Here is a 49,808-nt window from a genome sequence, read left to right as displayed (position 1 = left end):
AGTGCTGAGTCACTACCGCATTGGTTTTTGATAACTCATCTTTGTTATCGTTAATATCTTTGCCAAGCTCTGCACGCACTTGTTCTGTGCGCTCAGATTGAGCTTTGTCTTTCTCTGCTATTGATTTACGCACATCAACAAATTCAGCTTCTGAATGCTCATACTGCGCTTTTACGTTCTCTGCTAATTCTGCTGTCGCTTGCTCATTTGTTGCTGTTGCACTCGCCAATCGAGTCACTTCTGCTTTCGTTTTCAATAGCTCTGAATTCGTTTCATTCACTTGTGCATTGGTTTGCATCAGTGCTTCAGAGAAAGAAAATTCAAGATTAGTGATGGTTTGATTAATGTTAGTGATATAGCCGGTCATTTCACCAAACTGTGCGGTTGTAGACTGTTCAAACTTCACTTGCGCTTGTTTTAAATCAGCTGTCGCAGTTTCAACAGTGGTCACTCGCCCTTTGATTGTACCGACTTCATTATTGGTCTCATCCAAATCAGCACGAACTTGACCGATTTGTTGCGCAAAGGCTTCATTCGATTTCGCCAATGATTCTTGGACATTCAAAACATCCGCTGCCACATGCTCAAATTCTGAATTGACTTGCTGCTGAAATTTCGCATGAGACTCTCTATCAGTCGCCTGCACTTGCTCAAGCCGAAAGATTTCAGCTTTCCCGTGCGCGGTAGTTTCGCTAAGTTTGAAGTGAAGCTCAGTCGTGAATTGGGTATTAGTCATCACGGCTTCGTTAACAGCTTTTATCTCGCGATCAATACTGATAACTTTTTGTCTAAAGTCGTCACTATCAATTTTTAAATCAGTGAGATTGTCTTTGTTGAAGTCGATTTGCTTTTGTAGCTCTTGACCCGCTTCAGTACTGAGAAACTTATCGCCGATAACTTCCAAAATTTCATCAGCCCGATCCTCTGGCTTGCCGTTGGCTTCAACAAACTGCGATTTGCCTACTGGATTCACGGTTCTGACATAAACATAATATGTCTGGCCAGCTTTAAGCTTTCTTCCCTGAATAACCCACATCGTGCCATTGCCAAGGTATTCAGCCAATAGCTCAACTTCATTGATATTGGCGATCTGTTTTTCAGAAAACCAAAACTCATACTGCAAGCGCAGCGCATTTTGTCCGCCCACATGCGGGATAATCCCTAAGCTGAAAAACCCCGGTTCAACATCAATATAAGACGGTGGTGGCGGTGGGTTGATATCAAATGAAACAGAGGATTGCTCTCCCTTTTGTCCATCTTTATTTTGCGGTGCCACAGAAAGCAGGTAGTTGCCCTGTGGTAGGTTTCCCATTCGATAACGGTTTTCTTGTGTTTTAGCGGTTCCAACAATACGCCCTGCTTGGGTTAATTTGAGGATAAAATCAACACCACGAACCGCTGTCGCGGTTGTCCAGTTGGCTTCCACTTGCCAATTGTCACTATCCGCACTGACTTCAACCGAAAGGTTTTCAACTGGGGGAATGTAGCCGCCAAGTGGTGTGTCTGGTAATGGTTCAAATTTTACACCCTGATCGACAATAGCCTCTTTTTCGGGGACATGCTGAACTGCAATAACACCGTAGGTTCCATCGCCCTTATCTGAAATCGTAATCGCTCTAAATAAACGACGAGCCAAATCAGGCTGGCTAATACCCCATACCGATTTTGTGGCGACACCTTTGGGTATTGATTCAACCTTGATTTGATGATTACCCAAGTACCCTGTCACTTTTACACGCTCATAACGCCCAGTGGCATTCATTAACGAAATAAAGGCAACACCCGATTTAGGCTTTGTTACTTCTCTATCAAGCGTTAAAACCTTTTGAGTCACATCAATGGCAATAAGCCTGCCGCCAATAGGATCCTCACCACCTACCCAGTCGTTATCCATAATTTCGATGATATCACCAGGAGTGTGACGTAACCCTTCCGCTCCCACTTCAAACTCAACAGTTTGAGTCTCTAATTTCTCCGTCAATAATATCCATAAACCATAACGACGTGCTTGTCCGCGACTTGTGCAGCCAAAGGCGTCAACTCGAAGCACGTTAAGGCCAAACTGTGCAACCAGTGCATCATCTGAAATTTGCTCAACACTGGTTTTCCACCCATTTTGCGGATCAATAAAGCGTACTTCAATAGCGGTATGACGAGCCTTTAAAGGGCTGAAGCTATAATGAAAACGACCATTAACCACGTTTGCATTTGTGTAGGGCCAAACAACATCACTATGGCGGTCTTGAACAAATGTCATTTGTAGCCCGTTCCACACAGGCATAATTCGCATTATTGAGCATAGATCACTGAAGTAATCATACGCTTTGCGAATGTCAGTAATATAAGCATTGCAGGTTACTCGAGGCTCTTTATTACCGAAGCCATCAGGTACCAATTGGTCGCAATATTGACCAATAACGTAAAGCGCAAACTTATCAACTTCAGCTATTTTAAGTCTTTTACCTAGCCCAAATCGCTTCGTCGTTAATAAGCTGTACAGCACCCACGCAGGATTATTGGTATATGCAGGCTTAAACGTTCCATCCCAAATTCCACCATAGGTGCGAGTTTCAGGATCATAATTGTTTGGTACCTGAACAATTAATCCCCGAACTAAATAGTTACGTGTAGGGTATTGATTCCCAAACTGTTCACTTTCAAACGTTAGGCCCGCAACAGCCGAACCCGGGTACGTTTGATTAATGTCTGTGATTTCTGTGTAACTTGACCAAATGGTGTTGTTTTGCAGTTTATCGCTATTACTATCTGCCGTTAGGCGAACCATGCGGATACTAAAAGGTGGGGGCGGCAACTTATCAATGACGACAGCCATTAGATACGGCGAGTTGCTCCGCTTGCCACGGATAGTGACATTTTTTTCTGTTACCCACGCACCATTGCGTTGCACCTGAACTTGCAATTCAACCGATGTACCAACACGATCTCCGTTATCTTTAACCTCAACCAGTGCTTGGGTGCCAAACGTTAAGCGTAGCCGGTCAATATTTCGTGAGGTTATTGTGCGAGTTACGGGGGTGCTTTTTTTGATTTCAATACCGACAGGGGTTTCACTTGATGATGAAGAAAACCCCTCTAAAGCTGGTTGCTCTAATGTACCTGATACCCACTGAGCGGTCATACCATTTACATTGCTGTTGCCCGAAGAGTCAATAACAGGAGTATTATTGAGATAAACCCCTTCTAAACCTCCAACCGGTCCTTCGATAGGTCCTTCACACACTAAATCAATAATTGATAATTTTTGTCTTGACGTTAAATCGTTAGGCGCTTCGTACGGGGTACGTTGCTTGCCTCCATTTTTACCCATAATTAGGTCTCCCCGCTACCACCGTGTTTACCCACATCAATATCTTTGGCTTCACCGTCATCCATGATTTCAATTGCCTGTGAAATCACCCTTGAACCACACATAATTTCACCGTATGCAACAGGTACCGCCATCCCCTGTGCGACAGCATTTTCAAGGTTGCTGAAGTATGTGTTTCCCTTTTCTTCTTCAGAGCGCGATAAATTAGCCGGCTTCGGTATCGGTGTTAACATTTGTGCGACCCCACCAATCATCATCGCGCCACCCGCTAGCATCATCGATGCGCCAAAACTCCAGCCAGCAGGGTTCCACCACCCAATTGCCAAAACGGCCGCGCCAGCAATAAACTGAAAAGCTCCACCTGTTTTTGCACCTTCGATACGCGGAACAATGTGAATTACCGCATTTGCCATCAATGGTTCATGGACACGCTGATGTAATTCGCAGGGATCAACATCGGAGCCGCTAATGCGAATTTGATACCAGCCATCACGGAATTGTTGTTTAAGGTTGGGAATTTGAAGAAATAAGGCATGAAGCCCTTCTGCTGCGGTATTAATATTTAAATCGAATCGACGACCAAATCGTTGCAGATCCCCATAAAAGCGGATGGTTGCCAGTTGCGGTAACGCCAGATTGAGTGAGTCATTCTTTGCCATCTTTCGTTATAAACCTCTCGCTTGCTCAGTTGGTTAGGGACATGATGTAAAATGGCTTGATCCCCTAAATAAATTGCGGCGTGATTTGCCCGAGAACTGGCATAGCAACACAAAATGATATCGCCGGGCTGAATGTCTCTTTTGACTTGCTTAAAGCCATTTTCCGCTAAGTTATCTAAATAAAGCTCCTTCCCTTGCCGCCACCAATTGTCTTCACGGTCAAAATCTGGCAATGAGCAACCGGCTAAATGGTAAGCGTCACGGAATAGGCCATAACAATCTGTAGAGCCATGAATAAACTCACGGCCTAATAACTTAGGTACGCACTCAAACTTGATAATTTTTTCATCGCAAACCAGCCACCAGGGGAGATTTGTTTTTAACTGATGCGCTCTATCTGCTGAACTTAAATAGGGATTGCCACTGGGGTGACTATGAACAATCGCGATGACTTCACCTATTTGGCTGGCTTGAATATAGTCCTCAGCCGCAATTGAAAAATGATTTTCAGGATCGATATGCTGGTTTTCACAAGGGATATAAATCTCAGTACCGTCTTGAATAATCACAAGGCCACACGATTCCTGTGGCGCCATGCTTTTAGCATGTTCCAGAATGGTTTTTTCTAGCATAATGCTCCTTATTGACTAAGACGTGACGAAGAGAGGAAGCAACCTATTCGATGCGTGTTATTTCTCAGCTTACAGTCAGATAAACGCTTACCGCATTTGTCTTTACTGGGGTCTTGTGTTGGGTTGCCAAGTTCATCGGCAACTGGCAAACCTTTATACCCGCACTCTTCAGACCGATAGCCAAAATTACATACATCAGAAAGAATGACTCGAGCTGGAAAAGTGGCGCCATCTGTTTCCGTTGGCGCTGCAAGCTCCCATGTTGCATTTTCAGCATTGAGACTGGTTAATTGCTCAATCACCCATCGACTAACTTGCTCTTGCGTTGGATCTGCACTGTCATTACCGCCAGCAAAATTAGCTGCATCAAGGAATTGCGCCATTGTTTTACGACGGATAACAATGCCTCCCAACCCTGAATTTAACCGGCTAGCAATACCAAAAATTAGGCCAAATAAATTAGACAAGGAAATAGTTGGGCGGGTCGATGGGCCTTTGCCATTTAAATCAAACCCATCCCCCATGATGGGGTAAGGTTCATATTCTTGGCCTTGCCAAATGACCGGCCCTGATGATTCATTGGTACCGTTGTGGAATCGATACCGAACTCCACCTATGTTTGTTAGGTCTATTTCATAAAGTATAATTTCTGCTTCTGCCTCAAGCTTAGTTGTCGCGATAAGCAATTCTGGTGGGATGTTTTGCATTTATTTTACCCATAAAAAAACCACCCGAAGGTGGCTATTTTGAAAGATGTGACATTATGGTTTTACACCATATTTTTTCAGAAAATCGTCCTCTTTCTTTTCACATACAGAGGCAATAAGTTGCTTGGTCTCTGCTGAAAGAGATTTCTTCTCATAATCTTTCCAGCAAAGTTTTATAACGTCCCTGTCCTTACTTTTCTCTTTGTCTTTTGGTGACTCATTCGTGCCGGGTATTGCTAAATATAGTAATAGAAAGCCAACTGCAAAACCGATAATGTATTTATATGACTTCACTTTAGAACCTCAACGAAATTAGATTGCTAAACAGATCATATATTATCCTATTAAACCACCTCTTCAAATTCAGCACTTATTGTTTTACGGATGTTGCCGCCATCTGAAGACCATTTTTTACAAACAACCACAACCGCAGGCTGGTTTTTAATAGGTTGAAATAGAAATGATTTTACACCGCCATGACGCCTTAAAAAGCCTAGCGCCTCATCAGCTTTTTCAGGTGTAAGGGATAAGTTCACGTTAAATCTTTCAAGCTGTGAATTTAATCCATCAGGCTTACGCTGCTCATACCCATCACCAAAACTAACAGTTCTGATTCGGGGAGAGGATTCCGTTCCCATCCCCGGCTTAATAGGCCAGTTAAAAACTTCCATTAAACCTCCGTTATTCAGCCCTCAATGGAGGGCTTTGCACTATGGTTACGCTGAAAATGAACCACCATCACGACGCTCTTTCGTCATAACTTGTCTCGTTTTTTGCTCCACTAAATTCAAGATTTCTTTAACTGCATTCGGCCCAATTTCCCCGTTGCCAGCTTCATTTTGAATATTAATTTGGAAAGTTTGATTTATCTCACCACCTGAACGACCGCTAGCGGCAACAACACCCAACTTCCCATCAATACCTCGGCGTAAAGGCAATATTGCCTCTGGCCCAGCCTCGCCCATTAATCCAGCACCACGCGCAAATGGGAATAAAGTTGGCTGTGAAACAATTTGCCCACTGTACGCGCTAAGACCAGGAGAGTTGTATACGCCACCTTTTGCATTCGCGGTTACACCACCAAACCCAAAAGCCTCAAAACCTTTTACGATGCTCATTTTTATAGCAATTTCAGCCAACATTTTCAGAATTGATTTAGTGAAGTCTTTAAAGTTGGCTTGCCCATCTACCAGTACACTAGACAGCGTGGAGCTAAATCCATTTAACGTTGCAGATGTGACGCTTTGAATTTGTGCATTAGCATCTAAAGCGGCATCCCGATAATCACCCCAAGCTGTTTTCATGCCAGCCATCCAGTCTTGCTTTGCAGTATCCTCTTGAGCAAACGTAGATAATTTTGCACCTTCAACCTTTTCCCACTGCGGTGTATTGCCATAGGTTGAGCGTAACTGCTCTATTTCTAGTGCTCGCTGAAGTTCTAAAGACGATTTGCCCAGTGAATCGGTGATGGCTTTTTGCCGCGCTTCCTGCTGCTTGACGTATTTATCAGCCTGATCTTGCAGTTTATTAAGATGCTCTTGCTTGGAAATCTGGTCTCCCAAATCAGCCAACTTCATCTTATTAGCTAAAATGCCTTCTTTATTTTTTAATAAAGATTGTTCATCAAGGGATAATTTACGGGATTTGCTAGCCTCCTCTAAAACATCAAACTTGGCCTGTTCTAACTGAAAATTTTTACGCTGTTGGCTAATAAAATCAGTGGCTGTTTGGTGTTGTTGGAGTAACCTTAGCTGTGCTTGTAGAGCGGTTAACTCCGCTTGTGATGATTCATCATACCGAGTACCTATATCTGGCTTGTAAGCTTTTCCTTTTGGTGTTTTGCGCGCTAGCTCTTTCTTGTACCTCTCATTTTCTCGCTGAATAGCCAGTTCTTTTGCTGATTGAGAGGCATGTTCATCATTTCTAATTCTCTTGAGTTCACTTTGGTGCTTTTCCTCTGATGTCTCATACTTCTTTTTTAACGCCAAATCAGCTTCAAACTGTTTTTTCATTTTTTCATTAAACGCAGAAATAGCATTCGCACCTGCATTAAATGATTTCTCATTGCTTATTTGATTTTGCAGATTTTCAACTTCAAGCGTTAAGTTTTTAACTAGCGTTTTGTTTGCTTCTAAGTTTCTTGTGGCATTTTGATTTAAAAAAGACTCTGAATTTCTTCCAATACCATACCCTGTTGTATCAGGCGCTCCCCCTTTCTCAGCAATTTCCAGCTCTTTTCTGGCTGCTACTAGTTGCTGAACTTTTGCATCTAATTTATCTTGTACAGAAACAGATCGACCAACATTAAGCATTCTATCCCATGCATTTTGAGCCGCTTCACCAACCCACTTCCATGCGGTTTCTAACGTTCCTAAATTTTCACTGATTTGCTTAGTTCTTTCATTTAAAGAGGATGAGTAAAGCTCCATTGATAGTTTGGTTGCTTCAGATGTACGTCCCTGCTCCTCTAGTGTGGTTATTTGCTCAAGTTGCGTTGCAGTTAAAAAGTGAAGAGACTTATCCAACTCCATGACAGCTTGAACTGGCTGATCTTTAAGTCGCTGAAACTGCTTAATAGTCTCATCAATAGATTGTCCTGTCGCCTTTTCCATTTTCGCAGCAACACCAGCAACCATATCTACCTGCGCCCCAGCGAACGAGCCAGAGCCAACAACTTGTGCCAGTGCGTCAGCCATTTTGTACTGCGTGATACCATCACCCGAAAGGGATTTAGCTAGCGCATTAAGCTGACCTTGGGTTTTAGCTGCGTAATTCCCAGTTAAAATAAGCTGCTTGTTATATTCCGTAAGCTCTTTAGAACCCTGGTATGCAGCAACACCAAATGCCGTTAATGCGCCGGCACCACCAAACATGGCTACTTTCCATGGTGTGATTAAAGAGGTGATCGCTTTTAGTGAATTACCAAACCCACCGAACGAGTCTTTAATTTGTCCTCCCTGCTGAACTGCCACTAACCACGGCGGCATGCCAGAAGCCAAAGAGGTGACAATATCGGTCATTTGCATCGGTAGCTGTCGCATCGCTTGCCGATACTGTCCAGAAGTTAAAGTAACTCCTTTCATGACACTATTTTGCTTTTCCAACTTACGAATATAAATATCCGCCGAACTCGATACGCCAAGTTGAGCAGCTTTCAATCGAAGCATTTCAGTGCGTGACAGGTTTTGCTGTATGACCTGTTCTTTTAACTTATTAATAAAGCGCTGCTTGGCTTGTGTTGCGCTATTTTCTGCCTGTTCAAGCTCTCTTGATATACCGATAGCTCTTGATTGTAGTGCTGTATTGTCATCACGCGTCAGTGCACCATCTTTAAACGATTTGTCGATTCTGTGACGAAGAGCTATTATTTCGTTGAGTGACGCCTTTTGTCTTTCGAGATGATTAAGTTGAGCAGAGTATTGCTCAGTAAGATCTGGTAGGAATGTAAATGCTTCGCTATTTTTTCGCTCTAATTCAGTTATGGTTTTAATGTGTAAACTAGAAAATTTAGCCGTTTCTTTCTGAAGCACCCGCAGTGACTCAAGAGCTCTCTGCTTTGCTGACATAGCCTCATTTTCGAGTAGCTTTGTTTGATTGGATTGATTTCTAAGTTTCTCTGAGTTTCTTTTATCAATCACGTCACGTGCGTTTTGGACTATTTTTGCGAATCGTATGTCATCCCGCGCTTTCTTCTCTAGCTCCCGCTCTACTCGACCTGATTTTTCAAAAAATTCTGTGGTATTGGCGCCAATCTTAATCTCAAGATCCGCTATTTGCTGGCTCATACCGCACTCCCCCGGATATTCCTTCGCTTGCTAACTGAATAGCTTCGTCTGACATTTCGCTATCATCTGACTCAATATCAGTTAGCAACATAAAGTCGGTTAATTCTGTATCACCACCAAACATGGTTTGAAATACAGTCTGTTGCAATGCTGCAAATTCTGCATCGATAAGCTGTGGCGTGAACGGTACTTTGCTAAAATGGTCGGTCCAATCGCTATACTCTGAAGCACTGATTTCATCTAGCATTCGCCGCCAGTCAGGTCGCCCAAATTCACGCGCAAGTCGCAAAGCAAACACTCGTTCACGCGCAACTACTTTTCCAGTGATTCGACCTTTTGCTCGTCAACATTATTCGAATCGCTATCTTTGCTGGTCATGCCGCTTAGCTCAGAGACGATATCAAACGCACTTTTCAGTGCCGATTCTCCCCAACTATCAAGAATTTCCTGATAGATAGTTTCAACATCACGATTTCTGTCTGTATTCCAGATAGAGCGAGAAACTACCCATGCTAGCTGCTCAACACCATGGCGATTTAATTTTGCAACACGCGCATGATCTTCAAGGTTTGCAGTTTCATTGTTTTGCTGAACTAAAAGCTCAAAATACTCTGCACGTTGCAATGCGGTTAATTCAGAAACAGCAATAGTTACATCACAAATAGTGATTTCTTTTTTCTTTAAAAACATATCGATACCTTTTCGTTAAAATTAAAAAAGGCCGCTGAGCGACCTATTCATCTAAAAATAATAACTTGGGCTGAGTAAGAGAAAGTATTTGCTCATATTCCAACTGCAACGCTTTTTTCTCCTTCTTTCGCCCGTTCATTAACTGACTACCTAACCGACCTTTTAACTCTGACTTTGCAGCTTTCAGAGCATGGCGATGCTGAGCTTCTTCGCCTAATTCTTTCCAGCGACTAATTTGCTCTGCCATCCAGTTAAATGCCTGAATAAATTTTATCTTAATAAGCATTGCTGCTTTGCCTGTAAAGCCCATCACCAAAAGCATATATCCGTCTTTGGATAACTTGTACATTGGCTGTATATCGCCATTTTTATCAATAAAATCAGCCTCCTCAAAATTGAGTTGGGCAAAGTTGTCGGGGCACTCATCCCTAACCTGTCTAATTTTACGCAAGACGTTGTCGTGCCGCTTGCCAAAGTAATCAGCAATCTTTTTACTGGTTGTGAACACCTGTCCATCAGATGCCATAACCATCTTTTGGAAATTAAATTCAGGGATAACTGTTGTTTTAGTCATTAGTTAGTTCCTTTTAGAGATGAACCTTGCGCCCAGGAGTAACCAGCCCAAAGAGGGTTAACCATTCCACTACTGGTTATCCTCAAGGCTCATCCTGAAAGGTTCTTTGGTTTATGTGTGTCGGGCGTGACACAGGGTGAAATACATATAAAAAAGCCACGTTCCTGTGGCTATATGATTGATTTAAAATGCTTATTACTCTTTTGGTTGAGTAACCGTTTTACCCGCTGGTTTTGGTGGAATTTCTTCTGCCATGGTTGGTCGGCCAGTGTTCTTAATCTTCACTGTTCGGGTCATGGTTTCTTTGATTGGAATGGATTTACCTAGGCCGCTAATCCAGCCCTTAAATAAATCAAGGGTGCCATTTGGGTACAGGATTTTGTAAAAGCGCGGTAAACCCTCATCAAACCATTTAACAAGGTCTTTTTGTCCTTCCTCACCCGGCAACCAAGCAAGAGTAACGCTGGTTTCACCAGAAGATTTTTCACCTTGAGTGGTGTTTTCCCAGTCACCGTTAGGATCATCAAGATAACTATCATCTTCACTTGCCGCCGTAATTTCACCCGGCTCTAGTGATTTGATTCTAGCTAATCGAGTAAAGCCCGTATCAAGATACGGGTCCTTGGTTGGGTCATCAGTTCCTGTGTATACCCAAAGTGTCGTGCCAGCCCCTTTTGTGGGCTCCAGTGGATTTGGTACTTTTGCCATCGTAAATTCCTTACATTTCATATTCAATTAGGTAAGTGATATCAACCGAAGCCCATAGCGCCATTTCATCATCACGATCATAGTCGTACCCTTTTGGTGTCATGTCGGTTAAAACATCACCTAAGTTGGTCATACTTTTGATTGCAGGGTATAGCTTTTCATCTACCCATTTATCTAAATCAGAATCAGTTTTTGCAGCTTTTAAAAACAGCTCAATATGAAGAATGGCAGTCCATTGGTTGCTATCAAGGTACTTTGGATCTGGGCGAGGCTCAGTTAAATAAACAGCTACGACAGGTAACTCGTTTTCATCAAAATTAACAGGCCGACCATCATAAGTTGACAATTTGGGGATGCTCGCTTTGAGCCCCTCAATCACTAACTCGCGGATCTTCGTATGCTTAATCACTATCCCCCCTTAAAATAAAGCCGTAATTGGTTGTTAAGGGCATACCGCACTTCTTTATCAATATCTGCATCACGAACTTTGATAACGTGCTCCTCAAAAGCATCCGTTAACGGCTTTGATAGCGGGATTTTTACAACTTCAATTGGGTACCGGCCTTTCCCGACCCGTTGCATAACATGCCAGCGACCATTATTAAGTTGCTGAATAAACGCATTAGGAAAAGTAAATTTACCGACTTTCAAAACACTATTGTGTCGCCTTTCAGTACCTCGACTTCGTGAAAGTTGCACTCTTGCGGTACCCAGAACAATTGCAGGTAAATTCCCTCGGTTAACAGTTATTCTTGCTTTAGCAGTACCTTGCTTTGAACTTGCTCGCTTAAGTCGAACACGCTTGCGGATTATTTTTTGTGGGATTTTAGTTTCTTTAGAAACTTGTTTAACACTACGGCTAATTGCCCTCGCCGCGATTCGGTTTATCGCCTGAGCCGTTGCAATCGGAGTTACTTTCTCAACGATGGTGTTGAGATTTCGAATTGCTTCACTCTTCCCCTTCATCGTCATCATCCTCTAAAAAAATCATCCACTTGCCATTAAATCGCTGATAGCGAGTAACCAGATAAGAGCAACCACCAGCAGCCACTTTGTCGTTTTTTCTAGGTTGATAACCCGATGAAAAAATGACATAAGAAAGCCCATCCCCTGTGACGGGGCCGAATTCAGGTAAAAAGTGAGAATCTACCCCTATGTGGTCTATACCGTTAATAGATATAGGCTTTCCCATTCGTTTAGTGGTGAGTGCGTCCAGTCGATCTGTTAACCGTTCAAACGCACTCATAAATTAACCACCTGCTGCCGCTGTAGCTGGGAAAATATTCAGTTTAACGGGCACTAATTCTGCGCCAGCTTCAGCTGCTTCCCATGTAATACCCACAGGAACGCCACCTTTATCAGCAACAACCCCTTTGTCACCTGTTACCGCTTGACCTGCCGTTAATGCAATGCCCGCCTTTTTCTTTAGTAAAAAGACACCTTCAGCAAAACCATCTCCAGTTTCCCCTGGTTCAATATTTGTCGCAGCGATACAAGCTAATGCACCCACCATGACCAAGTCGCCACTGAGAATAGCGGTTGTGCCTGTATTTTTAATTTCAACAGTTAATCCCTGTTGTTGATAATTCTTAGCCATAACTTCTCCTTCTGGCCCCGAAGAGCCAGATTTTAGGTATAAAAAAAGCCCGTTAGGGCGAGAGGTTTTGTATTCTTAGTTTTGCTTATGGGGCTTCAACGCGCACCAATCCGCGATAATCAACAGGAGCAACGCCAGCATCGATGCGGACTTTTGTAGTTACACCATCGGAAGTGAAGCCTTCTTGTTGGTCGATATAAGGTGTATCAACACCATTTAGATAAGCGACTTCGATTGTGTCAGTGCCTTTTGCTGAAGTCATATACCAAGTGGTATCACTCTTATTGTCTAAGCGCGGCTCGGTGATAATTTCTGCAATATTGCGAATTGGGTTAATGACGCCAGCATTAACATCAGCCCCTCTTACGCTGGCAGAGCCAACCACTTGTAGCGCGTCAGTTTCTAACGCTGTTGGCACTAACATAAAAGCAGGTCGGATGTTTAGGGTTCGGTCTCCTTCTTTTTGCTTGCGCATGGCCGTTCTACCCTTACTGATAGTATCAACATCCATCCCGCCTTTCAGGGTGTTACCATGATCTGCGCTGAACAATGCTTTATTGTCAGAATTTAACTTCTCATTTTCAATTAGAAGTGTATAAACAAGATCGCCAATTGTTGCTTTTGCTGCGCGACCTAACTTCATTGGTGTATCCGTTAGCATAGACATGTCATCATTAATAATGGCCTGACGTGAAATACTAAACAAGTTACCGTATGTTGCTAGCGCGATGGTTTCCTTTTTATCGTTAGTTGTAACGTATTTGTACTCGGCACCTTCACGAACTTCGTTCAATGAATTAAAACCACCCATACCGACACGAGATGCTGTTTTAAAGTCACTGAGTTGACCTTTCTTGGTCCATTTATCGAATGTCTCGTCAGCTTCATCCCATCCTAATAAAATAGATTTATTAGCGACATCTAACAAGATGTTACCGAAATCAGAAGTAGTATGCGTGAATGCCATTGCAATCATTTGCATTGGGTTGTAGCTAGAAACGCCAATACCACGCTCAGTTAATGACATTCGGGCCAATTCACGCAATGTCATATGATTAAATGGATTATCCGCTTCAGCGTTATCATATCCTGCGCGGCTCATTAATGACGCGCGGACACTATCACCTACGATGTTACCGTTATTTGCATAAATGTGAGCACCATAGTTGACTGTATTCGTTGGTGTCGCTTCTTTCCCTAATTTATCGAGTAGTTTCTTTCTAGCGTCCTCAACAGTGCAGGCCACATCGAGAACACACTCCATCATCATTTCATTATGCTTGCCGCCGAACATGGCAAATAAATCCTTAATCCCATTCATACGCGCTTGTTCAGCTTGACGTGCTTGGGCTTGAATACCTGCGGTATCAGGCTCTTGTGTATTGGTTGGGTTTTGTGGTTGTGGTGCTGGATCTGCCGATGGCGCCGACGTGTTACGAGGGTTTGTTAGGCTATTTTTTAACGTGTTTTTTAATGAATTAGGCATGGATTTAAATTCCTCAATGCGTTTAGATGAAAGGCTGGCCATCGCTTTGGCTGGCTCAATAACGGAGTTAGCAAAACCGTGCTCCACGCACTCTTCTGCCGTTAACCATGTCTCATCACCGAGCATGGCTTCAACTTCTTCTTTCGTTTTCCCCGTTTTCTCCATATAAGCAGGGATTAAAACGTTTTCGACCTTATCAAGGAGGTCAGCATAACTGCGCATATCATTGGCATCGCCCCACGATACGCCCCAAGGCTTGTGGATCATCATCATGGCATTTTTTGGCATTTTTACTTCATCACCTACCATGGCAATGACTGACGCCATCGACGCTGCTAGCCCATCGATATAAACCGTAATGGTGGCATTATGATTTTTGAGCTGATTGTAAATAGCGATACCCTCAAAAACCTCACCTCCTGGTGAATGAATATGAAGGTTGATATGGTTGATATTGCCAAGGGAAATTAAATCTTCGGTAAATCGCCGGGCACTAATCCCCCACATTCCAATTTCGTCATGAATATAAATATCAGCTGAAGTCTCGCTGGTCGCTTTCATTTGAAACCAACTTTTCTCCGGTGCCGACATCAGCGGTTTACTCATCGTCGTGCTGTTTTTTGGTAGCATGAGATGTGTGTTTTTCTTCTGCATTATCATTACCTTTGTCGTTTGCTGGGTCAGTATCAAATTTCAGCCCCAGTCGTTCGTTTTCATCAATTTCCGCTTTACGGCGGCGTTTAACTTCCGCTGGGTTACCACCTCTTGCGCGCACCCAATCGCTTTCTGTCGCAGATCCTCCGCGAATTTGCGTTTTCCATGCATTCGATTCCTTAACCGGATCAATCCACGGCATAACAGGACCGTTATAAGTGGCGTTGTAAAGAGAAATGGGGTCAATGTCAGGCGGGACGGTAATAGCACCCGAGAGAATCGCCATTTTTAACCATTTTCGGTACATTGGGCGGCTTATCGCCCCACAAAAGGTATCCTGTAGGACATAATATCCTTCAAATGACTCAACAAGCTCTTGTCGCTGGGCGCTATACGTTCCATTGTAATCACGAGATATACTAGAGTAACTAACGCGGCTACCTGCTGAAAAAGCCCTAATCTGACCATTTCTAAAACTTTCAAGATTTGGGTTTGGACGGTCTGATTTAATCATGCCAACATCTTCACCGGGGAGTAGGCCATCATAAATAATACCCGGCTCTATCAGGATATTTCTGTCCTCCTTTGCGTTATCTTCGTCATACCCACCAGCGTCCCCTTTTTTGATATACATTCCCAACGATGCAGCAATTCTTGCAGCCGTTAACTCAGCATCTTCATAATCTTTCAACGCACTCAAGCGCAGTAATATTCCTGAAAATAAACTATTTCCACGTAGCTGGTGCAATCGACGTACATGCTTTAGGTGAAGCATATCCTCAGAGGGGATAGACTTGAGGTCTCCCATTTGCTGCCCAGTGGTTAGTAGATTTTTATGGACAAGATAAGCTTGTGGTCTCCCCCAATTATTGACTTGAATGCCTTGGCGAATATTTTTACCTATATCATCCAAATGGATAGGTACAAAGTCAGGCTCTAACGCTTCCAGCCAAAATGAAATGCCGGCTTGCTTATCTAGCCCTTTTTGATTCCCCTTCACTATCTGAGCGAACACTTCACCATCTCGTAGCCACGTTCTGACTAAAAGGCGCTCAAGCATTGGACGCGTAAATTGCCCTGTAACTTCCGGGCGGATAGACCATTCAGCCCAAGCGGCTCTTATCTGCTTAGCAAGATCCTCATGAATCTGTCCTGTTAGTGATAATGGCTGTGGTTCGACGATAATGCCGCTTCGCCCAACAATTCGCTCTTCCATTTTATCGAGAATACCAATTGAAAGGTCGTTATTGTTATCTAGCCACCGCGCTTGCTCTCGTAACGACTTACCCCCAAATTGTGTTAATTGGTTAGCATTACGTGGCTCCCTTCGCGCCTTATGTAGTCGTGATGGCATTGCGGCTTCATAAGCCCTAATTTGGTTTCGTGAGCGTAAACGGCTACTGGCCCACCCGGGCGAGACCACCGATATCGCTTTATCAAGAAAATTCATTGGAACCTCGCTAATTTATAGCCGGGTGACTTGCGATTTGCCGCGCTGCTTTGTGAATATCGCCGCTCCCAATATTCTCGCCCCTTGCGGATCTCGCTGAGGTTTTCCATCGTCATGGACTGTCCATTGAATGTGACGCTTTTCCCTTGCAGTATTTCCATCTCTGCTTTTAAATACGCATCCCTCATTTCTTTAATTTCTTCTCGGGTCATACCCATCCCCCAGATGTTGAAGACACAGGAGTCCATGCCGAGCTTGCGCTAGGCTTGGTTTCTTGCGTTTCTGTTTGAGTTTGAATTGGTGTTGATTTTGGAGGAGGTTGATTAGAAGCCGGAGGTGATAGTTTAACTTCGCTGATATCCGGCAACTGAGCCCACTTAGGCGGGTTCTCCCATTTGATTTTTTCGTAACCGAGTAAAATAACCAATGCATGCGCATAAACAGTCAAGTCAAATGCTTCGTTGGCCCCTTTGCCCGGCTTTGACCATTTCCCGCTGCTATCGCGCTCTTCGTACGTCAATTCATCGTAGAAAGAATCCTCAAGCCAATCAGGAAAATGGATGTAGTTATTACCCACCGTCTCCCGCCCCAAATGTGCAGAAATACGGTCTTTTAATTCATTTGTCTGCAATAAATAAATAGGCACATCACCACGCGCTTTTGCGCGGCGGTCTGAACGTTCCGTATTATCAGGGTAGGATTTGGTGATCAGTTTACTTTTGGCTTTACCATCCCCTTTAAATAGATAGACACGGCGCGCTAGCCCATCTTTTTTACATTTACGCCAAAATTGATAAGCGTTATCCGTTACCCCTTCCTCGCCACCGGTATCTATCGCCATGCCATGGATACCCATTTCTAAATCGTCGCGATCTTGAAGTGGGTAGGTTTTATCGAGTACATCAGGAATTAATATATTCCAATCTTCCACATAAGAAGAAGGGTCTATTTTTCTAGCTTCACCATCTTCGCTATAACGTAAAGACCGAGTGATGTCGAAACGGTCTATTATCCAGCGTTCACCTCTGGCGCCATAGCCTGTGACTTGAACGACAAACCGCCGTTTTTTACCACCCTGCACGTCAACGGTTGCCACAAGAAAACGAACACCACTAGGCACTGTGCCATAATCCCAATATTCAGCACGCGCCTTAAGATCATCGCCACTTCGCTGCTCTTGGCTGATTTTCGGTAAATAAGGTTGCCCCCAGTCGGTATTAATGACTGATTTTAGCGTTTCCTCGCTACCTGTTCGCTCGTATTCCTGTTCCGCATTGAGTAAGTTATAAACTAACTTTTCCCATGTTTGATAAGCTGCGGCTGGGCCTTCCATCCAAAATGAAGCAATGCGAGACTCTCTTGGCTCACCTGTAACAACGCCATTTTGATCAATAGACTGCCCCTCTCTAAGCCAAACCCCTTTATTGTTTAGCTCTCTTTTCTGTTCTGGTTCGATAATTCCCATGCAGTGGGGGCACTGTAATCGTGCCGCCTTACTACCTGCTGTTGGGTCATCACCCTCACTAAAGCCCACCATGTTTTCACGGATTGGTAAGAAATATTCTGAACAATGCGGACATGGCCAATACCAGCGGCGGCGATCACCCCGATTATAAAGTGACAAAATACCCGTTGTTGGCGGGGCCTCATGCGGCGTATTTCGTCGCCACTTACTGTCCGTTATCTCTCGACCAGGAGAGCTTTCCACCAGTGTTTTTCCTGCGGACATAAATGTAGTTGTACGCTTTGCGGCTAGCGTATAGGCATCGCCCTCTCCGTCTACATCTTCAGGGAACCGGTCATAATCCGTTAATGCGACAAACCGATAATCCGAAGAGGACATAATATTGACGGATGGCCAGCCAATTTTTAAATAATTCCCCGCCCTAAATGTTTTGTCATGGACGTTATTGTCATTACGATGAGGGCTTAGTCTTTTAGCCACTTCTCGGCTTGAACGAAAGGCTCTATCCAATCGTTTTTTAGAGTGTTCCCTCGCCTTTTCTTCCGTCATTTGAATGAGAAGAAAATCCGCGGGGTCGCACACAATGACATAGACGATCCAGCCATCAATCAGCCCCAATGATTTTCCCGTTCGAGCTGGGCCAACAAATATCACTGAATCATAGCGACGATCCGCAAGGCAATTCATTGGTTCAATAATATAAGGGGTTAATGAATCATCCCACGGTATTGAAGAGCCTTCCCCCATTGGAACGCGCATGTATTTTTTTACAGCCTGAGCAATTGGCATTCTGCGGGGAGCTTTTAATAGGGAGGCAACATCTTTCCTCACTGTCGATGCCGAGGCGTAATTTACTGTCATTCTTCAAAATCCTCTGCATCCATTACCCGTGCAGCTAAAATATCGCGCAATTCATCAACAATGATTTGTACTTCTGTCAGCTGCTGGGCATTCCAACCTTTATCACGCTCTAATTTATCGGGCCATGTATCTAAAACTTGTGTAATTGCTTTAACCAATACCGCCATTTCCAAATGCACATCGGCAACAGGAACCAGTTGTTTAAGTGTGGTTTCTAGTTTTATCCGTTCGTTTTCGGACTGAAACCAATCCTTGCGATCCTTGGGTGGCATTAATGATGGGTCTTGCAAACTGTTCGTATTTGCATCAGGGTCAGCGCCGAAAAGTATCGGGCCGATATCTCGTAAAGCGTAAACGGGATTCCCTCGAACCATATTTGCTATCGGGGTGTTTGCATCGAGCAATCGCTTTTTAACTGTTCCGCGATTCAAGCCGAATGCTTCAGCAATCTTAGCCACGCTCCAGTTGTAGGCGTCCCCCAGATTGCTGATGTTGGACATTGACACCTCACTCTGTCAGGTGAAAACTGATATTTTTATTTATTATCAGATAGATATAACACATTGAGGTGACAACTCATTTTGAAAATTGTCACCTCAATGTCGATATTTACAAATTAAATCAATCGGTTAACTCACCTGCTGCTGACAGCATGAAAAATTGAAAATGAGCCGTTTCCCGCGAGCGCGCCGCCCCGTGGTAAGGGTACCCCCTCAGGAGTACCTTTTGAATTATGCGTAAAATTAATCAAATCAATAAACAATAAATTATGTAACTTTTAATAATGATGTCTCAAAATTTATGATTTCCAATAGTTATTATTAATTAATAAGTTATAATTTTCGTTTTATGTATGGAATTATGAGCTAATATATGAATAAAGAAATTATTGAACACTCCGTTGATAGGCTATGCAATGCTTTACGCTTATTTAGTGAATGCTCCTTTTCAGTAAAACAACTTCTACATATAGATAAAGAGGAAGCTGTAGATAACCACGACAGAGCTTTTGAGGTGATTTTGGAGTCATTTCACACCTTATATGACACAAGTAAAAAAGAAGTTAATTACTTCAATAATCCTTCATCGTCTCTTTTAATTATTATTAGAAATGCTATTCACCATAGAAACCATTCATTATTTAATAGCTGGAATAGAACAATGATTAGAAGGGATGGATATAAAAAGTACGATGGCGCTGAATTTCTTCTTTGTAGTTATGACCCTCTAAATGAAAATTCACATGTCATGCAATACTATTATAAACTTGATGATATTTTCACCCAACTAGATAATGGTCAGTATATTAAACCTAATAACAAAAAAATGATCATTGATGAACTAAATCTAAATCTCATCAAAAACTATGCCTCATCCCAAAGATACCCACTTGAACAAATATATCTAAATATAATCCCAGTTATGTGCTCAGCTGTAAGATATGCTTTTAATGAGTTAATTAAGAAAGGCATCGAACCTTCTGGCTTTGACTCTGAGGTCTACTTGAAACATTTTACCACTGATGGTTTTTTTGATCTAAATTCAATAAATTACAAGAAAATTAGGTTTGGAAGCTTCACGTAAATATAATTGTATTATTTTTAGTATATATCTAAATTTGAGTAATGCAGATTTAATTAAAATAAGTAATTTTTAATATCCGCTTTAGATTATTACCTTTTTTATTAGATCTGCTCAAATCCAACTTGTAGCTAAGCTCTATTCATAAGTAGCTATTCTGATTTAGCTCCGTATTTAGGGTTTTTCTTTTTTGTTCAAGTTCTCTTATTTTCTCAAGCTGATCGTTAGCTTTTTCTATCGTTGTAAGCAGTAGCCTGTTCCACAATACAGACGCTTCTGGCGATAGCGTTTTACCATCACTATCAGGCGGTAGTGGAGGCACCACTAAATTAGTTAGCGTTGCTGGAATTGGCACGCATTGCGCGGGAACGTAATTCTTTTGTGTACTCGAACAAGCCATCAGCAACAGGCTGAGGCACAAGATCATCACAATAAAACTCTTTTTGGAGTATTGTTTTATATTCAATGACTTTCTCCTGTGCCTTTGCATCTGCTTGAATACCATTGCGGTGTGCTGAAGTTGCTATAAGATTAAAACTATTAAACTGTAGTGACTGTTTAGCAATGACTTCACTTTGCCTGACGTTATCTTGTTTGAGATTGTCATTATCTTTTTTTACTGAGACGTTGCTGTCATAAAGCGTTGCAGCCCACCAACCCAGACCGACAACCATAAGAAATAACCAAGTGGAAATATCTATTTTCATAAATTCACCTGCTTACCTCGGTAGTGATCTAGGGCTTTTTGGCATCGCTTTTCTAAACTTACCTTGTCAATACTGCAGGTATCGTCTCTGAGTACATATACGCCAGTTGAAATAAAAAAGGCGTACCCGAGAAAGAAGAAGAATAAGCCGAGCCGAACTTTCCAAGGCATACTGCATTTTCTATCTCTCTGCGTGTTATTAGGCCTTTCCACTCTTTACCCCCTGCGTAAGTCCAGCGTTTTAATTCATTGCAAGCACCAGCGATATCACCTGCATTCAGTTTCTTCAACATCGTAGAACGCGCAAAAGCACCTATGCCCACGTTGTAAGCAAAGGAGTAAATAGCGGCTCGGGTGTTATCGTCAATATCGACTTTAATTAGAGGGTCTACGCCCTTTCTGACTTTGCTGAGGTCTTTTTCAAGCAAAGATAAACATTCTGATTTTGTATAGGTTTTGGTGGGGATAATGTCAGCGCCCGTGTGCCCAAAACAAACCGTAGTAACATTCACGACATCTTTATACGGTTTAGTTTCCATACCTTCAAAATAAGCAATCATGCTTACTGTCAAAGCAATTAAGCCACCAGCGGCAGCCTTTTTTATTTTATTTGGTATCTTTGCCACTGTTAGCCTCTCTTAATTTGAATTCTTTCCGTTTGTAGTACCAATTCACCAAAAATGTAGCGACAGTGCATACAATCCCGATGAGCACCGCCCACTGGTCTAGTGATAACGCCCCTGCCGCTGTAGTGATTACTCCTAATGCATAAGAAAAGGGGCTTGAGTATTTTTCGTGCATACGCATATCCACCCCCTGCGGAGTGTTCCGATGTTTAGTTAATAGGTAGCCAACCGCAAGGTCATTGCAGTAATTAAACGTGTTGATAGTGATTTGCGGTGGCTATATACGAAAAAGGCCGCACTAGGCGACCTTTGTTTGTGATTTGGATTTTAAATGGCACTACAAGCTTATTGTTGCACCAACTAATGAATAATCATCTGTTGGCCCATTTCTTTCGATCCGACGGTACAGACTATTTGTAAATTTGGAAATATTGTTCATTGTGTTAAAAGAAAACCGTGGATTTTTTTCCCATAATGCATGAGCACCATCAGACATAATGTACAACGTCATATTGTCATCGATGAAATCCAATTGTTCATTCGGGATGAAAAAAATATCACAATTCATTTCAATTTCATTTGAAACTGAAATCGCAGTTGTGAGAATATTTTTACCTGATTTGCCCTTTAACTGCCTAGCGGTAAAAACTCCCTCATCAATAAGCATCTGGTGTCTAGTGTGATCTTTTGTTAACTGTTTTAACTTGTTTGCTGATTTTATATATAAACGACAATCTCCGACATGCCCCACTAGAATCCCATCTTTCTTTACTACACAAAAAGTGAGTGTCGTTGATGCCATTTTCATTACTTCAGAGCCAATATCTGACGCCTGCTCTTTTAAAATATTCCTTATATTTTCAAATGCATACTCAACATCGACAGAGTTACTGATCGAATGTGCACTTTCTAAATAAGATATTGCAAGCCGCGAAGCAAAATCAGCACCAACATATGAACCAACACCATCAGCAACGGCCATAATAAATCCGTCACTTATTTTTTTCACAGGTAATATAGAATCTTGATTACCTCTGTTCACCTCTTTAGGATAAGAGAATGAGGAAGAAGCTGTTAAAATCATTTCTATAACCCCCATGAAATAGCTTCAAAATCGTTTATAATATCGTCTACTGACTGATATCTCTCTTCTTTCTCCATTTTTACACATTTTTTTAGAATATTATCTACATTCTTATTTTTATAAGAAAGTTCATTCAGCATCTTCCCTAACGCATAAATATCGGTCTGTCGAGAGTATTCACACTCTATCAGTATCTCAGGGGCACAGTAATGCTTTGTCCCCATAAATGTTTTAACTAATGTCAAATTAGTTGAGTCTTTATCAGGGCTCAGATCCTTAACCAACCCAAAATCAGAAATTTTATACGTGCCATCTTTAAATTTAAGAACATTTTGGGGCTTAATGTCTCTATGTATATATCCACTTTTATGTATAAAATTCAATCCATCAAGTAACATTCTTGCGATATTGATCTTATCAAAAAAAGTTAAAGTTTCTCTCTTAAGCTCGGTCTCAAAATCTACCTCAGCTTTATCCATAATAAACCAAGGTCTATCAATCTTTAAGTTATGCAGATAAACAGGGACAATATTATTGTGAACACACTTAGATTGACTAATTACTTCTAATCTGAATCTTTTTTTAAAATTATCTATTAATTCTACCTTTTTGGGAGAAAACACTTTTCTTGCATAATCACCACATTCATTACCACTTAGCGAATAAAGCGTGACTAGCTCAACATACCCAAACTCACCACGGCCGATTTCACTTATAGGCCGAATTATATAATTACCAAAGTGCTCATCCACCTGAAATTCCTCTTCCCTTTATTTCATAAGGAAAATTTACACATTAATTAAGCGGTAGTCTATGACTTTGGTTGCATATTTATATAACACGGCCATTTAAAATAAAGCCTACAGCAGAATTCATCTCTATAAATTAGGTAGAGATATACTTCTATCTATCTCTGATCTCGTTTGCTCGAATCGCTCAGTTTCAAGCTCTACCCCAATAACACGGCGGTTAAGTTTTAATGCCGCTTTTATTGTGGCGCCAGAGCCCATGAAAAAATCAGCAACAACATCATTCTCTCGGCTACTGCTATTGATAATATGTTCCATCATTGCTGCAGGCTTTTCACATGGATGTTTGCCGGGGTAATACTGCACTGGAGGATATGTCCACACATCAGTATAAGGAACATCAACGGTCACAGAGAATGGACGCCGTAATAGTTGGTATTGCGCTGCTAATTCATGATATTCGCGCCTTAACGTGATTTGCTCACCAACCAATTCAGCATGTGCACGTTCTAGCGGGTTATGGCTTAACTTTGCCTCAGCAACGCGCTTGAATAAATCCTGAAGCTTCAGATAATCGGCTTCACTTGGTAACTGCCATTGACTATAACCGAACCAATGCGATGCCATTTGCTTGCCTGTTGCCTCGTGGATCTCTTTTGCTGTTATCCCTAACGAATCACGGGCTTGCTTGAAATACTCAATTAACGGCTTAAGCACATTTTCTTTAAGCTTACGGCATTGCTGCAAGTATTCACTACCCTTCCCTTTATAGGGGCCTTGGTAATGCTCAGCAAAAATAATACGTTCTGTAGCGGGGAAATAACTTCTAAGACTTTCTTTATTTTGCCGCCGCCATGGACCCGATGGTTTAGCCCAGATAATATGATTTAAAAGATTGAATCGCTCACGAACCAATATTTCAGTATCAGCCGCCAGCTTAGATCCACAAAACATATAAAGACTGCCCGTTGGCTTTAATACCCGCCAAAACTCAGAAAGCATTTCATCAAGCCAAGATAAATAGGCAGTGACATTTTCCCACTGATTATCCCAACTACAGCTTTTAACTTGAAAATAAGGTGGGTCAGTTGCAATTAGGTCAATACAATTATCGGGAAGTGTCTTTATGTAGCTGAGTGAGTCATCATTGACTAAATTAATACTGTTTAAATTTACAGTGTTTTTCATAGATCAGGGAAACCTTTTTTGATAAGCTTCACTTGCTTTGTGCACATAAGCAGTGGGCTTTAGTTTGTCCGTGATCTACCGGAACGGGCGAATGACTGTAAGGGTGCTACCAACACCTTTACAGTCGCCCATTTTCACAGCGCTAGATATTTTGATATGTACTTTCTTTGATGTTTTCTTTGATTAATCCAGCCATTGCCAGTTGTGTCAGTATTAATCGGCAGCTTGAATCGGTTAGATTACTAAGCCATGCGATTTCACCTACTGTGGCAGGTTCATCTGTAACTGCATTAAATACAAGCCTTGCCTTTTCTGTCATATCACACTGTTTTAACATGATATTTTTAAACCTCTGGTCAGTTATTGTGCATAACTACACATGTAACTCTGACCAAACGTAACAGCAAGTCTTATGTTTGCTTAGGTATAAAAAAGCCCCGCGATTGCGAGGCATTGAATTGGTTTAATGCGACTAGGTATAGAATGTCCATTATTAGAAGATAATAAGCCAAATCTATGCAAAAATCAAATTGAACACATTATTTAATCACCCTGCTGAATGCTTGTTCCGCTGCACTTTCTTCAATAAAACATTTACTAGCCAGCTTTTCATAAAATGGCTTCCAATTACGTGACCACGATGATTGGGTTAAATCGGGTACTAAATGCTTGATTGCATTATATGCCACAGAAGATGGGACACGGTTGAAGCCTCTACCTGCACAACGAGGGCAATCTTTATAAACAGGCGCCCCTTGTAATTCGGTCTGTGCCTCATCTAATACCTTCCCCCGCCCTTTACAGCGGCAACGGTGTGCTAGCTGCCCCTTGCCATGACACTCTTGGCACAATTCACCCACCTCTTCATTTTTCGTCCATGGCTCAATAATTACAGTTCCATCCAGTTTCGTTATACCAGGATGTTTGACTACGTCCTTACGCTTATAAATAAGGCCTTTTCCACTACATGCTGAGCAGGGGAAAGCAGAACCCGCTGAACGGGCATAATCTTCAAATGCCATTCTGGCCAGAACAATTAAGCAATAACCTAATTTTTTACCTGCAGCTTTAGCCACCAGCTTTGGTGTGATTTTTTTAGCGTATTGGGTTAAGGCTTCCACTGTAGAAAACTTATCCTCTTCGCTGACATCATTTTTCGCCAAAAAAGCCGCCATACCGAATTCAGCTTGCGATTCAGTCATGCCCACAGCCGCCATAATATCGGTACCTGTTAAACGGTCTGGGGATGTGCAGCCAGCTACATTGCCGAATGTAGGTGACTTAGGGTGAAAGTTTTTAAGTACATTTTCTAATTTCATGATATCCGCCTCTATCAACCAAAAACGCCCAGACCGATAGACCGATCTAGAAATTTAAATAACAAAATGATTTGGCTTCCATGCTCCTGCTCCCACCCATTTGGATCTTTATGTAACTCGCTGTGGTGAATACGACATAATGGGATAGTGAACAAATCATGAGCCTTAGTACCCATCCCACCTTGACCATGTCCGATTAGGTGATGTGCATCGTCCGATGTGGCGCCACAAACACAACATGGCTGTGATTTTACCCACTGCAGGTATTTATCATTAGTCCAGCGCTGAGGTTTTGGCTTTAGCATAAAACTAGCTGGTGGCTCGGGATCGATGGTTAAATTTAATACAGGTTTTGATACCCGTTCATCACCAACTACGCCGCTGAGGTATTGGTCAGAAAGAGAGATAAGGCCTGATGGTTTATACTTTAGCTCCTCAGGTAAAGTCATGAGCAACATTCTTCCACTGAATGTATTTAAATGTGCTCCTGGTCTAAATATCACCGCACTAAGCTCAGGTATCAATATTGGAGTTAATATCCATTGGTGCCTCATGATATTTTCTCCAATTCTGCATTGAAAGGCCTTATCTCAATTTCAAATCGACCACCCTTTACGACTTCACACCAAGTGATATCAACATGCTTAACTTGCTCATCGTCTTTCCAAATATTGGCATGGGTGATGGCGTCAAATGGTGCTTTTAGATAGTTATCAATATCCCTTCTGTGATAAGTGGGTGGGTACATCTTCACAATGACGGATACGTTTTCAGTAATTACCCTAGGTCTTGGTCTTAATTGGGTATAAATAGCAGCTATTGCACTAGCCCTGAATGCACGCCCTTTTGCACTGATTAACGTTTTACCGTTGATATTCCGCCAGCAAGCATTAACACTTGGTGGAAACGGCAAAATTAGCGATATTGTGTTACTCATTCCGATGGGTACCCCTCGTAAATTTCATGCAAATAGCCACGGATTTGTAGCCTGCGAAGGGCTCCATATAAATGATTGCACTCTGCTTGCTTATTCGAATTGAAAGGCTTTTCTGTGTACCATTCGCAATTGCCCGGCCATCCGTGAATTTTAAATACCCGATTGCCTTTTACGTGCAACAAGCCCCACCCAGCGGGAAGGTCTTCAATTTTGATAATATCTGGCGGTGAAATATAAAAACGCCAATCGCCCATCCCAAGATCAGGATTTGCTCTGAATTTCTTTTTCTTATCTGCTAAAAAATCAGAACGACTTACTTTTGCTTCGATTAAGCAACTTGACCCATTTCTGAAGCCAATCGCATCCGGCTGCTCACCTGTGCTGTTAACAGTTTGAAATCTGTCACCGAACGCAACTTTAAAGCCATTTTTATTTAGAAACTTAACAGCTATCTCGCATAATTCAGCATGTGTCATTTTGATACCACCTCATTCCAGATTGCCACCGCTGATGGCTTATCATTTACTGCAGGGCCTTTCGCACCGCAACTATGGCAGTAAACATAAAACCATGTGCGATATTCGAGAGTTTGAATGTGCAAATCTTCGCTACCGCATTTGCATTGGTGAATTTCTGGCATTTTGTTTTTCACGCCCTAACCCCCACCAAAAGTCTATCTAATTTCTTAAGCGTCTCGCTCCCCATATCACCTATGTAGGCTTTTTCAACAACTTTAATCCCACATTCAAATTGTGGCTCAGGCTCGCACTTCTTAATCTCGTCCACTTTTTTAGGTTCGATTGGCGGCTGTGCTTTAAGCTTTTCTGCCCTCTTTGTTTTTTCCTTCCCCTCTAATTTTGTCTCCCACACTGCCTTTAGCTTTGTAATTGCATGGGGATCGATGCTGTATTGCTTCGCCCTCTGCTTAGTTTTCCCTGCAGCGAAATTACCGACATATTTTATGCAGCCAATTTTTTCCAGCATTTCAAAAGTTCGGTGTGCAGCGGATGGTGAATAACTAGCAACATTTTTTAGGATCGCTGCATTTATTGTTTTAAATTCGCGTCCAATCCTAATGACTTCAATTCCTTGCGTGTATTGGTATTTAGTTATCATTTTATGCAGCCACCCTCTTCGCTAACCACCTAACTTGCTCTATGAATATTCTGCCTCGTTCCTCTAGATCCTCACGCTTGATATAATCAAATGGTTTACCTGTCCATGACTTATCAAAAACGACAATAGCGCCAGCAAAGAATGCCCCCGTTGGCTTCTGTTTATCATCTGATGGGTTAAACCACGCAGGGAGCTCAAACCCAATACGACCGCGAATGAAGCAAACATGATCTGCATTTTCTGGCCACCAGCTTTCACTTGTTGCCGCCTTCAGAAGAAAAACATAGCGACCGCCTTTCTCTCTCATTGCAAAGGCGTGGTTCATTATGTGGCCAACACCCGTTATAGCCTGTTTTTCGTGATATGAACTGCGTGAATATGGTGGATTACCAAATGCAGCACCGCCAACTTCTTTTAGCTTTTCCGACCAATCTTGAGTTAAAGCATTATCTTCTGCAGTGTAGAAGTTAGGTGCTTTAGTGTTTTTACCGTCAGTAAATAAATCGAGTTTGAATAACCCATATATCGAGCTGATACCCCAGTACAATTCATCGGGTGTACACCACTGATCCCCAATCTCATTAAGCTTATGTCGTGGTTTAGCTTTAAGCGCCTCGAGGCTTTGAATGTATTTATTCATCAGATAGCACCTCGCTGCTGGTGGGATTTAACATACTCGCGCATATGCTTATAACGCTGCTGAACTTGAAAATGGTCAGCATGATGGTTTAAGTGGCGAAACTTCCTGCAAGTCACTAAATCACAACGGGATTGATTCCATCTGTTACGAAGCTTGCGAATCGTGCGCCATTTACGTAGCTGTTTGAACATGGCAATCATGCCTAGTACGTCAACGCCATAGATTGTTTTAGTTTCACTACGAATCATGCTGTCACCTCTTTAGCTGCTTGCTCTGCTGCTTGTTGCCAAATACCTATCCACGCCTTGCGACCTACAAAATCCGACATATTACGAACACCCTGCTTACCCGCTAATTCTGCTGCAATTTCTTCCGTCCGATTTTTAGGGGTTAGCCTTGAACCAATGATCCGTGTGTAAGCGTTGTCACGTTCTACCGGATCGATACTTACAGCAACTTCACCAGGCTTGAGCCATTTGCCGTTAACACAGACGGGGCGACCAGCCTCATTCCATTTCTGAGCTTTTTCAAAGTACTCCATGCAGTTTTCAGGGCTAAATAATGTTTTCGGGCGTAGGTAATCACTCATTCTTGAGTCATTTAGCCACTTGGCTGTGATGTAGTCAGTCACCAGAATTAAATCATCTGAGGTGTAATTTTCAGCTAGACGGGCTCTGATATGGCCCATAGTTGTTTTACCATCGCGATAACTTGAGTTAGTGACCTTGTTGAAATGATCTAAAACAGCTTGCGCATGGTCGGGCTCAGCATGAGCCTGACAAAAAGAGTTACTCTCTGTTGTAATCTCTTGTGTATTCTCTGTAGTACTCTCTGTAAGATCAGGGCAATTTGACCCGTTCGATGAGGTCATTTTGGTATTATTCGAACGTTTCATTTTGCGCTTATCGATAAGGTCATTTTGACCTGTTCGAGAGGCTTCGGCTGAACTGTTCGATGAGTTCAATTTGACCTCATCGGATAACAGCGCATGTTCATAATTTATAGAGTAATAATTTGTGCGGTCATGGGTTCGTTTATTGATTTGCTCAATATTTAATACACCCAATTTTTTTAAATTGTTAAATGCACGCTTAATTGTGGATTCGGAAAAATACGGGAATTGTTCACGCCATTCTTCAATAGTGTTATAAACCCAGCGCCTACCGTCATGATCAACACCTGACGAGGTTTCCGATAACCAGTATTGGACTTGCTGAAGCAGTAAAGCTTCATTCAAGCCCAAGCGAACCGCCAGCTCAGGTATAACAATTTGTGGGCGTGTTTTAAGGAGCAATAAACTACTCATACAGCCACCTTACTTAACTTCTGTGTAATATTTTTTGAATTGTTCGAGGGGCTCAAAACAGGGGTGCTCATAGTCATCAAGCATGAAAACAACCCGTTGCCTTGGTTTGTCCCACTCAACAACATGGACGACGCGTCCCCGCTTATCTCTAAAGTAACGATTGAGGTTCTTATGTTTTTCATTGGACACGATTCCCTCTCCCAAAAGTTGCATTAAAATCATCTACCAACCACTCAACAAACTTGTAGTTGGTCTCTTGCCGCCCTTCTGGTACCTTTAGTTCATAGACAAAACGACCGTCGCGGATAGATGCGCGTACTTGCGTTCTACCCCGTAAATTCGTTAAACTGCTCATGCTAGTTACTCCACACAAGTTGTTATTAGCACTCGACGCCTCGGACCGCATATCTGGGGCGTCAACCTTTCTAGCTATGCTCATCATTGTTTAATCCCATAAACCGTTTTTAATGACTCAATAAACCCTGCAGCGTACCCAAACACCTTTGCTGACTTGCGATCTATTGCCTTAATTTCCTCGTCAGTAAGAACGCCATCAGAAATGCTATTTTGAATCAGTACAGATAACGCACCTTGCATAGCGCCAAGATTCATGCGTATTTCAAAAAGTTCGACTGTATCTAAATTCTCAGGCTCGACTTTAGTTGCAGGAACCATCGAGTGACGATCCATGTGATATTCCACCAGCAACTTAGTGCCTGATAATTCTTCAATCGCTTCAAGCTCATCATTTTCAAAGAAACGACAGCCGTTTTTCTCATACAACTTGTTATTGAAGGTGGTTTCAGAAATACCCAATGCACCTGCCATTGCTGAACGCCCTCCGGGAAATGCTTTACACATCTCTTTCACGACTTCTTTTAATGTTTGTTTGCACATATCTACAATTCCGTTGTTTTGTTGGTAGTTAACTCAGTTGCTTTCATCTGATAAATTCCATAACAACTTTCAATTGTTATGGATATAAATCAGGACGTAATTTGCTTCGAGAAACCCCTGAAGCCTGTTCAACAACAAGGACTTTGTCTGCTGGAACCCTTTTATTTCTGTTTAGCCAATTCCATATTTGTTGTTGTTTTACTGGTTTATTTAGAAGCTCACTTATACGTTTTGCTAATTGCGTTTGCCCGCCAGCTTCGTTAATGGCTGCTTGCAGACCTGAAACGCATGACTCACTTTTCACATGCACCATAACTCCCCCAAAGTTGTAAAAAACAACTTTAGAATAAAACAAAATAACAACTTTGACAACTTTTAGATGTTGGATAGTTAAACACTTTAAGTTGTAAAATGAGCGTTCCGAGGGAGGGGAACAATATGTCAATAGCAAAGAGGTTGTTAGAAGCCAGAATAAAAGCAGGAATGAGCCAAGCGGATTTAGCAGAAAAAGTGGGAGTCAGCCAACAGTCCATACAAAAAATCGAATCAGGGCAAACAAGTGCTCCCAGAAGAGTTGCTGATATAGCCAAGGCAGTAAATGTTTCTGCTCAATGGTTGCAGTTCGGTGCACGCGATGAAAATGGAAAAAAAACCGAGTTTGAAGTTAAGGAGTGGGAAGATGTATCCCACAGTGCCGACACTGAATTTGTGGATATACCTGTGCTTGATATTGAATTATCCGCTGGAAGCGGAGCTAATGCTGAAGTTATCGAATCAGAAGAATATACCTATCCATTTCGCAGGGATGAATTAAGAAAGCATGGTGTTAGCGCCAGTAACGCTAGAATAGTAACTATTGTTGGAAATAGCTTGTATCCTGTTCTAAATAGTGGTGACAAAGTAGCTGTTGATATAAGCAAGAGGGATATTAAAGATGGGGACTTGTACGCAATCAGAGATGGTGTTCTCTTGCGTGTAAAAATCCTCGTTTATAGGCCCGATGGCGGTATTGTCATCCGTAGTTTTAACAGAGATGAATACCCTGATGAGCAACTACCAAGAAATGAGGCAGCTGCTCGCGTACACGTAATAGGTCGTGTTTTCTGGTCATCTCGTAGCTGGTAATGACTTAATTAAGATATCTTCCGTTGTAATTTTAACTGTGGATTTGCCGCTATCGCGATCTTCAATAGCCTTCTCTATTTTTCTCCCGTGGCTGGAGTACCGCCAATCACGGGATGATAAAGCCCCTATGACTAGATAATTAGCTGATAACGTAACCTTATCGATCACCTTACCACCTGCATCTTCTATCATTTTTGAGATCAAAGCCCTTTTCCCTGTGACAAAGCTTCCAGTTAAGCAGATTGTTGCACCTTCTATATCCAGTGAATCAATAGCATCACATGGTAGCTGGCTAGATATACCATCAACAACCCCGCTCTCCAAATCGGTTCCTGAAAAATCAACTAATGCTTTATAAAGCAGATCACTTTCCGCTTGGTCAATCACGCCATCTTCTTTGATTTCTTTGACTAACTCATATAAATGCTTTCCGGGATAGTTGTTTTTTAGCATTCCATTTTGAGTTAGCCACCAATCCAAATAGTTAATTTCCTCAATTCCAAGTTCCTTATCAGCAACAATTCCCTTACATAAGCCATTGAGTAAATTGATATCTGATTCTTTTGAGTATAGATCGATGTTTGGCATATCCATAATTGACTTCTGAACATCTAACAATGCATGTTTTAAGCTTTCCCTTTCTTCTCCTGTTATTACACCGTCCTCCAAAACTCTTGATATACGCTCTTGCAATAGCATAACGAATGCATTGTTGCCAATTTGTTCTGAGTCAGAAAGCCATGTTGTGAGGTAAAGAATTTCAGAATCAGATAATTCATTATCGGATAACACGCCGTCAATTATTGAAATTAAGTTAGCAAATAGCTTGTCTCTATTACGCTTGTAGTTGAATGCTGGGTTAATTTTCATAGTTTCTCCTATTTTCACTATCCTTGAATTTTCTTTAACTTAAATCAAACAACATAAAGTTGTTGACATAGAGGTTAAATACAACTAAATTACAACTTAAAGATGTTTGAAGAAATTTAATCAACAACAACTTTCACAACTAAGGTGGGCTATATGCAAACTAATTCAAATGAACCAATCGTTACTTTTAGCGTTGCCATGTCGCAAGAAGATGCTGCAGCTTGGATTATGGAAAAAGCCGCTGAACTTCAAAAGCTGGCGGCACTTAAAGCAAGGCAAGTCGACCTACAGCGCCAATTAGAAAAGCTCGATGAGGATATTTTCGATCAGTCCGAACTCTGCAAAGTCATTATTAGCGCTTAACCGAATTTAAATTAACAAGTTAGCTTTTAGTTGATGAATGGCGAGTGATGATCGCCAAACGGTTGGGACAAGATAAGCAGCCTAAACGTCCTAAGCGAACATATTGGACATGCAATAACGTTGAAGGACCGGTCGGCTACGATAAAAAACACCGAGGCACTGAGTGGGAATAGCATCACCCATCATCAACTAAAAGCTAACTTAATAACATTGTAATTGTGTGGAGTGCTTAGTATGGGAATGCTTATTTTAACTCGTCGAGTCGGTGAAACTTTAATGATTGGTGATGATATTAAAGTGACTGTTTTAGGTGTCAAAGGTACCCAAGTGCGGATCGGTATCGAAGCCCCAAAAGATGTTGGCGTACATCGACAAGAGATTTATAACGTTATTCAAGAAGAAATTAAAAACGCCACTGCTAGTAATAAGTGACCCTTGTAGTTTTTGGCGGTATCGCACCGCCCTTTTTCATAATACATAAGGCCACTGATATTCAGTGTTCATACTAGGTAAATATATTCATTATTTGTCAGTGGTCTTATTTATTGTGTGTGGAGTTAATTATCGAGGACATAAGTATGTGTGATTGCATGAATAGAGTTGCTAAAGAATTAAATTCTAAATTAGAACTGAAAGTAACTGAAGGTGGAATTATTTCTGACAACGAAACAGGCTGGGATAATAAGGTGCTTGATTTTTCAAATGGCAAATTTCACGTGATGCTTAATTATAAATTTGCTTATCGCGCCAAAAAGAAAAATGGTGAAATGGCGAAGAACTTAACTAGACTCGATACCAACGTAAAAATGTCCCACTGCCCTTTCTGTGGTGAAAAGCAAAGCTAATTTAATAGGGATTATCTTATGAGTGTTTTTAATGTTAAGAACTTAGTTATTTATCGGATAACTCGTGATATTGATTTTAATAATATCGAAGAGCAGTTATCAAATTTAAAATATGAGCCTTGCGGTTCACTTGATATGCAACGTTTTGGTTTTATTCCACCACTTGGCATTGGTAATTCTGATTGTTTGACTCATAAAGTTAATGAACAGATGCTTATTTCTCTTTTTAAAGAAGAGAAAATGATACCAACTCCTGTTATCAATAATGAGTTAAATAAAAAAATTGAGAAGCTAGAAGCGGATCAGGGTAGAAAATTAAAGAAAACTGAACGCCAAGCCATTAAAGATGAAGTTATTCAGGAACTGCTACCTCGTGCATTCTCTAAGTATACCCGTTTCGATGTGTGGGTTAATCTTACTGATGGCTTTATTGCTGCTCTAGTATCGTCACATCGACGTGCTGAAGATTGTTTTGCAATGATACGCAAAGCTATTGGCTCTCTGCCAGTAGTACCCGTAACAATGAAAGACCCTATTGAATTAACGCTAACAGAATGGGTTAGAAGCGGGCAATTACCAAAAGGCTTTGTGTTTGGTGAACAATCAGAAATGAAAGCCATCCTTGAAGAAGGTGGAATTGCTAAATATACAAAACAAGACTTAATTTCTGATGAAATTCAAACGAATATTGAAGCAGGAAAATTAGTCACTAAATTATCATTAGGTTATGAAGATAGGGTTACATTCTGTATTGATGATAGTTTTGTTTTATCTAAGCTTAAATTTGATTCCGCATTTTTAGAAACTAATGATGATATCGAACGAGAAGATTATAACCAACGCTTTGATGCTGACTTCTTCTTAATTATTTCTGAATTAAATATTTTAATAAAAGTATTAATTGATTCACTTGGCGGCGAAGCCAAGCTTTAAATAATTTAACCAACACCAAGGAATTTAATTCTCTTTATTAAGAGACGGACTCTTATTATCTAAATATTGCGTGGAGTATTAATTATGCCGAAAGGAAAAAATATTATTGCTGATAGCTTGGCAAATGATATCGCTAAACATTGTTCTGAGTTTGAAAAATCCCCCGAGTATGCAGAAATGATCCGTACTCATGTTAAGAGTCTTTATGAAAAAGCAATTAAAGATACTTTTAGCTGGGGAAATTTTCCTGACCGAGTTAAAAAAGCCCTTGAATCAGCACTTCCTGAAAATATTAGTGAAGTGGTCGACCTACCTAAATATAACCTATTAATGGCTAAAGAGCTTTCTAGCCAATGGGAAATGAATGGTGTCAGCGAGCAAATGGTTAACGGCATGAAAGATTTGGTATTGAAATTTATCAAATCACATGAAATTCCAAAATATATCAAAGCATCTGACCTTTGGAAGGCATACGTAGATCAATATCAAGAAGAAGCGGCTCATGAGGGCTGGGGAAGACCACTAGTGGTTATTTCCGATGGAGAATATACATGGGAAAAAGGATTTTTTCATATCGGCTTGGAGAAAGAACCAGCTAGCGACTCTCCATACAGCCATAGAAGCAAAGAAAAATATCACCAGTGCGAGACCTACCTTAGCTTCCATCAAAAAACCACTAGAGAAATGCGTGAAGACGTAGCAGTTATGCATGATGGGTATCCAGTTTACAGCCTATACGCTGGTGAGCTTGAATACCATGACACGCTTGGTAAGCAAGTTGTTCAGTTCCGTTCTGAGTTTGAGCGCCTTGTTGGTGCGCTTTATTACGGCGGTAGCCTGTTAGTTTTAGATGAATCTGACGCTGATGAGATTCATTACAACAACGATTATTAATAACGAGGGTATTAATAATGCAACTTAGCCAAATTAATTTAATTTCCGCTATTTCTACTGAAATAGAAAAACAAATACCCGGCATACCTGCTGAACCTCGTTATATGAATGCCATTATTAAGGCTGCAAATTTGGTTTGTGAGGAATTTAAAAAGCCACTTGTTAAAACTTCTGAAGGTATGGGTCTTGCTGCATGGCTTGCTAGTGATGATGTGGGGGCGAGTTCTAAATATATGGCTTCCGTTCTTTCTGGTCAATTTAGCGCTCCACATCATTACCCTTGGGATGGTGCTGATTTAGGTCGCTGTATTCGATTACTGGAAGCAGTGCCAGAGCTAGCAAGCCAATTACATGAAATGAAAGCATGTTCGCCTCAGTGGTCTGCCGTTATCGATAATTGGGTTAAATGGAAAGAGCTTTACGATGCTGGTGAAGGTACAAAACTTTATCAAGAAATGAAATTAACTTACAAATCATTAAGGGGCTTGCCATGAAAACTCTACATGGACGCTGCATTCGTCGCTGTAAATTACAATTCAATCGGTTATTTGCCAAAATGAATTAAAAAAATACCGCCATGACGGAGGCGGTAAGGGAATCTTGATGAGTGATCTAATTGTAATAATAGGTATCAGCTTTTTAACATAGTTAATGAACATAAATCAATATCGAATGTTTAATAAACCAGACCTGGTAATAAAAAAATTGCCGACACGGATTGGGCGGCAAATTGTGTAGGGATATTTATAGTTTCTCTGTGTAAGCAATTTAAGCATAGTTAAGGCATGGAATTTAGCAAGGAAGCTAGATAAAAAAATGCCGACACAGGGAGGTCGGCGAAAATTGCACAGCTTGTTACTACTCTTTCGGGGTTAAGTGTAGAAGGTAAATAAGTGTTTGCCATGAAACGTTTTAATCCTAGCGATTAAATAGATGCAATGAATAAAAAAATGCCGACACAGGAAGCATCGGCGAGGACTACAAAAATAATTAGAAAGTTCAAATTAACTATAGGTTATAAATTAAAAACAATGATGAATTATTTTAATCATATCGATTAAATAGATGCAATAAGAGGAATGAATATGAGTAAGCAAATGATGTTATATGCAAGAACGAACAACCAAGGTTCAACGTGCAGCACTGACATTGGTTACACAGAATCGGAATGGGCGAAATTATCTGAGGATGAAAGGCTAGAAATTATAGCTGAATATACGGGTGATGTTGTTGATTTATGGGTTCAGCCAGAGGAATAAAGGTGGGGTGATGGATAAATCAAGACAGCAATTTGAAGCGGAAATAAAGTCACTTAGCGACCCGTCAGAATTTGAATTAAAACTTAAACGTGCAAATAACGGATCAAATTACGCTGACCAATATGTAGATTTAATGTGGATTAGTTGGCAAGCATCACGAGAGAGTTTAATTAATAGCTTACCAGAAAGCATTAATTGCCCTACCGCACCAGAATTAATATGGCTACAGGTTGACCCTGAACCAGAGGAGATAAATAAACCTGTATATCCAGTTAATTTATATAGCGGCGATGTAACTTGGAGTTCGAGCAGGGAGTTCCCAACTGACACCTTATATGTTCGGGCTGATTTTTTACTTCAATCCGTAAAACAGTGCTAAGAGCACCAAAACAGAAAGCATGATTATAGCCAAAGCGCCAATGAGACAGCTAATACCCCTAAATAGACAAGATGCCACATCAATCCAGGTTGTATTTTCTTTATTGCGTCTCATTTTAGCCTCCTTGGCACAAGTTACTAAATTAAATAACTGAAATTTAATATACACCCCATAGATAAGGACTAGCAATGAAATATAAACACTTAATGGTAGATCTAGAAACTATGAGCAATAAAGGCAATGCCGCTATTGTGTCCATTGGTGCTGTGACTTTTGAACCAACAACGGGTGAGATTGGCCCTACATTTTATAGTGTGGTTGATTTAAGAAGTTGCGAACGTGCGGGTCTTCATATCGATGCTGATACCGTCCTTTGGTGGATAAAGCAAAGCGCTGAAGCTAGATCGGAAATTGTTGGTGTTAGTTATGAGTTAGAAGAATCACTAGCCGACCTAAATCTTTTTGCCGAGAGAGTTCTAACTGATGATGTTCAGGTGTGGGGTAATGGCGTTGATTTTGACAATGTTATTTTGCGTAACGCATATGATGCTGTCGGTTTAGATCCGTTCTGGAAACATTGGAACAATCGCTGTGTTAGAACAATTGTAGAGCTAGGCCGTAATGCTGGTATTGATCCTAAGCGTACACTCGAATTTGAAGGAGAACAACACAATGCATTAGCTGATGCAATTCATCAAGCTAAGTATGTGTCTATTATCCACCAGCATTTAATTAAACCAGTTAACGACGATATTTAATTTTTAAGTCTGTATGCGGCAGATGTGGAGATAATTATGAATACAAGCCTTTCGGTTGAATGCTTGCCAATTTCAAAGTACTGCGAGTTATTTGGCGAGACAACAGATGCAATCAATAAGCGGTTACAAAGGCTAGTCTGGCATGAGGGAGTTCACGTATTGAAAATTGAAGGCGTAAAAGAACGCTGGATTGATATAAAGGAAGTCAATAAATGGGCCAGACAAAACAAATCCTCCCTCGCGGAGTAATGATCCGAAAACATAAATCAGGGGAAACAATCAATATTTCATTTACATTTAAAGGGGTTCACTGTAGAGAGCCCCTATCTAATCTTGAAGTTAACCCTAAAAACATAAAATATGCAGAACGTTTATTAGGCGAAATATATAACAAAATTGAAAAAGGTATTTTTTCTTATGTTGAATATTTTCCTAAATCATCAAAATTAAAAATATTTGGAAATAAACATAAAGGAAGAAATATAAATGAATATCTGGACGAATATTTAGATATTTGCGAAACAAGAGGTTTATCCCCCTCTACAATTGGTGGATATAAAAAATGTAAAAGCGCCCTCTCTACTCTGCATGATTTATCAGTAGTTGATTTGACGCCCGGCATATTAAAAACATGGATCCAAAAACAAAAAACATCATTAAAGACAATTAGAAACCAGCTGTCATTTTTACGTAGTGCATTAGATGAAGCGGTAACCGATGGTTTAATTACATCCAATCCTGCAAATATGGTAACAGCATCAAGATATCAATCTAAAAGTAGTCCATCAGATAGTGACTACATTGTGGATCCTTTAACGCCAGAGGAAGTAGCTGCTATATATAGTGCAGTAAGGTATGACCAATGGAAAAATTTATTCCAGTTTGCAATTAATACCGGGCTACGTAGTTCTGAATTATGTGCGCTTAGCTGGGGCGATATTGATTTCATAGGCAGGACTGCGCACGTACAAGCAGCTAGTGTTGTTGGAATCATTAAAGGTACAAAAACAAAAGCAGGAACGCGGATCGTAGAATTAAACGAAGATGCTATGACTGCACTTAACAATCAAAAGTCATTTACTTTTTTAAAAAATGAAACCATTTTCGAAGATCCAAAAAAAAATAAAGCATGGGCTGGTGCAGATGCAATTCGAAAAAAGGCATGGGTACCAACATTGCAAAAAGCAGGTGTTAGATATCGGAATCCATACCAGACCCGACACACATTTGCGATTAAGCATATTAGTAACGGTGTTAACCTATTTTGGCTGGCTTCACAGATGGGACATAAAGGCCCTGAAATGCTGTTTAGGCATTACGGTGCATACTTAAAAGAGTACGATGGCAACACTTCGATTTTAAAGAGAGTAGACACTAAATAGCCACTGCTAGGACTACGGTTAAGCCGCAAATCATGCGCAGGGCAATATTTATCTAATTACCATTTATATAACAATAGGTTAAGTAATTCAAGATGCGGGTTCAACTCCCGCCAGCTCCACCAAAATTCTCCATCGGTGATTACCAGAGTCATCCGATGAAGTCCTAAGAGCCCGCACGGTGCAAGCCCTGCGGGCTTTTTTGTGCCCTCATTTTGTCCCGCGAAGTCTGATGCCAACTAATTAAATCCGAACCTTTTAGGCACCTTGTTAGGCACCTCATAAAGCTTTATTGTTTTTGAGGTGCCTAAAACTATGGAAACCCGGCAATGGCAAGACAAACCAAACCTCTATCCGTTAAAGAAATTGAATCTGCTAAGCCCAAGGAAGCGGACTACGTTCTCTATGATGGTGATGGCCTTGAGCTACTCATCAAATCCAGCGGCAGCAAAATCTGGCAGTTTCGCTACATTCGCCCTGTCACCAAGAAACGTGCGAAGAAGAGCATAGGCCCCTACCCGTCAGTTACCCTTGCCGATGCCAGAAACTACAGGGCAGAGGCTCGCTCTCTCCTCGCGAAACAAATCGATCCCCAGGAACATCAGCAAGAACAACTTCGCAGTTCGCTGGAAGCCAAAACCAATACTTTCCAACTCGTGGCAGAACGTTGGTGGAATGTGAAGAAAGCCAGTGTGACAGAGGACTATGCGGAAGATATCTGGCGCTCTCTTGAAAGAGATATCTTTCCTGCGATTGGCGACGTTAGCGTTACCGATATTAAAGCTCATACACTGGTTCAGGCCGTCCAACCAGTTCAGGCCAGAGGAGCACTGGAAACCGTCCGTCGCCTGTGCCAGCGCATTAATGAGGTCATGATCTATGCCCAGAACACAGGGCTGATTGATGCTGTTCCTAGTGTCAATATTGGCAAGGCATTTGAGAAGCCGCAGAAGAAAAACATGCCAAGTATCCGCCCAGACCAGCTACCGCAACTCATGCAGACAATGCGTACCGCCAATATTATCCTACCAACACGGTGCCTATTTATGTGGCAGCTTCTTACTATTACACGCCCTGCTGAAGCAGCTGAAGCCCGCTGGGACGAGATAGACCTGGAAGCACGAGAATGGAAAATCCCTGCATCACGCATGAAAATGAACCGCGACCATACTGTTCCATTGTCAGATGAAACAATTGCGATATTGGAGATGATGAAGCCGTTAAGTGGCAATCGAGAATTTATCTTCCCCAGCCGTATCAAACCGACCCAGCCAATGAATAGCCAAACCGTAAACGCTTCACTGAAACGCGCAGGTTTTGGTGGCGTGCTTGTTTCACACGGTCTGCGATCTATTGCCAGTACGGCCCTTAATGAGCAAGGTTTCCCTCCTGATGTCATTGAAGCAGCACTTGCTCATGTGGACAAAAATGAAGTACGTCGCGCTTATAACCGCAGTGATTACCTGGAACAGCGTCGACCTATGATGCAATGGTGGGCTGATTTTGTGATGGCTGCGGATCGTGGAAGCATGATTGAAGGTGGGATAAAAGGAATGCGATTAGTGGGGTAACTTGTATAGACTAAAACCTAAATGGCAATAAATAACATAACCATTTTTGCCAATAATAAAGTTTGTTTTTCGCTCGTAGCCATCGAAGACCCGGCTAAAAGATCGAGCCAAAAATGATGTTGCAACCAGTATTGTGCTCTGATTGGAAGGAAGTACCAAAGATTTTATAGAACAGCATTCCAAAAATTTCAGAGCCAATAGCAGGAGATATATTAAGTGTTCCATATCAAAACCGTAAATATTTTTTGCATACTCGTTAATTTTTTTATATGATCAGATAAAAATCAGGCAAGGATTGTTATGATTTTAGTTATAAGCTCAAGCTTTGATAAAACCATAGATTATATAAAGCATAAACATAATGTTGATAATTTTTACAGATTTAACACTGATAACTTTTCGAGCTACGCAGTTTTTTATGATCACAATGGTTTTTCAATAACTGATTTAGAAGGTAGAACCCTTTTAGAAAAAAATTGCTCCTCAATATATTACAGGAAACCCACACCAGAACTTCTTCCACAAAAACTTGACTCTATATACCACAACCATCTCTATCGAGAAGTATTCTCTTTGACTGATGGTATTTCTGAAGCATTTAGAGGTAAATGCTTGACGAAGCCATCATTACTAAGAAAAGCTGACAATAAAATTTTTCAGTTAAGGGAAGCATATGAGGTTGGTTTCAATATTCCATCTCCACTAATAACAAACAACATAGAAATAATTAAGAGTTATTTTAGCAAACCCATCATTAAACCCTTATCCTCAGGGACTGTAGAATATGATAGTAAGCGTGAATACGTACAGACAAACTTAGTAGATTTTAACAAAGACACATCTCTCCTAAAGTATGGACCTTGTTACTTTCAAGAATTTCAAAATAAAGAATATGAAGTTAGAATTACAATCATAGACAACTACGTGTATCCAGTTAAGATTATTTCAGAAAATAAAATAGACTGGAGAAAAAACAATAACAAAATTCAATACGAGCTAATCGACATACCCAACAAAATAAGAAAACAGTGCTTTAACCTAATGAGAAAACTGGACATTAGCTTTGGTTGTTTTGATTTTATAGTAATGCAAGATAAATGGTATTTCTTAGAGGTTAACGCAAATGGCCAGTGGGTATGGCTTGAAATAGAACTTGGATTGGATATTAGTTCAAAGATCTTGAGGCACTTGCAATGTTAAATAAATTACTATTCCTCCTAATGAAAACATTGAACTCTTCACCGCTATTTCATATATCTGCGGATGACAACTTTGATACTATTGAGAAAAATAATTTCTCAGTAGGTCAAGAGTTCAGGCTAACTTTGCTTGCATTAAGTTTCGGAACCATCAAAATTTACTTAATCACCTGTACGTTTATCGCCAATCCATTTAAATGGAAAGGGCTTTCATTATCTTATCAAATTAGCTTCGACACGGTGCAAAAAAGAAAGAGCCCAAGCATACTTGAAGCACAAATGACTGAATATGAAAACGTCACCTTAAAAAACATAGATGATGAAACACGCACCAAACAAGAGGAATTCTTAAAATTAAGAACTGCAGAAAACAATGATTCTCTAAACAGCATATTTAACAAAGTTAACTATCATACAACAATAATATTAGCCTATGCTGCCGTTTTAGTTTACACATATACCAAGTTAATTGAATTACCAATAACAGCAACAACTATACTTATATATTACCTTGCTATAACCAACCTCTTAAACATGTTCGACTTGATGTTTCTACTAAAAAGGATCGTCTCTATTTCTGACTTTACTCGCTCAACATTTAAGGAGCTACGCTCTTGCAATGAGAAATACTCGCTGGCTAAATCATTATATTTTGATTGGGCTGCTAGTACAGATGACGTAAAATACTTCGCCGGCTTAGCAAAAAACTCTGAAATTATATCAATGAGAATAATTTTTATAGGAATGATTGTTTTAGCGAGTAGTACATTATTTCCTGAGCAAACTAAAAACTCACAGCAAGGCACGTCAGTTTTTCTACAAAGTATTGCATTTATTAATCACATGACAGAGGAGGGTTAATGAAACCATATATAATGCAGTATAGCGAAACAGCTTATATAAGCTGTAAAGATAATCCAATTACTGATTCAACCCGAAAAACATTTTCGATTGAATCAAATGATGAAGACTATCTAAATCTCAGCGGATGGACAACTATAACTAAAGTAAGTGAACCAAGTGATGAAGACTCAATAGGGATAACACTTTATCACTCAACGTCTAAAGAGTTTAAAACACACCCAAGCACAATGATTACCGAAACAATTGAGAATGATGACAATGATTATTTAAACTTATCCACCATAAAAACCAACACTATTGAATCCAGTGATGAAGACTATATTTTCAATTATTAAGTTGTCATTACTACCTTACCCCTCTAAATTAGAGGGGATTTTAAATTAATTATTTATCAACGCAGTTTTTTAGATCAATGCAACCAGAATATACTACTAATAGAGCTCATTTTGTAATAAATCAAATATCAGATTTAGTATCTCTAACAGTTAGGTCAATTAAAATCACTTCTATTGCTGCCACTCCAGTGAAATTATATGCAACAGAGTCCCAATAAGACTTTAGTGTATTAACTAAGCAAGGAAGAGTTACACGGTGCCCCTCAATTTGCCAACGCCTTCGACTAGATCGACCCTGCCAAACCAAAAGCATAATTCCGCAACCAGAAGTTTCTTCCCGTAAATAATCACCAGCAAGTTGATTGCGTAACCGTTCACATAATTCTGGGCCGGACCAGTTATCAAGCAATTTCAGTTCAATTGGCACTGGTGAGGAGATAAGTGGATTTTGAGTCCAAATATCTGGCCTTTGTCTATTTGGAAGCTCGTTTTCCTGAGCACAACTATAATGGCCTGAAGAATTGTGATTCAACCAACCCGCCACAAGGTTCCGCATTTCGGTTTCACCTTCAACTCTTTGCCAGATCCTGTATGGGCTATCATTTCCGCCTTCGATCCATGATTTAAGATCAATCAGCCGGTTGACTGTAAGATCAAAGAGCTGTCGATGTGTTGTTGGCGTGCTCATTTGGTTCCTAGCAAATTCTCGCATTTGCTGTGCCGACCATGGTTCTAAATCTGCATCCTCTTCAGCTCGTTTATAAGCTAACTTACTTATCCAAGCTCGAGATTCAATAACTGGATGTTCTCCTGATAGTTCTATAAGGGCAAAATAGGTCTCTTTACCTGGAATTTCAGCCAACCTGTTAAAAAGAGCATTACGACCATCTTGCGCATCGTCTCTCAGACTCGGAGAATACACCCCCATACCAGCCCGTTCTATATCATCCTCTGCTCTGATATACCGATGCATGAGAATATATAACGCTTTAAGCTGTTTGACACTAAAGGAATCACCATTACCATACGCTGTATTCCTAGAAAAACGAGCCCCCATTAACTTTGTTATAAATAACTGTGCTTCTTTTGAAGCCTCTTCTGGCTGAAGGCCTGACAACCAACTATCAACGGCAAGAATCGCTTCTTCCGCATTAAGATCAACCCAAACTGCATACCAAGTTGCTAACTGCTCTTTTACAGCACTTTGCGAAACCTTTAATTTAACTAGTTTTAATATAACGTTAGAATCAACACATTCGTTTAGTACAATACAAATACAGTAACGAAGCAGGTCAGAGTTATATATTTCGTTTTGCTCTATCCAGTCAATTAATGCTGGAGCCAAGTACGGATGCATCCATGGTGCATAAGTCGCAATTTTATACAAAATATAATGCATAGACTCGTCGACTGCAGTATGCGTAAATTCCCAGTTCAATTCTGTGAGGATTGCTTCCAATACCAATTCAGGAAAAGCATGATGCAATTGTTCCAGCCATTTTGGTAGCCCATTCAACTCCCAGATAGCATACCGAAGTACATGGCGAACTTCAGCCTCAGTCAAACACGCAGGAAAAGCATCATTTTCACTTGCTTCAATTTCCAAGCCAGCTATAGCAAATAATAATTGATAGGAAACGGTGGTTGTGTCACTACCCTCGGATCTAATAGAAGGGACGTACTTCCTCCAATGTGAGGTTGCAGCATCCCGATATGCTCTTGCGACATCTTCACCAAATTCAGGGATCAACCGTTTCCAATTTGAACCATCAGAACGATCACCGTTACCTTCAATCTCACATAATAACCAATACTGGTCATTACTGAAATCCCCTGATTTAAGTCCAGGGGGATTTCTAATAACATCCGGTGTAGCTCTTAAGCGATTAATCCACGCTATCCGGTTGCGATTGCGATCTTCTTTTTCTTTTGCCCGCTCTTCCCGGCGCTGTGCTTCTTGTTTTTCCCTTTCAATAGTTTTTTGAGATCTCTGCGGATTTAAAAATGTATCTAGGTACTCTTTAACTTCGGCTCGATCTTCTGTTACGCATTTGAGTTTACGTAACAAGCCTTCAGGTTTATCAGCCAAATTATAAAGCCTGAAGGCGAGAGAAACCGCTACAAGTTTGTCATCAAGAAAATCATGCATCGTGATAAAACTCAGCACATCATCGAATCGGTCTGGCCCGAATTTCCAAAAATGCCCGAGCCACTGCACAGAGTAATCATCGATCAGCCGTTCAGATTCCTTTGTCTCAATTCTGCCACGTGCTTCGTCGATACTTTTCCAGAATAGGGCATCATTCAGTTCCTTCCAAGCTGGAACGATTTCGTGAAGTATATTTTTATACTCATCGAAATTCTCACTTCGCCAGAATCGCACCGCCGGAACTTTTAACATAATCGCAAGCGCATCCAATGAAAGTGCTGCTTCAGAGCGCATAGAAACCAGTCGTTCAACTGCATGTGTTGCCGGACCTAAAAGCCATACGAACTCTTTAGAGACATGGCACTCCCCTCGCTCAATATAAGGTTTTCGTTCAAGAAAACCGTTCAAGCCAATAATTATTGTTTTCAAGGGATTGAACGCGGCTGCATCATTTGGGAAGCGATCAATGAAAACATGCAAAGCTTGCTTTAGTCCAGATGTTTCATACTGTTTATAATCTTCAACTTTTTCTAACGACGCCAACAAGAAATTAGCTGAGGTAGTATCAGGGCTGGCATTCCCTAGTACTTCAGCCAGCAATTTTCGAGGTATAATGTCTGGTAAACGAATTAGCTCATTCAATAGATGGTTTATTTGCGTTTTCTTTCCACATGTCATTACAGCACGTGTAGCCGCGATCCGCGCATAAATACCCCGTCCTGGATCAATTGCAATGTCTGAAAGAACTGGCACACACTCCGTCATACAACCTTGCCAAACTAACCTTCCCAAGAAGAAGATTGCATCATCATTATTTCGATATTTCCCGATCAAATTGAGGGTGTCATTCATTAAATCCGGCTGGGCTATACGGGCAATAGCATTATTATCACGTGCCGAATGGTCATCCTTCCCTTCCGCAATACGGTTAACAACATCTGTGAGTATCATTTTCCGTTCAGTTAAAGGTAAGCGAGCTGCATCTCCTCCCTCAACAACGATCTCAGGTGATATTTTCAATACTTTTTGACGTAATTCATTATCAAACAAAATTAACCAAGGTAATATCGGTCGCAAACGAGGAGTTATAACTAATTGTCCATATTGTTCACGAATAAATAGAGATTCTATTGCTCGACGAGAATGACCATCATTTAGTTGACGACTAAACCATTCTGCTGCGAGGAGCTCTCGCACTTCTCGGTGCCGAAATCGTACCATGCCATATATGACATCATTGAAGATACCACGTTCAAGTAGTGCTCTCACCTCTGGTGGGTTCCAATCACCTAAAACAAGTTCCGCATCAATGCCTTCATCTGGATTCGTGGCATCTGGAATTCGAATTCCAGGTTCACCAGTCATAATAACCGCGGCTGCAAGTAAACGTACACCTGATAATGCATTCTCTCGATTGAGTGGTTGTCGTTGTGAACGACTTGGATCAATCTCGCTTAAACGAAGCTCAATATTGTGCTGTAGTAACTCGAGCCGCCCATCAAGCTTTTGTTCGGTTTTCCACTTAGCCAAAATACTCTCAAGATCAAATGGCCGCGCAGCCATAGTTGTCAGATTTGCACGATGAAGTTCAATAATCAGCGTTTCTACTTGTGGTGTTTCACGATGCTCGGCAAAAATACGAATGCCACACTCATCCAATTGTTCGAGTATGAATACTTGCAGAGCGCTACTTACTTCAACTACCTGATCACTATCGATTTCATTAGAATCACTTTCTTCAGTGACAGTAGTACCAGCCAACAACTTTTCGAAGGGCAAATATTGCTCTAACAGTTCCCGATCAGTTCGTGCACGCCATGCATATGGGCGACTAGAAACGTAAATGTGCGCACGCTGTTGCGCTGATTTGATCTTCAATGAAAAACGCCTAATTGCTTTCTCAAAAGCTCGAGGGTTTTCAAGACGAGCTTCATCGACCGAGTCAAGGAAAAACCATGCTTTTTCGTGAGATTTAAGCCAATTATCAAAGGATTCTGCGCAACCAACTTCAAAGGCATTTTCGAAACCATCTTCTATATCTTCTATTCTGATGAAGAATGCTGCTCGACCTGATTGCTGAATATGCTTTGCTCGAGATTCCATCTCGAAGGTTTTTCCTGCTCCTGCTTCCGCCAAAATGACGCAGCGATATTCTTCTTCAAGACTTTGCCACTCAGTGTGTTTCTGTGTACCCCAAAGCGAGTGCAATTCGCTTTCATCTGAGTCATCCTTTGACTTCGGTACTAAAGAAAAATATCGTACAAGCGGGACAGGCTGATACATCATTTCAAAACACCTCGAGAGTCTATATTCTGATACGCTCTGATTTTCAGCGAACTCGGCATTAACTCGGCAATGGGATTATCCTTAAGATAAGGTAGGCATATCTATCCTCAGGCGACACTATGGAATGACCTGTATTTCATCTTTAGTAAACCACATGCTCTCCTCGATTCGAGCCATTGCTGCACTTGGATCGGACGACCAAAGTACTAAAGCGAGCGATTCTTGCGCCCTGCTACAAGTCACATACAGCAAACGTAAAGTCCGGTCGATGGTTGTCTCCTTTCCAGCCTTTGCATTCTTTTTATCATTTGGACTTAACTCCGTACCACCAAAAATCGTGTCGTACTTAAAGCGAGTCCCACCAGCAAGAGCATCATCCATTACAACCATGACGTGCTTGAACTCAGAGCCTTTAACTACCTGATGTGTTGCGAGCTCTGAAATCCCAGCAAGGTAATTTCGATAGCACTTAAGCTGTTTCCATGGAGCAGCAAACAGTGCGCACCATCCACGGCGCATTCTTGTTTGCTTTGACTCATCCTCACCTCGTCCAGGAACTTGCGGGGCTGGTGACTTGTCGGCATAAGCCTCCTGAAGGCGATGATCTACTTCAAATAATTTTGCACTTAACACTGGTGCTAATACTTCCGCGACCGTTGACTCAGGGTTGGCGCAAGCCATTGCAAATATAGCTATTGCCTCGAGCATTTCATCAGTACGTTCAGCTCTTGCTTCTGAGTCCTCAGGCATATTGTCTAAAGCGCCATAACGCCGTAAAACCTCGGTTGCCTTGAACTCATTCACAATTCCTTCATTACTGACGCAGGCTTCTAAATGCGCAAGCTCATTAAGCAAAATTTGTACTGTTGAAGGCCCCTTGTTGTCCCCACTGCCAGATGGAGCTGCGGCGTGGGGATCTAACAGAAACATTGCCTCATACACATCAAGAAACGAACCACGAGTGGCAACGAGCTTATGCTCCAACGCAAGCAGCTTATATTGCTCTTGATTCCAGGCTACTGAACCACTAACTTCGAACATCTGTTCAGCACACCAGCGTTCGCTGAGCACTTTATCGTCTGGACTTTGCAATGTATCCCCCAAGAAGAGCCGAACCGTTCCACCAGCCTTTTCTGTTCGGGGATGTTGTGCTGACCCCTTTGCTGGTTGCGTCCTCCCTTCCAGTTCAGTTTCCCAGATTTTATTGATCAGAGTGACAATACGTCGTTGGCTACGATGATTCATTTGTAACTCAGGCGTTGCCCAATTTTCAGGAACAATGCTTGGAAGATCGGCATGACCATCCATATAAATTCGTTGTCGATGATCTCCCAGCAGACCAAGAGTCAAATCTCTCTCCGGCTTTTTGACTAGTAACATCAAGGAGTCCAGTACACCTTTCATCGTGTCCTGCGACTCATCAATAAGTATGATTGGGTGTCGATCTTTGAGAATGGATTGGAGTGTTGGCTTATTTTGAAGCAACCAAGCTGTCGCATCGAGTACGTAATTGTGCGGTAATGCACCAGGTCCATATGTATTGCGATCAGGATGGTATTTGAATACTTCAGTTGTACGAAGAACCTCGATTTCATGCGTGATTTCGTCAAGGTCACGCTGTTTTGCTGCAGTAATACCCTTAGGTTTCGCTTGTGCCTCTGCAGTCTCTTTAGCGAGTTGAGCTTCTTTTACTGCTATTAGGGATTCGCGAATGTCATCGTTGAACCCATTAATCAACTCCCAACAAAATGAATGGATGGTAGATACACTGACTAAGCTATTGTCCCCAAGACGTCCGTTGATTACGGAGACAGCATTCTTTGTGTAGGTCACAACTCTAATCGAACGCCCATT

General features: G+C 41.3%; 60 protein-coding genes and 1 pseudogene. 17 read left to right on the top strand and 44 right to left on the bottom strand.

What is annotated here, in order from left to right:
* The 20 genes and pseudogenes from PSF67_RS19890 to PSF67_RS19795 form a co-directional block, all read right to left on the bottom strand.
* Positions 1 to 3,328, bottom strand: a 3,328-nt coding sequence (locus PSF67_RS19890; protein WP_272677534.1) for a host specificity protein J, incomplete at its 3' end; no start/stop codon positions are given.
* Between the two features lie 2 nt (positions 3,329 to 3,330).
* On the bottom strand, positions 3,331 to 3,987 hold the full coding sequence (locus tag PSF67_RS19885) for a tail assembly protein (protein ID WP_198860680.1): 657 nt from the start codon (positions 3,985 to 3,987) through the stop codon (positions 3,331 to 3,333).
* Positions 3,891 to 4,619, bottom strand: coding sequence for a C40 family peptidase (locus tag PSF67_RS19880; protein WP_272677533.1), 729 nt, complete (start codon positions 4,617 to 4,619; stop codon positions 3,891 to 3,893). The genes PSF67_RS19885 and PSF67_RS19880 overlap by 97 nt, the downstream gene beginning before the upstream one ends.
* Positions 4,620 to 4,627: 8 nt before the next feature.
* Positions 4,628 to 5,326, bottom strand: a complete 699-nt coding sequence (locus PSF67_RS19875) for a phage minor tail protein L (protein WP_272677532.1) — start codon at positions 5,324 to 5,326, stop codon at positions 4,628 to 4,630.
* Positions 5,327 to 5,380: 54 nt separating this feature from the next.
* A complete protein-coding gene (locus PSF67_RS19870) occupies positions 5,381 to 5,620 on the bottom strand; it encodes a hypothetical protein (RefSeq protein WP_272677531.1) in 240 nt (79 codons plus the stop codon).
* A gap of 50 nt (positions 5,621 to 5,670) precedes the next feature.
* A complete protein-coding gene (locus tag PSF67_RS19865; protein ID WP_233102450.1) occupies positions 5,671 to 5,997 on the bottom strand; it encodes a phage tail protein in 327 nt (108 codons plus the stop codon).
* Positions 5,998 to 6,042: 45 nt separating this feature from the next.
* Positions 6,043 to 9,111, bottom strand: a complete 3,069-nt coding sequence (locus PSF67_RS19860) for a phage tail tape measure protein (protein WP_272677530.1) — start codon at positions 9,109 to 9,111, stop codon at positions 6,043 to 6,045.
* Positions 9,086 to 9,358, bottom strand: coding sequence for a phage tail assembly protein T (locus tag PSF67_RS19855; protein WP_272677529.1), 273 nt, complete (start codon positions 9,356 to 9,358; stop codon positions 9,086 to 9,088). Before PSF67_RS19855 ends, PSF67_RS19860 begins: the two co-directional genes overlap by 26 nt.
* A 65-nt stretch (positions 9,359 to 9,423) precedes the next feature.
* Positions 9,424 to 9,801, bottom strand: a complete 378-nt coding sequence (gene gpG, locus PSF67_RS19850) for a phage tail assembly chaperone G (RefSeq protein ID WP_272677528.1) — start codon at positions 9,799 to 9,801, stop codon at positions 9,424 to 9,426.
* Positions 9,802 to 9,844: 43 nt separating this feature from the next.
* On the bottom strand, positions 9,845 to 10,375 hold the full coding sequence (locus PSF67_RS19845) for a Rha family transcriptional regulator (protein ID WP_272677527.1): 531 nt from the start codon (positions 10,373 to 10,375) through the stop codon (positions 9,845 to 9,847).
* Positions 10,376 to 10,591: 216 nt separating this feature from the next.
* A pseudogene (locus PSF67_RS19840) lies at positions 10,592 to 11,083 on the bottom strand (phage tail tube protein); the annotation flags it as partial.
* Between the two features lie 10 nt (positions 11,084 to 11,093).
* Entirely contained in the window at positions 11,094 to 11,492 is a 399-nt protein-coding gene (gene gpU / locus PSF67_RS19835) for a phage tail terminator protein (RefSeq protein WP_198860687.1), read from the bottom strand.
* A complete protein-coding gene (locus PSF67_RS19830) occupies positions 11,492 to 12,055 on the bottom strand; it encodes a phage tail protein (RefSeq protein ID WP_272677537.1) in 564 nt (187 codons plus the stop codon). The genes gpU and PSF67_RS19830 overlap by 1 nt, the downstream gene beginning before the upstream one ends.
* On the bottom strand, positions 12,033 to 12,329 hold the full coding sequence (locus PSF67_RS19825) for an ATP-binding protein (RefSeq protein WP_272677525.1): 297 nt from the start codon (positions 12,327 to 12,329) through the stop codon (positions 12,033 to 12,035). Before PSF67_RS19825 ends, PSF67_RS19830 begins: the two co-directional genes overlap by 23 nt.
* A 3-nt stretch (positions 12,330 to 12,332) precedes the next feature.
* Positions 12,333 to 12,680 carry a DUF2190 family protein gene (locus tag PSF67_RS19820; protein ID WP_198860689.1) on the bottom strand — a complete coding sequence of 116 codons (348 nt, stop codon included), beginning with the start codon at positions 12,678 to 12,680 and terminating at the stop codon, positions 12,333 to 12,335.
* Positions 12,681 to 12,765: 85 nt separating this feature from the next.
* Positions 12,766 to 14,820 (bottom strand): ClpP-like prohead protease/major capsid protein fusion protein, encoded by a 2,055-nt coding sequence (locus tag PSF67_RS19815; RefSeq protein WP_370661200.1) that lies wholly within the window; start codon positions 14,818 to 14,820, stop codon positions 12,766 to 12,768.
* Positions 14,765 to 16,270, bottom strand: coding sequence for a phage portal protein (locus PSF67_RS19810; RefSeq protein WP_272677524.1), 1,506 nt, complete (start codon positions 16,268 to 16,270; stop codon positions 14,765 to 14,767). Before PSF67_RS19810 ends, PSF67_RS19815 begins: the two co-directional genes overlap by 56 nt.
* The gene (locus PSF67_RS19805; protein ID WP_272677523.1) at positions 16,267 to 16,482 is read right to left on the bottom strand and encodes a hypothetical protein; all 216 of its coding nucleotides are present in this window, start codon (positions 16,480 to 16,482) and stop codon (positions 16,267 to 16,269) included. The genes PSF67_RS19810 and PSF67_RS19805 overlap by 4 nt, the downstream gene beginning before the upstream one ends.
* Positions 16,479 to 18,596, bottom strand: a complete 2,118-nt coding sequence (locus PSF67_RS19800) for a phage terminase large subunit family protein (RefSeq protein WP_272677522.1) — start codon at positions 18,594 to 18,596, stop codon at positions 16,479 to 16,481. Before PSF67_RS19800 ends, PSF67_RS19805 begins: the two co-directional genes overlap by 4 nt.
* Positions 18,593 to 19,096 (bottom strand): DUF1441 family protein, encoded by a 504-nt coding sequence (locus PSF67_RS19795; protein ID WP_272677521.1) that lies wholly within the window; start codon positions 19,094 to 19,096, stop codon positions 18,593 to 18,595. Before PSF67_RS19795 ends, PSF67_RS19800 begins: the two co-directional genes overlap by 4 nt.
* A 373-nt stretch (positions 19,097 to 19,469) precedes the next feature.
* Between PSF67_RS19795 and PSF67_RS19790 the strand changes: the two genes are divergently transcribed.
* Positions 19,470 to 20,180, top strand: coding sequence for a hypothetical protein (locus PSF67_RS19790; RefSeq protein WP_272677520.1), 711 nt, complete (start codon positions 19,470 to 19,472; stop codon positions 20,178 to 20,180).
* 139 nt (positions 20,181 to 20,319) lie between these two features.
* On the opposite strand, the gene PSF67_RS22120 is transcribed toward PSF67_RS19790, so the two are convergent.
* The 21 genes from PSF67_RS22120 to PSF67_RS19690 all read right to left on the bottom strand — a co-directional run bounded on the left by PSF67_RS22120 (position 20,320) and on the right by PSF67_RS19690 (position 31,058).
* Positions 20,320 to 20,577, bottom strand: a complete 258-nt coding sequence (locus tag PSF67_RS22120) for a hypothetical protein (RefSeq protein ID WP_419836643.1) — start codon at positions 20,575 to 20,577, stop codon at positions 20,320 to 20,322.
* On the bottom strand, positions 20,507 to 20,884 hold the full coding sequence (locus PSF67_RS19785) for a hypothetical protein (protein WP_272677519.1): 378 nt from the start codon (positions 20,882 to 20,884) through the stop codon (positions 20,507 to 20,509). Before PSF67_RS19785 ends, PSF67_RS22120 begins: the two co-directional genes overlap by 71 nt.
* Positions 20,885 to 20,942: 58 nt before the next feature.
* Entirely contained in the window at positions 20,943 to 21,509 is a 567-nt protein-coding gene (locus PSF67_RS19780; protein ID WP_272677518.1) for a lysozyme, read from the bottom strand.
* Entirely contained in the window at positions 21,490 to 21,690 is a 201-nt protein-coding gene (locus tag PSF67_RS19775) for a phage holin family protein (protein ID WP_244069311.1), read from the bottom strand. Before PSF67_RS19775 ends, PSF67_RS19780 begins: the two co-directional genes overlap by 20 nt.
* 156 nt (positions 21,691 to 21,846) lie before the next feature.
* Entirely contained in the window at positions 21,847 to 22,593 is a 747-nt protein-coding gene (locus tag PSF67_RS19770; RefSeq protein WP_272677517.1) for a PP2C family protein-serine/threonine phosphatase, read from the bottom strand.
* 2 nt (positions 22,594 to 22,595) lie between these two features.
* On the bottom strand, positions 22,596 to 23,345 hold the full coding sequence (locus PSF67_RS19765; RefSeq protein ID WP_272677516.1) for a serine/threonine-protein kinase: 750 nt from the start codon (positions 23,343 to 23,345) through the stop codon (positions 22,596 to 22,598).
* Between the two features lie 126 nt (positions 23,346 to 23,471).
* Positions 23,472 to 24,530 (bottom strand): DNA-methyltransferase, encoded by a 1,059-nt coding sequence (locus tag PSF67_RS19760; RefSeq protein WP_272677515.1) that lies wholly within the window; start codon positions 24,528 to 24,530, stop codon positions 23,472 to 23,474.
* Between the two features lie 142 nt (positions 24,531 to 24,672).
* Positions 24,673 to 24,867, bottom strand: a complete 195-nt coding sequence (locus PSF67_RS19755) for a TrmB family transcriptional regulator (protein WP_206646504.1) — start codon at positions 24,865 to 24,867, stop codon at positions 24,673 to 24,675.
* A gap of 202 nt (positions 24,868 to 25,069) precedes the next feature.
* Entirely contained in the window at positions 25,070 to 25,849 is a 780-nt protein-coding gene (locus tag PSF67_RS19750; RefSeq protein ID WP_206646505.1) for an antitermination protein Q, read from the bottom strand.
* A gap of 14 nt (positions 25,850 to 25,863) precedes the next feature.
* Positions 25,864 to 26,298: a DUF968 domain-containing protein gene (locus tag PSF67_RS19745; protein WP_370661199.1), complete on the bottom strand. Its 435-nt coding sequence runs from the start codon at positions 26,296 to 26,298 to the stop codon at positions 25,864 to 25,866.
* 101 nt (positions 26,299 to 26,399) lie between these two features.
* Entirely contained in the window at positions 26,400 to 26,786 is a 387-nt protein-coding gene (locus PSF67_RS19740; protein ID WP_206646411.1) for a RusA family crossover junction endodeoxyribonuclease, read from the bottom strand.
* Positions 26,783 to 27,268 carry a hypothetical protein gene (locus PSF67_RS19735; protein ID WP_094961271.1) on the bottom strand — a complete coding sequence of 162 codons (486 nt, stop codon included), beginning with the start codon at positions 27,266 to 27,268 and terminating at the stop codon, positions 26,783 to 26,785. The genes PSF67_RS19740 and PSF67_RS19735 overlap by 4 nt, the downstream gene beginning before the upstream one ends.
* Positions 27,259 to 27,438, bottom strand: a complete 180-nt coding sequence (locus PSF67_RS19730) for a hypothetical protein (RefSeq protein WP_094961270.1) — start codon at positions 27,436 to 27,438, stop codon at positions 27,259 to 27,261. Before PSF67_RS19730 ends, PSF67_RS19735 begins: the two co-directional genes overlap by 10 nt.
* Positions 27,435 to 27,902, bottom strand: a complete 468-nt coding sequence (locus tag PSF67_RS19725; protein ID WP_206646410.1) for a hypothetical protein — start codon at positions 27,900 to 27,902, stop codon at positions 27,435 to 27,437. Before PSF67_RS19725 ends, PSF67_RS19730 begins: the two co-directional genes overlap by 4 nt.
* Before the next feature lies 1 nt (position 27,903).
* Positions 27,904 to 28,542, bottom strand: a complete 639-nt coding sequence (locus PSF67_RS19720; protein WP_048608715.1) for a phage N-6-adenine-methyltransferase — start codon at positions 28,540 to 28,542, stop codon at positions 27,904 to 27,906.
* Positions 28,542 to 28,790: a hypothetical protein gene (locus PSF67_RS19715; RefSeq protein ID WP_166685738.1), complete on the bottom strand. Its 249-nt coding sequence runs from the start codon at positions 28,788 to 28,790 to the stop codon at positions 28,542 to 28,544. Before PSF67_RS19715 ends, PSF67_RS19720 begins: the two co-directional genes overlap by 1 nt.
* Entirely contained in the window at positions 28,787 to 29,848 is a 1,062-nt protein-coding gene (locus tag PSF67_RS19710; protein WP_166685739.1) for a conserved phage C-terminal domain-containing protein, read from the bottom strand. Before PSF67_RS19710 ends, PSF67_RS19715 begins: the two co-directional genes overlap by 4 nt.
* A gap of 9 nt (positions 29,849 to 29,857) precedes the next feature.
* Positions 29,858 to 30,061, bottom strand: coding sequence for a DUF4222 domain-containing protein (locus PSF67_RS19705; RefSeq protein ID WP_102140692.1), 204 nt, complete (start codon positions 30,059 to 30,061; stop codon positions 29,858 to 29,860).
* Positions 30,027 to 30,203 (bottom strand): hypothetical protein, encoded by a 177-nt coding sequence (locus PSF67_RS19700; protein WP_168222832.1) that lies wholly within the window; start codon positions 30,201 to 30,203, stop codon positions 30,027 to 30,029. The genes PSF67_RS19705 and PSF67_RS19700 overlap by 35 nt, the downstream gene beginning before the upstream one ends.
* Before the next feature lie 83 nt (positions 30,204 to 30,286).
* Positions 30,287 to 30,745: a YmfL family putative regulatory protein gene (locus tag PSF67_RS19695; protein WP_264967533.1), complete on the bottom strand. Its 459-nt coding sequence runs from the start codon at positions 30,743 to 30,745 to the stop codon at positions 30,287 to 30,289.
* A 76-nt stretch (positions 30,746 to 30,821) separates the two neighbouring features.
* Entirely contained in the window at positions 30,822 to 31,058 is a 237-nt protein-coding gene (locus PSF67_RS19690; protein ID WP_272677514.1) for a transcriptional regulator, read from the bottom strand.
* Positions 31,059 to 31,183: 125 nt separating this feature from the next.
* On the opposite strand from PSF67_RS19690, the gene PSF67_RS19685 reads away from it, so the two are divergent.
* Complete coding sequence (locus PSF67_RS19685; RefSeq protein ID WP_272677513.1) at positions 31,184 to 31,870, top strand: XRE family transcriptional regulator; 687 nt, start codon at positions 31,184 to 31,186, stop codon at positions 31,868 to 31,870.
* Here the strand turns inward: PSF67_RS19685 and PSF67_RS19680 are convergent.
* Positions 31,853 to 32,740: a BRCT domain-containing protein gene (locus tag PSF67_RS19680; protein ID WP_272677512.1), complete on the bottom strand. Its 888-nt coding sequence runs from the start codon at positions 32,738 to 32,740 to the stop codon at positions 31,853 to 31,855. The genes PSF67_RS19685 and PSF67_RS19680 overlap by 18 nt on opposite strands.
* A 153-nt stretch (positions 32,741 to 32,893) precedes the next feature.
* On the opposite strand from PSF67_RS19680, the gene PSF67_RS19675 reads away from it, so the two are divergent.
* The 15 genes from PSF67_RS19675 to PSF67_RS19605 all read left to right on the top strand — a co-directional run bounded on the left by PSF67_RS19675 (position 32,894) and on the right by PSF67_RS19605 (position 43,519).
* Positions 32,894 to 33,103, top strand: a complete 210-nt coding sequence (locus PSF67_RS19675; RefSeq protein WP_239407342.1) for a hypothetical protein — start codon at positions 32,894 to 32,896, stop codon at positions 33,101 to 33,103.
* A gap of 240 nt (positions 33,104 to 33,343) precedes the next feature.
* Positions 33,344 to 33,535, top strand: a complete 192-nt coding sequence (csrA, locus tag PSF67_RS19670; protein WP_272677535.1) for a carbon storage regulator CsrA — start codon at positions 33,344 to 33,346, stop codon at positions 33,533 to 33,535.
* Between the two features lie 158 nt (positions 33,536 to 33,693).
* On the top strand, positions 33,694 to 33,948 hold the full coding sequence (locus PSF67_RS19665) for a hypothetical protein (RefSeq protein ID WP_272677511.1): 255 nt from the start codon (positions 33,694 to 33,696) through the stop codon (positions 33,946 to 33,948).
* An 18-nt stretch (positions 33,949 to 33,966) separates the two neighbouring features.
* Complete coding sequence (gene rdgC / locus PSF67_RS19660) at positions 33,967 to 34,881, top strand: recombination-associated protein RdgC (RefSeq protein WP_272677510.1); 915 nt, start codon at positions 33,967 to 33,969, stop codon at positions 34,879 to 34,881.
* An 84-nt stretch (positions 34,882 to 34,965) separates the two neighbouring features.
* On the top strand, positions 34,966 to 35,775 hold the full coding sequence (locus PSF67_RS19655) for a hypothetical protein (protein WP_094961258.1): 810 nt from the start codon (positions 34,966 to 34,968) through the stop codon (positions 35,773 to 35,775).
* 17 nt (positions 35,776 to 35,792) lie between these two features.
* Positions 35,793 to 36,269 (top strand): hypothetical protein, encoded by a 477-nt coding sequence (locus PSF67_RS19650; protein ID WP_180312599.1) that lies wholly within the window; start codon positions 35,793 to 35,795, stop codon positions 36,267 to 36,269.
* A 591-nt stretch (positions 36,270 to 36,860) separates the two neighbouring features.
* Positions 36,861 to 37,034 (top strand): DUF7167 family protein, encoded by a 174-nt coding sequence (locus tag PSF67_RS19645; RefSeq protein WP_226693402.1) that lies wholly within the window; start codon positions 36,861 to 36,863, stop codon positions 37,032 to 37,034.
* Positions 37,035 to 37,044: 10 nt separating this feature from the next.
* A complete protein-coding gene (locus PSF67_RS19640) occupies positions 37,045 to 37,413 on the top strand; it encodes a hypothetical protein (RefSeq protein ID WP_096864894.1) in 369 nt (122 codons plus the stop codon).
* A 188-nt stretch (positions 37,414 to 37,601) separates the two neighbouring features.
* Positions 37,602 to 38,171 carry a 3'-5' exonuclease gene (locus PSF67_RS19635; protein ID WP_227528803.1) on the top strand — a complete coding sequence of 190 codons (570 nt, stop codon included), beginning with the start codon at positions 37,602 to 37,604 and terminating at the stop codon, positions 38,169 to 38,171.
* A gap of 36 nt (positions 38,172 to 38,207) precedes the next feature.
* Entirely contained in the window at positions 38,208 to 38,420 is a 213-nt protein-coding gene (locus PSF67_RS19630; RefSeq protein ID WP_125892353.1) for an excisionase, read from the top strand.
* On the top strand, positions 38,384 to 39,553 hold the full coding sequence (locus PSF67_RS19625) for a site-specific integrase (protein ID WP_272677509.1): 1,170 nt from the start codon (positions 38,384 to 38,386) through the stop codon (positions 39,551 to 39,553). Before PSF67_RS19630 ends, PSF67_RS19625 begins: the two co-directional genes overlap by 37 nt.
* A gap of 326 nt (positions 39,554 to 39,879) precedes the next feature.
* Complete coding sequence (locus PSF67_RS19620) at positions 39,880 to 41,121, top strand: integrase (RefSeq protein WP_114647235.1); 1,242 nt, start codon at positions 39,880 to 39,882, stop codon at positions 41,119 to 41,121.
* Positions 41,122 to 41,421: 300 nt separating this feature from the next.
* Positions 41,422 to 42,321, top strand: a complete 900-nt coding sequence (locus PSF67_RS19615; RefSeq protein WP_272677508.1) for a hypothetical protein — start codon at positions 41,422 to 41,424, stop codon at positions 42,319 to 42,321.
* Positions 42,315 to 43,181, top strand: a complete 867-nt coding sequence (locus tag PSF67_RS19610; protein WP_181212977.1) for a hypothetical protein — start codon at positions 42,315 to 42,317, stop codon at positions 43,179 to 43,181. The genes PSF67_RS19615 and PSF67_RS19610 overlap by 7 nt, the downstream gene beginning before the upstream one ends.
* A complete protein-coding gene (locus PSF67_RS19605) occupies positions 43,181 to 43,519 on the top strand; it encodes a hypothetical protein (protein WP_181213151.1) in 339 nt (112 codons plus the stop codon). Before PSF67_RS19610 ends, PSF67_RS19605 begins: the two co-directional genes overlap by 1 nt.
* A 121-nt stretch (positions 43,520 to 43,640) precedes the next feature.
* Here PSF67_RS19605 and PSF67_RS19600 read toward each other — a convergent pair whose 3' ends face one another.
* Together PSF67_RS19600 and PSF67_RS19595 are read right to left on the bottom strand one after the other, a co-directional pair.
* Positions 43,641 to 47,954 carry a hypothetical protein gene (locus PSF67_RS19600; RefSeq protein WP_272677507.1) on the bottom strand — a complete coding sequence of 1,438 codons (4,314 nt, stop codon included), beginning with the start codon at positions 47,952 to 47,954 and terminating at the stop codon, positions 43,641 to 43,643.
* Between the two features lie 117 nt (positions 47,955 to 48,071).
* On the bottom strand, positions 48,072 to 49,808 hold a 1,737-nt coding region (locus PSF67_RS19595), incomplete at its 5' end, for a UvrD-helicase domain-containing protein (protein WP_272677506.1).

Origin of the sequence: Providencia sp. PROV076, assembly GCF_028483405.1 — a bacterium.
GTDB classification, from domain to species: domain Bacteria; phylum Pseudomonadota; class Gammaproteobacteria; order Enterobacterales; family Enterobacteriaceae; genus Providencia; species Providencia huaxiensis.
This window is presented reverse-complemented; position numbering and strand designations above follow the sequence as displayed.

Coding starts and splice junctions, on each gene's coding strand:
- PSF67_RS19645 (WP_226693402.1), top strand. CDS start 36,861: ATGAGTAAGCAAATGATGTTATATGCAAGAACGAACAACCAAGGTTCA.
- PSF67_RS19600 (WP_272677507.1), bottom strand. CDS start 47,954: ATGATGTATCAGCCTGTCCCGCTTGTACGATATTTTTCTTTAGTACCG.
- PSF67_RS19715 (WP_166685738.1), bottom strand. CDS start 28,790: ATGATTCGTAGTGAAACTAAAACAATCTATGGCGTTGACGTACTAGGC.
- PSF67_RS19865 (WP_233102450.1), bottom strand. CDS start 5,997: ATGGAAGTTTTTAACTGGCCTATTAAGCCGGGGATGGGAACGGAATCC.
- PSF67_RS19630 (WP_125892353.1), top strand. CDS start 38,208: ATGAATACAAGCCTTTCGGTTGAATGCTTGCCAATTTCAAAGTACTGC.
- PSF67_RS19685 (WP_272677513.1), top strand. CDS start 31,184: ATGTCAATAGCAAAGAGGTTGTTAGAAGCCAGAATAAAAGCAGGAATG.
- PSF67_RS19775 (WP_244069311.1), bottom strand. CDS start 21,690: ATGCGTATGCACGAAAAATACTCAAGCCCCTTTTCTTATGCATTAGGA.
- PSF67_RS19745 (WP_370661199.1), bottom strand. CDS start 26,298: ATGACTTTACCTGAGGAGCTAAAGTATAAACCATCAGGCCTTATCTCT.
- PSF67_RS19625 (WP_272677509.1), top strand. CDS start 38,384: ATGGGCCAGACAAAACAAATCCTCCCTCGCGGAGTAATGATCCGAAAA.
- PSF67_RS19690 (WP_272677514.1), bottom strand. CDS start 31,058: ATGGTGCATGTGAAAAGTGAGTCATGCGTTTCAGGTCTGCAAGCAGCC.
- PSF67_RS19615 (WP_272677508.1), top strand. CDS start 41,422: ATGATTTTAGTTATAAGCTCAAGCTTTGATAAAACCATAGATTATATA.
- PSF67_RS19815 (WP_370661200.1), bottom strand. CDS start 14,820: ATGCAGAAGAAAAACACACATCTCATGCTACCAAAAAACAGCACGACG.
- PSF67_RS19845 (WP_272677527.1), bottom strand. CDS start 10,375: ATGACTAAAACAACAGTTATCCCTGAATTTAATTTCCAAAAGATGGTT.
- PSF67_RS22120 (WP_419836643.1), bottom strand. CDS start 20,577: ATGGCTTGTTCGAGTACACAAAAGAATTACGTTCCCGCGCAATGCGTG.
- PSF67_RS19805 (WP_272677523.1), bottom strand. CDS start 16,482: ATGACCCGAGAAGAAATTAAAGAAATGAGGGATGCGTATTTAAAAGCA.
- PSF67_RS19830 (WP_272677537.1), bottom strand. CDS start 12,055: ATGACGATGAAGGGGAAGAGTGAAGCAATTCGAAATCTCAACACCATC.
- PSF67_RS19700 (WP_168222832.1), bottom strand. CDS start 30,203: ATGAGCAGTTTAACGAATTTACGGGGTAGAACGCAAGTACGCGCATCT.
- PSF67_RS19720 (WP_048608715.1), bottom strand. CDS start 28,542: ATGAATAAATACATTCAAAGCCTCGAGGCGCTTAAAGCTAAACCACGA.
- PSF67_RS19665 (WP_272677511.1), top strand. CDS start 33,694: ATGAATAGAGTTGCTAAAGAATTAAATTCTAAATTAGAACTGAAAGTA.
- PSF67_RS19710 (WP_166685739.1), bottom strand. CDS start 29,848: ATGAGTAGTTTATTGCTCCTTAAAACACGCCCACAAATTGTTATACCT.
- PSF67_RS19795 (WP_272677521.1), bottom strand. CDS start 19,096: ATGTCCAACATCAGCAATCTGGGGGACGCCTACAACTGGAGCGTGGCT.
- PSF67_RS19855 (WP_272677529.1), bottom strand. CDS start 9,358: ATGCTAGATGAAATCAGTGCTTCAGAGTATAGCGATTGGACCGACCAT.
- PSF67_RS19790 (WP_272677520.1), top strand. CDS start 19,470: ATGAATAAAGAAATTATTGAACACTCCGTTGATAGGCTATGCAATGCT.
- PSF67_RS19785 (WP_272677519.1), bottom strand. CDS start 20,884: ATGAAAATAGATATTTCCACTTGGTTATTTCTTATGGTTGTCGGTCTG.
- PSF67_RS19875 (WP_272677532.1), bottom strand. CDS start 5,326: ATGCAAAACATCCCACCAGAATTGCTTATCGCGACAACTAAGCTTGAG.
- PSF67_RS19610 (WP_181212977.1), top strand. CDS start 42,315: ATGTTAAATAAATTACTATTCCTCCTAATGAAAACATTGAACTCTTCA.
- PSF67_RS19635 (WP_227528803.1), top strand. CDS start 37,602: ATGAAATATAAACACTTAATGGTAGATCTAGAAACTATGAGCAATAAA.
- PSF67_RS19810 (WP_272677524.1), bottom strand. CDS start 16,270: ATGAATTTTCTTGATAAAGCGATATCGGTGGTCTCGCCCGGGTGGGCC.
- PSF67_RS19655 (WP_094961258.1), top strand. CDS start 34,966: ATGCCGAAAGGAAAAAATATTATTGCTGATAGCTTGGCAAATGATATC.
- PSF67_RS19800 (WP_272677522.1), bottom strand. CDS start 18,596: ATGACAGTAAATTACGCCTCGGCATCGACAGTGAGGAAAGATGTTGCC.
- PSF67_RS19620 (WP_114647235.1), top strand. CDS start 39,880: ATGGCAAGACAAACCAAACCTCTATCCGTTAAAGAAATTGAATCTGCT.
- PSF67_RS19675 (WP_239407342.1), top strand. CDS start 32,894: ATGCAAACTAATTCAAATGAACCAATCGTTACTTTTAGCGTTGCCATG.
- rdgC (WP_272677510.1), top strand. CDS start 33,967: ATGAGTGTTTTTAATGTTAAGAACTTAGTTATTTATCGGATAACTCGT.
- PSF67_RS19725 (WP_206646410.1), bottom strand. CDS start 27,902: ATGATAACTAAATACCAATACACGCAAGGAATTGAAGTCATTAGGATT.
- PSF67_RS19680 (WP_272677512.1), bottom strand. CDS start 32,740: ATGAAAATTAACCCAGCATTCAACTACAAGCGTAATAGAGACAAGCTA.
- PSF67_RS19825 (WP_272677525.1), bottom strand. CDS start 12,329: ATGAGTGCGTTTGAACGGTTAACAGATCGACTGGACGCACTCACCACT.
- PSF67_RS19705 (WP_102140692.1), bottom strand. CDS start 30,061: ATGCAACTTTTGGGAGAGGGAATCGTGTCCAATGAAAAACATAAGAAC.
- PSF67_RS19650 (WP_180312599.1), top strand. CDS start 35,793: ATGCAACTTAGCCAAATTAATTTAATTTCCGCTATTTCTACTGAAATA.
- gpG (WP_272677528.1), bottom strand. CDS start 9,801: ATGTTTTTAAAGAAAAAAGAAATCACTATTTGTGATGTAACTATTGCT.
- PSF67_RS19740 (WP_206646411.1), bottom strand. CDS start 26,786: ATGAGTAACACAATATCGCTAATTTTGCCGTTTCCACCAAGTGTTAAT.
- PSF67_RS19880 (WP_272677533.1), bottom strand. CDS start 4,619: ATGCTAGAAAAAACCATTCTGGAACATGCTAAAAGCATGGCGCCACAG.
- csrA (WP_272677535.1), top strand. CDS start 33,344: ATGCTTATTTTAACTCGTCGAGTCGGTGAAACTTTAATGATTGGTGAT.
- PSF67_RS19750 (WP_206646505.1), bottom strand. CDS start 25,849: ATGAAATTAGAAAATGTACTTAAAAACTTTCACCCTAAGTCACCTACA.
- PSF67_RS19760 (WP_272677515.1), bottom strand. CDS start 24,530: ATGAAAAACACTGTAAATTTAAACAGTATTAATTTAGTCAATGATGAC.
- PSF67_RS19695 (WP_264967533.1), bottom strand. CDS start 30,745: ATGTGCAAACAAACATTAAAAGAAGTCGTGAAAGAGATGTGTAAAGCA.
- PSF67_RS19770 (WP_272677517.1), bottom strand. CDS start 22,593: ATGATTTTAACAGCTTCTTCCTCATTCTCTTATCCTAAAGAGGTGAAC.
- PSF67_RS19885 (WP_198860680.1), bottom strand. CDS start 3,987: ATGGCAAAGAATGACTCACTCAATCTGGCGTTACCGCAACTGGCAACC.
- PSF67_RS19640 (WP_096864894.1), top strand. CDS start 37,045: ATGGATAAATCAAGACAGCAATTTGAAGCGGAAATAAAGTCACTTAGC.
- PSF67_RS19860 (WP_272677530.1), bottom strand. CDS start 9,111: ATGAGCCAGCAAATAGCGGATCTTGAGATTAAGATTGGCGCCAATACC.
- PSF67_RS19605 (WP_181213151.1), top strand. CDS start 43,181: ATGAAACCATATATAATGCAGTATAGCGAAACAGCTTATATAAGCTGT.
- PSF67_RS19755 (WP_206646504.1), bottom strand. CDS start 24,867: ATGTTAAAACAGTGTGATATGACAGAAAAGGCAAGGCTTGTATTTAAT.
- PSF67_RS19820 (WP_198860689.1), bottom strand. CDS start 12,680: ATGGCTAAGAATTATCAACAACAGGGATTAACTGTTGAAATTAAAAAT.